General features: G+C 44.6%; 56 protein-coding genes (2 of these 56 cut by a window edge). 28 read left to right on the top strand and 28 right to left on the bottom strand.

The window, feature by feature from the left end; genetic code table 11:
* Positions 1-546, bottom strand: the 5' portion of a protein-coding gene (locus DBZ36_RS15005) for a DUF6998 domain-containing protein (RefSeq protein WP_120355774.1). 231 nt of this gene lie to the left of the window's left edge; the window shows 546 of its 777 coding nt (coding positions 1-546); the start codon lies at positions 544-546; its stop codon lies beyond the left edge, outside the window.
* 178 nt (positions 547-724) lie between these two features.
* On the opposite strand from DBZ36_RS15005, the gene DBZ36_RS15000 reads away from it, so the two are divergent.
* On the top strand, positions 725-1,447 hold the full coding sequence (locus DBZ36_RS15000; RefSeq protein WP_120355773.1) for a DNA alkylation repair protein: 723 nt from the start codon (positions 725-727) through the stop codon (positions 1,445-1,447).
* Between the two features lie 32 nt (positions 1,448-1,479).
* Here the strand turns inward: DBZ36_RS15000 and DBZ36_RS14995 are convergent, their stop codons facing one another.
* The 7 genes from DBZ36_RS14995 to DBZ36_RS14965 all read right to left on the bottom strand — a co-directional run bounded on the left by DBZ36_RS14995 (position 1,480) and on the right by DBZ36_RS14965 (position 10,202).
* Positions 1,480-2,637, bottom strand: a complete 1,158-nt coding sequence (locus tag DBZ36_RS14995; protein WP_120355772.1) for a lipocalin-like domain-containing protein — start codon at positions 2,635-2,637, stop codon at positions 1,480-1,482.
* Complete coding sequence (locus tag DBZ36_RS14990) at positions 2,625-5,150, bottom strand: FtsX-like permease family protein (RefSeq protein ID WP_158589117.1); 2,526 nt, start codon at positions 5,148-5,150, stop codon at positions 2,625-2,627. Before DBZ36_RS14990 ends, DBZ36_RS14995 begins: the two co-directional genes overlap by 13 nt.
* 4 nt (positions 5,151-5,154) lie before the next feature.
* Entirely contained in the window at positions 5,155-5,835 is a 681-nt protein-coding gene (locus tag DBZ36_RS14985; protein ID WP_233558154.1) for an ABC transporter ATP-binding protein, read from the bottom strand.
* Between the two features lie 68 nt (positions 5,836-5,903).
* A complete protein-coding gene (locus tag DBZ36_RS14980; protein ID WP_120355770.1) occupies positions 5,904-7,682 on the bottom strand; it encodes an ABC transporter transmembrane domain-containing protein in 1,779 nt (592 codons plus the stop codon).
* A complete protein-coding gene (locus DBZ36_RS14975; protein WP_120355769.1) occupies positions 7,682-8,554 on the bottom strand; it encodes an AEC family transporter in 873 nt (290 codons plus the stop codon). Before DBZ36_RS14975 ends, DBZ36_RS14980 begins: the two co-directional genes overlap by 1 nt.
* Positions 8,555-8,678: 124 nt before the next feature.
* Complete coding sequence (gene rsgA, locus DBZ36_RS14970; RefSeq protein WP_120355768.1) at positions 8,679-9,725, bottom strand: ribosome small subunit-dependent GTPase A; 1,047 nt, start codon at positions 9,723-9,725, stop codon at positions 8,679-8,681.
* Between the two features lie 204 nt (positions 9,726-9,929).
* Positions 9,930-10,202 carry an oxidative damage protection protein gene (locus DBZ36_RS14965; RefSeq protein ID WP_120355767.1) on the bottom strand — a complete coding sequence of 91 codons (273 nt, stop codon included), beginning with the start codon at positions 10,200-10,202 and terminating at the stop codon, positions 9,930-9,932.
* A 167-nt stretch (positions 10,203-10,369) separates the two neighbouring features.
* Between DBZ36_RS14965 and DBZ36_RS20535 the strand changes: the two genes are divergently transcribed.
* Positions 10,370-10,543 carry a hypothetical protein gene (locus DBZ36_RS20535; protein WP_158589116.1) on the top strand — a complete coding sequence of 58 codons (174 nt, stop codon included), beginning with the start codon at positions 10,370-10,372 and terminating at the stop codon, positions 10,541-10,543.
* A gap of 62 nt (positions 10,544-10,605) precedes the next feature.
* Here the strand turns inward: DBZ36_RS20535 and DBZ36_RS14960 are convergent, their stop codons facing one another.
* The gene (locus DBZ36_RS14960; protein WP_158589115.1) at positions 10,606-11,571 is read right to left on the bottom strand and encodes a sigma-54 interaction domain-containing protein; all 966 of its coding nucleotides are present in this window, start codon (positions 11,569-11,571) and stop codon (positions 10,606-10,608) included.
* Positions 11,572-11,784: 213 nt separating this feature from the next.
* Between DBZ36_RS14960 and DBZ36_RS14955 the strand changes: the two genes are divergently transcribed.
* The 5 genes from DBZ36_RS14955 to DBZ36_RS14935 all read left to right on the top strand — a co-directional run bounded on the left by DBZ36_RS14955 (position 11,785) and on the right by DBZ36_RS14935 (position 17,501).
* Positions 11,785-12,639: an MBL fold metallo-hydrolase gene (locus DBZ36_RS14955; RefSeq protein ID WP_120355765.1), complete on the top strand. Its 855-nt coding sequence runs from the start codon at positions 11,785-11,787 to the stop codon at positions 12,637-12,639.
* A gap of 9 nt (positions 12,640-12,648) precedes the next feature.
* The gene (locus DBZ36_RS14950; protein ID WP_199711888.1) at positions 12,649-13,422 is read left to right on the top strand and encodes a sulfite exporter TauE/SafE family protein; all 774 of its coding nucleotides are present in this window, start codon (positions 12,649-12,651) and stop codon (positions 13,420-13,422) included.
* Positions 13,423-13,441: 19 nt separating this feature from the next.
* On the top strand, positions 13,442-13,861 hold the full coding sequence (locus DBZ36_RS14945) for a TIGR01244 family sulfur transferase (RefSeq protein ID WP_120355764.1): 420 nt from the start codon (positions 13,442-13,444) through the stop codon (positions 13,859-13,861).
* Between the two features lie 490 nt (positions 13,862-14,351).
* Positions 14,352-15,677 carry a carbohydrate porin gene (locus DBZ36_RS14940; protein ID WP_199711887.1) on the top strand — a complete coding sequence of 442 codons (1,326 nt, stop codon included), beginning with the start codon at positions 14,352-14,354 and terminating at the stop codon, positions 15,675-15,677.
* Positions 15,678-16,178: 501 nt separating this feature from the next.
* A complete protein-coding gene (locus DBZ36_RS14935; RefSeq protein ID WP_120355762.1) occupies positions 16,179-17,501 on the top strand; it encodes a carbohydrate porin in 1,323 nt (440 codons plus the stop codon).
* Between the two features lie 49 nt (positions 17,502-17,550).
* On the opposite strand, the gene mutY is transcribed toward DBZ36_RS14935, so the two are convergent.
* Positions 17,551-18,570 (bottom strand): A/G-specific adenine glycosylase, encoded by a 1,020-nt coding sequence (gene mutY / locus DBZ36_RS14930; RefSeq protein ID WP_233558153.1) that lies wholly within the window; start codon positions 18,568-18,570, stop codon positions 17,551-17,553.
* Positions 18,571-18,578: 8 nt separating this feature from the next.
* Positions 18,579-19,049: an Lrp/AsnC family transcriptional regulator gene (locus DBZ36_RS14925; RefSeq protein WP_120355760.1), complete on the bottom strand. Its 471-nt coding sequence runs from the start codon at positions 19,047-19,049 to the stop codon at positions 18,579-18,581.
* Positions 19,050-19,172: 123 nt separating this feature from the next.
* Here DBZ36_RS14925 and DBZ36_RS14920 point away from each other — a divergent pair, with 123 nt between their 5' ends.
* Together DBZ36_RS14920 and trmB are read left to right on the top strand one after the other, a co-directional pair.
* Positions 19,173-20,528, top strand: coding sequence for an L-cysteine desulfidase family protein (locus DBZ36_RS14920; RefSeq protein ID WP_199711886.1), 1,356 nt, complete (start codon positions 19,173-19,175; stop codon positions 20,526-20,528).
* Positions 20,529-20,603: 75 nt separating this feature from the next.
* On the top strand, positions 20,604-21,314 hold the full coding sequence (gene trmB / locus DBZ36_RS14915; protein ID WP_120355759.1) for a tRNA (guanosine(46)-N7)-methyltransferase TrmB: 711 nt from the start codon (positions 20,604-20,606) through the stop codon (positions 21,312-21,314).
* On the opposite strand, the gene DBZ36_RS14910 is transcribed toward trmB, so the two are convergent.
* From DBZ36_RS14910 to DBZ36_RS14875, 8 genes are all read right to left on the bottom strand, one after another.
* On the bottom strand, positions 21,294-23,759 hold the full coding sequence (locus DBZ36_RS14910; protein WP_120355758.1) for a bifunctional diguanylate cyclase/phosphodiesterase: 2,466 nt from the start codon (positions 23,757-23,759) through the stop codon (positions 21,294-21,296). The two genes, trmB and DBZ36_RS14910, sit on opposite strands and share 21 nt — an antisense overlap.
* Positions 23,760-23,962: 203 nt before the next feature.
* On the bottom strand, positions 23,963-25,111 hold the full coding sequence (gene hemW / locus DBZ36_RS14905) for a radical SAM family heme chaperone HemW (RefSeq protein ID WP_120355757.1): 1,149 nt from the start codon (positions 25,109-25,111) through the stop codon (positions 23,963-23,965).
* Complete coding sequence (gene rdgB, locus DBZ36_RS14900; protein WP_120355756.1) at positions 25,108-25,698, bottom strand: RdgB/HAM1 family non-canonical purine NTP pyrophosphatase; 591 nt, start codon at positions 25,696-25,698, stop codon at positions 25,108-25,110. The genes hemW and rdgB overlap by 4 nt, the downstream gene beginning before the upstream one ends.
* A 10-nt stretch (positions 25,699-25,708) precedes the next feature.
* Positions 25,709-26,152: a DUF4426 domain-containing protein gene (locus DBZ36_RS14895; protein ID WP_120355755.1), complete on the bottom strand. Its 444-nt coding sequence runs from the start codon at positions 26,150-26,152 to the stop codon at positions 25,709-25,711.
* Positions 26,153-26,154: 2 nt separating this feature from the next.
* Positions 26,155-26,478 carry a DUF167 family protein gene (locus DBZ36_RS14890; RefSeq protein ID WP_233558152.1) on the bottom strand — a complete coding sequence of 108 codons (324 nt, stop codon included), beginning with the start codon at positions 26,476-26,478 and terminating at the stop codon, positions 26,155-26,157.
* Positions 26,463-27,008, bottom strand: a complete 546-nt coding sequence (locus DBZ36_RS14885; RefSeq protein ID WP_120355754.1) for a YggT family protein — start codon at positions 27,006-27,008, stop codon at positions 26,463-26,465. The genes DBZ36_RS14890 and DBZ36_RS14885 overlap by 16 nt, the downstream gene beginning before the upstream one ends.
* Positions 27,009-27,033: 25 nt before the next feature.
* Positions 27,034-27,852, bottom strand: a complete 819-nt coding sequence (proC, locus tag DBZ36_RS14880; RefSeq protein ID WP_120355753.1) for a pyrroline-5-carboxylate reductase — start codon at positions 27,850-27,852, stop codon at positions 27,034-27,036.
* A 27-nt stretch (positions 27,853-27,879) separates the two neighbouring features.
* Positions 27,880-28,578, bottom strand: a complete 699-nt coding sequence (locus DBZ36_RS14875) for a YggS family pyridoxal phosphate-dependent enzyme (protein ID WP_120355752.1) — start codon at positions 28,576-28,578, stop codon at positions 27,880-27,882.
* Between the two features lie 22 nt (positions 28,579-28,600).
* Between DBZ36_RS14875 and DBZ36_RS14870 the strand changes: the two genes are divergently transcribed.
* The 7 genes from DBZ36_RS14870 to DBZ36_RS14840 all read left to right on the top strand — a co-directional run bounded on the left by DBZ36_RS14870 (position 28,601) and on the right by DBZ36_RS14840 (position 34,160).
* Complete coding sequence (locus tag DBZ36_RS14870; protein ID WP_120355751.1) at positions 28,601-29,635, top strand: type IV pilus twitching motility protein PilT; 1,035 nt, start codon at positions 28,601-28,603, stop codon at positions 29,633-29,635.
* A gap of 8 nt (positions 29,636-29,643) precedes the next feature.
* Positions 29,644-30,768, top strand: coding sequence for a PilT/PilU family type 4a pilus ATPase (locus tag DBZ36_RS14865; protein WP_120355750.1), 1,125 nt, complete (start codon positions 29,644-29,646; stop codon positions 30,766-30,768).
* Between the two features lie 39 nt (positions 30,769-30,807).
* Positions 30,808-31,578: a peroxide stress protein YaaA gene (gene yaaA, locus DBZ36_RS14860; RefSeq protein ID WP_120355749.1), complete on the top strand. Its 771-nt coding sequence runs from the start codon at positions 30,808-30,810 to the stop codon at positions 31,576-31,578.
* 120 nt (positions 31,579-31,698) lie between these two features.
* On the top strand, positions 31,699-32,391 hold the full coding sequence (locus DBZ36_RS14855) for an OmpA family protein (protein ID WP_158589114.1): 693 nt from the start codon (positions 31,699-31,701) through the stop codon (positions 32,389-32,391).
* Positions 32,392-32,728: 337 nt separating this feature from the next.
* On the top strand, positions 32,729-32,950 hold the full coding sequence (locus DBZ36_RS14850; protein WP_120355747.1) for a ParD-like family protein: 222 nt from the start codon (positions 32,729-32,731) through the stop codon (positions 32,948-32,950).
* The gene (gene map / locus DBZ36_RS14845) at positions 32,940-33,731 is read left to right on the top strand and encodes a type I methionyl aminopeptidase (RefSeq protein WP_120355746.1); all 792 of its coding nucleotides are present in this window, start codon (positions 32,940-32,942) and stop codon (positions 33,729-33,731) included. The genes DBZ36_RS14850 and map overlap by 11 nt, the downstream gene beginning before the upstream one ends.
* 39 nt (positions 33,732-33,770) lie before the next feature.
* Positions 33,771-34,160 (top strand): tautomerase family protein, encoded by a 390-nt coding sequence (locus DBZ36_RS14840; RefSeq protein ID WP_120355745.1) that lies wholly within the window; start codon positions 33,771-33,773, stop codon positions 34,158-34,160.
* A 57-nt stretch (positions 34,161-34,217) separates the two neighbouring features.
* Here the strand turns inward: DBZ36_RS14840 and srmB are convergent, their stop codons facing one another.
* On the bottom strand, positions 34,218-35,474 hold the full coding sequence (gene srmB, locus DBZ36_RS14835) for an ATP-dependent RNA helicase SrmB (RefSeq protein ID WP_120355744.1): 1,257 nt from the start codon (positions 35,472-35,474) through the stop codon (positions 34,218-34,220).
* Between the two features lie 255 nt (positions 35,475-35,729).
* Here srmB and DBZ36_RS14830 point away from each other — a divergent pair, with 255 nt between their 5' ends.
* Positions 35,730-36,452, top strand: coding sequence for a tRNA1(Val) (adenine(37)-N6)-methyltransferase (locus DBZ36_RS14830; protein ID WP_120355743.1), 723 nt, complete (start codon positions 35,730-35,732; stop codon positions 36,450-36,452).
* Between the two features lie 159 nt (positions 36,453-36,611).
* Entirely contained in the window at positions 36,612-37,940 is a 1,329-nt protein-coding gene (gene brnQ, locus DBZ36_RS14825) for a branched-chain amino acid transport system II carrier protein (RefSeq protein ID WP_120355742.1), read from the top strand.
* 152 nt (positions 37,941-38,092) lie between these two features.
* Here the strand turns inward: brnQ and fldB are convergent, their stop codons facing one another.
* On the bottom strand, positions 38,093-38,614 hold the full coding sequence (fldB, locus tag DBZ36_RS14820) for a flavodoxin FldB (protein WP_120355741.1): 522 nt from the start codon (positions 38,612-38,614) through the stop codon (positions 38,093-38,095).
* A gap of 107 nt (positions 38,615-38,721) precedes the next feature.
* Between fldB and xerD the strand changes: the two genes are divergently transcribed.
* The 4 genes from xerD (at position 38,722) to trxC (ending at position 42,736) form a co-directional block, all read left to right on the top strand.
* A complete protein-coding gene (xerD, locus tag DBZ36_RS14815; RefSeq protein WP_120355740.1) occupies positions 38,722-39,624 on the top strand; it encodes a site-specific tyrosine recombinase XerD in 903 nt (300 codons plus the stop codon).
* 166 nt (positions 39,625-39,790) lie between these two features.
* A complete protein-coding gene (locus tag DBZ36_RS14810; protein WP_120355739.1) occupies positions 39,791-40,561 on the top strand; it encodes a thioredoxin fold domain-containing protein in 771 nt (256 codons plus the stop codon).
* A gap of 1 nt (position 40,562) precedes the next feature.
* A complete protein-coding gene (recJ, locus tag DBZ36_RS14805) occupies positions 40,563-42,290 on the top strand; it encodes a single-stranded-DNA-specific exonuclease RecJ (RefSeq protein WP_233558151.1) in 1,728 nt (575 codons plus the stop codon).
* 14 nt (positions 42,291-42,304) lie between these two features.
* Positions 42,305-42,736 carry a thioredoxin TrxC gene (gene trxC / locus DBZ36_RS14800; protein WP_120355738.1) on the top strand — a complete coding sequence of 144 codons (432 nt, stop codon included), beginning with the start codon at positions 42,305-42,307 and terminating at the stop codon, positions 42,734-42,736.
* 102 nt (positions 42,737-42,838) lie between these two features.
* Here trxC and DBZ36_RS14795 read toward each other — a convergent pair whose 3' ends face one another.
* Positions 42,839-43,237, bottom strand: coding sequence for an EF-hand domain-containing protein (locus DBZ36_RS14795; protein ID WP_120355737.1), 399 nt, complete (start codon positions 43,235-43,237; stop codon positions 42,839-42,841).
* Positions 43,238-43,520: 283 nt separating this feature from the next.
* Here DBZ36_RS14795 and DBZ36_RS14790 point away from each other — a divergent pair, with 283 nt between their 5' ends.
* The 3 genes from DBZ36_RS14790 to lysS all read left to right on the top strand — a co-directional run bounded on the left by DBZ36_RS14790 (position 43,521) and on the right by lysS (position 48,295).
* Complete coding sequence (locus DBZ36_RS14790; protein ID WP_120355736.1) at positions 43,521-45,317, top strand: alpha-amylase family glycosyl hydrolase; 1,797 nt, start codon at positions 43,521-43,523, stop codon at positions 45,315-45,317.
* Between the two features lie 347 nt (positions 45,318-45,664).
* Positions 45,665-46,763 (top strand): peptide chain release factor 2 gene (gene prfB / locus DBZ36_RS14785; protein ID WP_120355735.1). Its coding sequence is split into 2 segments (ribosomal slippage): positions 45,665-45,739 and positions 45,741-46,763, totalling 1,098 coding nucleotides; the frame shifts between segments, so codons are not numbered across the junction.
* 38 nt (positions 46,764-46,801) lie between these two features.
* Positions 46,802-48,295 carry a lysine--tRNA ligase gene (gene lysS / locus DBZ36_RS14780; protein ID WP_120355734.1) on the top strand — a complete coding sequence of 498 codons (1,494 nt, stop codon included), beginning with the start codon at positions 46,802-46,804 and terminating at the stop codon, positions 48,293-48,295.
* A gap of 67 nt (positions 48,296-48,362) precedes the next feature.
* On the opposite strand, the gene ggt is transcribed toward lysS, so the two are convergent.
* Entirely contained in the window at positions 48,363-50,117 is a 1,755-nt protein-coding gene (ggt, locus tag DBZ36_RS14775) for a gamma-glutamyltransferase (protein ID WP_120355733.1), read from the bottom strand.
* A gap of 153 nt (positions 50,118-50,270) precedes the next feature.
* Here ggt and argA point away from each other — a divergent pair, with 153 nt between their 5' ends.
* On the top strand, positions 50,271-51,599 hold the full coding sequence (gene argA / locus DBZ36_RS14770) for an amino-acid N-acetyltransferase (protein WP_120355732.1): 1,329 nt from the start codon (positions 50,271-50,273) through the stop codon (positions 51,597-51,599).
* 61 nt (positions 51,600-51,660) lie between these two features.
* The gene (locus DBZ36_RS14765) at positions 51,661-52,110 is read left to right on the top strand and encodes a DUF1499 domain-containing protein (protein ID WP_120355731.1); all 450 of its coding nucleotides are present in this window, start codon (positions 51,661-51,663) and stop codon (positions 52,108-52,110) included.
* On the opposite strand, the gene DBZ36_RS14760 is transcribed toward DBZ36_RS14765, so the two are convergent.
* The 3 genes from DBZ36_RS14760 to DBZ36_RS14750 all read right to left on the bottom strand — a co-directional run bounded on the left by DBZ36_RS14760 (position 52,095) and on the right by DBZ36_RS14750 (position 54,714).
* Positions 52,095-52,688: a DJ-1 family glyoxalase III gene (locus DBZ36_RS14760; RefSeq protein ID WP_120355730.1), complete on the bottom strand. Its 594-nt coding sequence runs from the start codon at positions 52,686-52,688 to the stop codon at positions 52,095-52,097. The genes DBZ36_RS14765 and DBZ36_RS14760 overlap by 16 nt on opposite strands.
* Entirely contained in the window at positions 52,681-53,580 is a 900-nt protein-coding gene (locus tag DBZ36_RS14755) for a ketopantoate reductase family protein (RefSeq protein ID WP_120355729.1), read from the bottom strand. The genes DBZ36_RS14760 and DBZ36_RS14755 overlap by 8 nt, the downstream gene beginning before the upstream one ends.
* Positions 53,581-53,643: 63 nt before the next feature.
* Positions 53,644-54,714, bottom strand: coding sequence for a Gfo/Idh/MocA family protein (locus DBZ36_RS14750; protein ID WP_158589113.1), 1,071 nt, complete (start codon positions 54,712-54,714; stop codon positions 53,644-53,646).
* A gap of 153 nt (positions 54,715-54,867) precedes the next feature.
* On the opposite strand from DBZ36_RS14750, the gene DBZ36_RS14745 reads away from it, so the two are divergent.
* The gene (locus DBZ36_RS14745) at positions 54,868-55,242 is read left to right on the top strand and encodes a glutaredoxin domain-containing protein (protein WP_120355727.1); all 375 of its coding nucleotides are present in this window, start codon (positions 54,868-54,870) and stop codon (positions 55,240-55,242) included.
* Between the two features lie 52 nt (positions 55,243-55,294).
* Here the strand turns inward: DBZ36_RS14745 and DBZ36_RS14740 are convergent, their stop codons facing one another.
* Positions 55,295-56,038: an outer membrane protein OmpK gene (locus tag DBZ36_RS14740; protein ID WP_120355726.1), complete on the bottom strand. Its 744-nt coding sequence runs from the start codon at positions 56,036-56,038 to the stop codon at positions 55,295-55,297.
* A gap of 213 nt (positions 56,039-56,251) precedes the next feature.
* A protein-coding gene (locus tag DBZ36_RS14735) for an AmpG family muropeptide MFS transporter (RefSeq protein ID WP_120355725.1) crosses the window boundary here: on the bottom strand, positions 56,252-56,716 show its 3' end. The gene runs 891 nt beyond the window's last position; the window shows 465 of its 1,356 coding nt (coding positions 892-1,356); its start codon lies beyond the right edge, outside the window; it ends in the stop codon at positions 56,252-56,254.

Raw genomic sequence — 56,716 nt, 5'->3', positions numbered from 1 at the left:
GCGGTGTCCTGTTTCTGATATCACATCAAATCCATGTTGGTTCACCACGGTACTTATTTTACCGTTTAGAATTTTTGCACAATAGAACTCGCCCAAACGCCCGATTAAATGCCGGGCCTCGGTGGCTTTGACGCCAAGCTGCTCGACTTCAAATTGAATCAATTGCAAGTACTTGTCGTAGAGTTCGTTAACGTGTTCTAAGCTAAGCCCCTCACTTTCGAGAATGGCCTGTTCATAGTTTGCTAGCGTCCATGGTTTGCAGCGGCCACATTCAGTAGAAAATTCGGCATTCTTTGCCACATGTTGATGTAGCCAGCCCCGTAGCTCAGAGACCTTGTTAGAACAGACCTTTTTGTAGTTACGCTCAGTGAAAGCTCCAGCTGGCGAATTTTTGGGAGCAACGCTGATGTACGAACAATTGGCACTGTGCAGCACATTGTAAGTTGACGAGTTGGCGCGGTAAGTATTGATGACAAAACCCGCGGGGTTTTGATTGATCCAATTGAGATAGTCACTATCGTTGTCGATAAATTCTTTTGTTAACATTTAAAGTTCGACCTAATTGCGGGGTACACATCCAAGGTTTAGTATTGCACAGCGTTGGGGGAGCATGTATCAGTTTTGGCTCAAGGTAGCGTCTAAATTGCGAGCTAAAGAAAGCTTTTACATATGGTGATAGATAAGTCGTAAAGCATATAAATATTGACATTGTCGAGAGAAAATAATGAACCAGAGACCAGTTAAAAGTGCTCAACAGCTAATCGATTCTCTAGAATCTTTAGCCAATCCAGAACAAGCCTTGCTTAGCTTGCGCTATATGAAATCAGCACCAGGTGACTACGCTTTTGGCGACCAGTTTTTGGGAGTCAAAATGGGGCCTATCCGTGACTTGGCCAAAACCTATCGCAATCTACCTCTCTCTGAGGTTTTACTTTGTTTGCACTCACCATGGCATGAAGTTCGATCCTGCGCGTTAGTGATCTGGACTTTACAATTTGCCAAAGCAACAGCCGAGCAGCAACAAACAATCTATCGTGATTACTTAGCCAATACTGACTTTATCAACAACTGGGACTTGGTGGACATTTCAACGCCAAAGATCGTGGGTTTGTATTTGTTAGATAAGCCGCGCAACGATTTATACCAACTGGTGAAAAGCGATGTTTTATGGCAGCGCCGCATCGCTGTTCTGGCCTGTTTTCCAATGATACGAAACGGAGAGTCTACCGACATTCTCAAGCTTTGTGAGGTCTTGCTCGAAGATAAAGAGGATCTAATCCATAAAGCTTGTGGCTGGATGTTGCGTGAATTAGCTAAACGTAATCAGGCTATTGTGGAACAGTTTTTACAAGATCATTATTCACAAATTAATCGAACTCAGTTGCGATATGCCATCGAGCGTTTTGAGCCTGAACTACGACAACGCTATCTAAAAGGCCAGTTTTAAGTCGGCTAGTCTAAATGCCAAAAGTCACGGAATTATTGGTACCCGGTTAACTCCAAGAAACCTTGGCCTTGGTGACTTCCGTTGACGTCTACCGGCCCCTCAAAATAGCCGAAGCGAGCTGGGACCCAAGCTTGCTGTTTGCGAGCACTCACTTGAATATCAATCTGATGCTCGGGGATTTCAATTTGCCATACCAGCGGCATATCGGCGTTAGTTACTCCGTTGGCAGTTGCAATTTGAACGGGCATCGCTTTAGAGACCTTTGATCGAACTTGCTGCGTATTGATGTGGTGCGTTTTGAGGCCTTGTTGGCTAAGGGTGCCCGACCAATAGTGTTTGCCATCTTCGCGGCGCATCTGAAATAGCATTAACTCTTGGCCAGAATCTAGTTTCAGAGAAAACCAATCCCACCCGTGGTATTGGTCTGCCAAAAACTGACTACTCCATTCGTGGTCGAACCATGCGTGCCCTGACAAGGATATTTTTTTTCCATCTTTGTCTTCAAAGCTTGCGTTAACATCTATGTTAGGAAAGCTATAGTAGTAAGAACTTAAGCCTGAATTTGGATATTTAATTGAGTAGCCATCATGGCCTTGTAGTACGGGTGTATTTAGCGAATCTAGGTGGACATTGATGCTCTCGCCGCTCGTCCAGCTCAAGCTTAGTGTTGCCGGGAACATCGAGTCGGGCTTAGATTGCCATTGCCAATCGTCAATGTAGACTGCTAAGGGGGCGAGCTCAACGCCAGCATTGCCAACACCGCCCCTAGCAAAGCGCTCGTTAAACAATTGGCTATCTTTGGTATTTAGAACCGCGTGCGCCATGTAGCTTTGCTGATTGCTCCAAACGCCATCCTTATTGCCTTTGGCATCACGAAATCGAAATTGCGTCCATTGTAAGGCGTACCACTGACCGTTTTCGTCAACTAGGTTTGCGGTGACGTACCACCATTCATTGCGAAATAGTGGATGTTCACCATGGTCACGCATAAACTCGAGGCTAGTATTTTTCTCAACTTGAACATAATTAGCATCAAGGGTGTTGCCCGAAATTAAAGCGCTAAAACCAGCCGCTTGCGACACTTGATAGTGGGACAACAAATAGCTGAGCAGCAAAGCATTGACCAACAAAACGGCTAGTAGCTTTTTGCAGGCTTTTGCCCCAAACACTATATGGCTCAGCTTAACCATCTTAAGTCCTCAATGAGCGGCTTGCGTGCTTGATAAGCTAAAACCAAAGCGCAGCTTAGTAAGACACAAATCCAGGCGAAAGATAAACTAGAGAGCAATATTGAGCTGTCGACTTTAAGCGGATAGCTCCAATGAAAAGCGTGATAGTTAATTTGCCCAATGAGTACTTCACTTAAGCCCAATGCCAGAGGCAGGGCAAGTAAGGAGCTCAGTAATACGAGCAGTCCGTATTGCCCGAGTTGTCCCCAAAATAACTTAATAGCACTGATGCCTGAACATCTCAGTACCGCGTTCTGGGCCTGGGATTCTCGTTGAATGACGATCATTGAACTAGCTAAAGAGATTGCTGCAACCAACAGCGTAATGACATTCAATGCATCAGTAATAATAAAGGTTTGGTCAAAGGTATTGAGGGTCAGCGCGATAACTTGCTTGCGAGAGTAATGCATGGCATTGGGAAAATGCTGTTTAAAATCTTGCAGCCAAGTTTCACGGTCGATATCAGGTTTAAGCTCGATGGCTAATGCCAAACTGCTCGAACTTGCTTGTTGATTCAGCTGAATCAAACTTTGCTTGGACAGAGACATTTGAGCTTGCGGGTTGCCATAGTCCAAGTAGATCCCTGCTACAGTGAAACTTTGGTAGCGGTCGCCAAGTTCGACTTTCTGCCCTAGTTTTAGCTTGGCAAGATAAGCCATTTGCTGGTTTATCAGTACATAGTCGCCAGTTTCAAAGCCTTGCCAAAGCTTAGCTTGAGCGTGTTGGTGGGTATCGAATTTCATAGCTTGTCGATAAACATGACTGCTGGGATAACTAATCGTATCGATGATATCAAGGCTGGCTACTGCCGTATTTTGCCTTGTTTGATCGTCTGCATTTTTTCTAAATGGCATCGCATAGTGATCGCGTCTTTCGACCGCTGAAACACTCGCTTGTTGATTTAGCCAGGTTACAAGTTGCTCGGGTTCGTCATCACTAAGGTAGTAATCGGCAGCAAGTCGCTGAGAAACCCAATCAACAGTTGCTTCTCGAAAGCTATCGACCATCAAGTTGATACCCATGTTTGCGGCAACCGCAAGGTAGAATGCACATATGGCCAATTTGCTGCGCTGGTTTAAGGTGAGACTGTCAGCCGCCAACACATGAATAAATGGCCAACGCATTGGCTTAAGGCGCTTTTTTAGTTGGGTAAGTAGTACCGGCTGCAAAATTAGCCAGCTACAGACGCCAGCAACGAGCAGCATTACGATGCAAACAAAGGCCATCAACAGTGATGGACTCCAGAGCCTCAGAATGACTGCCGAAATCGCTGCAAATACCCCGATGCAGCTTAGTTTCAGCAGTGTTGTTTTGCTGGTACTGGATAAGGTCTGCTGTAGCTTTAGTCCTGCAAGTTTAGCATTAAGTTGTTTGGCTGGCAGATACAAGGCAACACAACTACCGAGTACTAAAAGGCTGAAATTAAGTGCCAGTAGACCCAAGTGATTACCTTGCTCGAAACCGAGTCGAATACTAAACAGAGCATCAAAACTTGAATCCAAAGTCGGCGCTAATGCTTGCGCTAAGCCCACACCGAGCAGCAGACCGAAGCTTGCGCATACCAAGCAAAGCACTAAAAATTCAAGCGCTAGAGCCGCATAGATGTCATCGCGGCTGATCCCAAGCTGACGTAAGCAGCGCAAGCGCTCGAGGCGAGACACCAACAATAAGTGTGCTGCGTTTGTCATGATAAACAGACACACGACAAAACACATAAAACTCATGGCGATTAAATTCAAATGAAACGCGTCGGTAAGTTGAGCGGCTTTTTCACCAGTTACCAATGCCCTCAGACGCAGGTGCTTTGGTAGATCTTGTTCTAGTTGAGTTACCGCTTCGCTTTGTTCAGGTTTTAGCTGAACCCATAGGTGGCTGAGTTGATTTTGGTTTTCGAAATCACTAAGCCAAGCGATATCAACGATAATTTCCCTCGATAGTCCTGCGCCGTCGATAAGACGCAGCGGTGGCAGTTGTCGACCATGTATATCACGCAGAATTTCGCCGTCATGCCAGCCGTTTTTTTGAGCGAACTGCTGATGAACAAAGGCGAAGTTTGCGTCGCCATCGCCTAGCTCCATGGTGAGCCCTTCGAGCCATTGCTGAGCATCAATAGCAAAGGGGTCAATCCCCATTAGGCTTATATTGATATCCCTTGGCAAATTGATAGTTGTTTGTAACACCGGAATCAATTGCGTGTAGCCAAGACGACGAAGCTGGCTGTAGTCGCGTTTGGAGACGCCAAGTTGTCGTTGCTGATTCACGATTTGGTAATGAATGTTATCGACTAAGGGCTGACTGGCGTTGTCGTAGCTTTGGCGTGCGGCTTGGTTTGTCACCAGCACTGCACTTAAGGTCGTCACTGAAGCCAACATGGCTAGTACTAAAAATAGTAAGCGACCCCAAACCCATCGATAGCTTTTGAAGTTGACTCTCAATACAGCGCTTACGCGGCTGACATGAATGCTTAATTGCATGATTTTAAACATCATTTAAGCTTTGTAGGTGGCCCAAATGCAACTGCAGTCGATGTTGTGCTTTGTCGGCGATTGATTGGCTGTGGGTTACCACAATCAGTGCAGTTTGCTCGTGCTGGCACAACTCAAACAAAGCATTGGAGACTTGCTCGCTGGTTTCTTCGTCTAGGTTTCCGGTTGGTTCGTCAGCAAGTAGCAACTTAGGTTGGTGGGCAAGGGCGCGCGCGATCGCTACTCGTTGTTGTTGACCGCCACTAAGTTGATGAACGTAACGATTTTTTAGTTCAGATATTTGCAATAATTGCAGTAGTTTCTCAACCCGTTTTAGGCCCAAGCCGGTATCCAAGTGCGGGTTTATGGCTAAACTAAAACAAGCGTTATCCCATACACTGAGACTATCAATCAAATTGTAGCGTTGAAACACAATGCCTAAGTCTTGGCGGCGTAAGCTATCAAGTTGCGGGCTTGAAGCTTGAGATAAATTCAAGCCAGCTAGGTTTATCTCGCCACTATCAAAGCTATCAAGTCCAGCAATCAAATGTAAGAGCGTTGATTTTCCACAGCCTGAAGCACCTGTAATCGCTAAACTTTGACCTTGCTTAAGTTCAAGGCTCAGTGACTTAAGCACAGAGACATTTTGTGTATCAGCGTAGATTTTGGAAAGGTCTTTAATCTCTAACAGCATTTGTTTCCTCGTGTATTAAGGGCCTACATCTACAACTTCACTTATGATCAATGTTTGTCCACAACAGGTTATCTGTCTGCATTGGATAAATCTGATGATCCTTTAAACTGTAGCTCGCATAAGCGCTTATACATTGCATTACTTTGCAGTAAGTCTTGGTGTCGTCCACTGGCCACGACTTCTCCTTGATCAATAACGAGAATTCTATCGGCATGGATCACAGTTGATAGACGATGCGCAATAATCAAGGTGGTTCTACCGCGCATCAGTTCATCTAAAGCAATCTGAACATGCTGTTCACTTTGGGCATCTAAGGCTGATGTGGCTTCGTCGAGCAGTAGCACTGATGGGTCTTTGAGAATCGCGCGAGCCAAGGCGATCCGTTGCTTTTGTCCCCCCGATAGCCTCACGCCATTTTCACCGACAAAACTGTCGTAGCCTTTGGGTAACAATTGGATAAAATCGTGAGCATGCGCTTTTTGCGCGGCGGCTATGATTTCCTTTTTGGTTGCTGTTGGTTTTCCGTAGGCGATGTTGTGTTGGACGCTACCGCTAAATAATACCGGCTGCTGGGCTACCATTGCCATTTGAGCACGCAAGTGCGCAGGCGACAACTCAGTTATATTGATACCGTTAAAACTAATCTGACCTTGGTCGGGATCATAGAATCGTTGTAATAGCTCAAATAGGGTACTTTTACCTGCGCCACTTGGGCCTACTAACGCGAGCACTTCTCCGGCTTTTATTTCAAGATTAACGTTTTTTAAAGCGTATTGGTTCGGTCGAGAAGGGTAGTGGAAATTGAGATTTGAAACCGCAATTTGGATTGCGGTTGGTTTTTCCCACACTTTGGCAGTAGCGGGCTCTTTGATTAAGCTTTCGGTATCTAAGAGTTCAAATATACGTTCTGCTGCTCCGGCTGCCCGTTGTAGTTCTCCATATACTTCGCTGATGGTTGCAACCGACATTGCAACCATCAATGCATAGAACACAAACGCGCCCAAATCGCCGGCACTAGTGCGTCCTTCGAGAACATCCACACCGCCAAACCATAGCATCGCTGAAATAGCCCCAAACACGAGTAGCAAGACTAAAGCTGTTAACAAAGAGCGTTGCTTAATTCGCTTTTTAGCTACATCGAAAGCATTTTCGGCTTGCTCAGCAAAGGCTTGCTGCTCCCCAGCTTGCTGGTTGTAGCTTTGAACCACTTTGATGTGTCGTATCGATTCACCGGCATAAGTACCCACATCGGCAATTCTGTCTTGGCTTTGACGCGCCAATTGGCGCACCCGACGGCCATAAACAATCATGGGAGCTAAAATCAATGGAATACAAGCCAGTACAATTAAGGATAGTTTGAGGTTGGTTACCAATAATAATACGATGCCGCCCACCATGGTTAAACTACTGCGCAGCGCCATGGAAAACGATGAGCCCATAATGGATTGGAGCAAGGTGGTATCAGTTGTAAGACGTGACATCAGATCGCCACTGCTATTGTTCTCAAAGTAGCTAGGGTGCATTTGCATCAAATGCTTAAATACATTCTTGCGTATATCCGCACTGACGCGCTCACCTAACCACGACATCCAATAGAATCGGGCAAAGGTGCCAATGGCTAGCAGTACGATCAGCCCAAACATCAGCATTAAGCTTTGTCCTAGTTGCTCTTTAGAACCGGTGATAAAGCCTTGGTCAATTACGATGCGAACGCCTTGCCCAAGACTCAAGCTTACGCCCGCAGTTACCAGCAGGGCTATTAAGGCAAAGCTTAACTGCCATTTGTAAGGTTTGACAAAGCTAATAAGCAGGCTAATCAAACGGCGTTGTGAAAGGTTTTGTTCCATTAAAGTACCCAAACTAAGATCAAAGGAATAATAACAATACTGGCTAAATTGGAGATAAACACAATCGCCGCGACACGCTGGGGTTCTACTTGATACTGTTCAGCCATCATATAGTTAAGCACCGCTGGTGGCAGTGCAGCAAATAATATTAGGGATTTGCTTTGTATATCGCCTAATGGGACAAAAGCCATAAAGATCAGCGCCAATATAACACCTGCGATAGGTCCGGCTATGCTCGAAATTACACCTAAGCGCCATTCGTTTAAGCGAATATCGACCAAGCGGATGCCTAGACTAAATAGCATTAATGGTATCGCTATTTGCCCTAATAATTGGGTTGTATTTAACAAGAATAAAGGGGTATCAAATGGCATAAAACTAAAGCCTAAGCCTGCAATTGCAGCGATAAACATAGGAAGCTTAAATAGCTTTAATAAACTTGCCTTTGAATCAAGTAAATAGATACCTAAGCTGAAATGCCAAAGCATTTCTACGATAAACAGCACTATCGCAATTGGCATAACCGATTCGCCAAAACTAAATAGCAGTAAAGGTAAGCCAAGGTTACCGCTGTTATTAAACATCATCGGAGGCAAAAATGTCCGAGCAGAAATCCCAATCATTCGACACAAAGGCCACAGCAGTAAACCGGAACCGAGTACAACCACACTCGCTCCCACAATTAATGGAACGTAATCACCGAGGTTAAATTCTCCAGATGCTAGGGCGCTAAATACTAAAGCTGGGCAAAACAGCTGCAAGTTCATCTGGTTGGCGCTAGCCATTTGCGGCTGATGACGACGACCATAGAAGTAACCAAGCGCGACAATCAACACTAATGGCGCCATGATCTGTAATATCTGGGAAAACATGCCTTGCTTCCTTGTTGGCTGCGTACAGCTGTTCGTACTGGCTAATTTGAGTGTCAGTGTTTTGTTTTACAATGCAAAGCGCTAATCGAGCTAAGAAAAAGCGGGCTGTAAGCCCGCTTTGAATTTATTGCCCAGTTTTTTTTATCCGTTTTGCTGTTTTCTGTACGGATTTAATGTGTTTGCCAAAGGCTTTATCTTTTGAACGTTTTTCAGCTAAGGTCGCCGAGTTAAACGCCTGTTCTCGCAATAACTTGTGATAATTTTGAAGTCGACGTTCACTAATTTCACCTTGTTCAAGAGCTTTGACTACAGCGCATCCCGGTTCACTTTCATGCTGACAATCAGCAAAACGACATGAGCTTGCTAAGGCGTTAATCTCTGAAAAGGTTTCTTCGATCCCGTCTTGCACGTCAGCCAATTGTAGCTCGCGCATTCCTGGCGTATCCATCAGCAATGCGCCGCTAGGCATAGGGTGAATTGAACGCCCAGTTGTAGTGTGCCTGCCTTTACTATCATCTTCACGGATGCTACCCGTAAGTTGATCTTGCGACCCAAGCAAGGCATTCACTAAGGTCGACTTACCTGCACCTGAGCTACCTAAAAACGCAATCGTTTGCCCTTGTTTACACCAAGGTAGTAGCTGAGCTGCAGAACTGGCCTGCAATGCGTTTACCGCTACTATATTCAGTAACGGGTCAAGTTCTTGAACTTGATGTATCAAATGGTCAGTTTCGTCGCATAAATCGGCCTTGCTCAATACAATAACCGCTTGTACCTGAGCTTGGTTGGCTAGGCTAAGATAGCGCTCAATTCGACTTAAATTGAAGTCATTATTCAAAGACACAACAATAAACACAGTATCAATGTTAGCTGCAATGAGTTGCTGAGCAACTTGGCTGCCGGGTGCTTTTCGCGCAAATAGAGAGAAGCGTTCAAAACTGCGAACGAAATCCCCTTGGCTAGTACATAATAACCAATCACCTACGGTGACTTCGCTGAGCTCCGGGCGCATTGGCAAACGCTGAGAACCGTTTTCACCTTGTACTTCTAGTTCATTTCTAAATTGTTGAAATACGCGCAGCATTTGGCTGTCTTCGTATTCTTCTAATAATAATTGTTGTTGAAAAAAACTACGCCAACCCAATTGGGCGAGAGTTAAATTTTGTTGCATTGTGTTTCCCCGCACAGCGACTAAGTAAAATAGGCTGTGCCAAAAAGATCTTTGATAGGGGAGAATTCTCCCCGGCTTTTGATAAACCGGGAACTTAGTTTAAGCGCTAAGTTTCCGGTGGGTTTTAATTACAATCATGAGTATTTCTCCTTTCAATGTGTTTGGTTTTTCGCGTAACTGATAGCAGCGCTGACAAGCTAAAACTTACTTGCTAGGTGGCACATAGCCTTCGATTTCTACTTTGCCATCTTCAAACAAATAGTTAACCAGTTCTTTTTCGAGACGGGCGCGATGCTCATTATCCATTAAATTTAGTTTGTTCTCATTAATGAACATGGTTTGCTTCTTTTGCCACTCAGCCCATGCTTCCTTAGAAATATTGTCGAAAATGCGTTTCCCGAGTTCACCGGGGATCAATTGAAAATCGAGTCCATCAGCATCTTTTTTTAATCGTTGGCAAAAAACTTGGCGAGCCATAGCGTATCTCTTTTGTTTAGGTCTATGGTTATAGAATACCACCATTAATCTAGCTGTATATGGGAATGTCTATACATCTCCTGATTAGAATTATGGTTTTTTGGTATAGGTTCGAGCTTCTTCAACGCGTAAAGTTATAGACGTAACCAATCATTAGGAGCATAGATATGAGAACACCGGTAAAACGCGACGCTTATTTTAGTGCACTTCACCTCGGTTCGGCTTTAGATAAAAGCGCTAAGCGAGTTGAGGATACCTTCATCTTGATGATGATTAGAAATGCTCGTGCTGGGGCAAAGGATTCTGCAGAGTTTCTACACCATTACTCCTACGATAGGTAATGGCGTAGAGTTTCTACACATATTCCGACTCTAGTTTAAACTCTACGGGTGTAGTTTTGTCTCTATTCTGGCATTTTTAGATAGCGATAAAGACTGCGCTCACCTAGTCCCAGATGCTTAGCTAATTGTGCTCGGCTACCTGAAAAATGTTGTGCGGCGCTTCGTATATAGTGTTGTTTAACTTTTTCGGCATCAGTGGGCGGTGTTAATTGAGCCTCAAATACAGCTGTAGACTGTGGTTCTACGTTTATTCGAGTTATTTGCTTGGGTATATCGCAATTTTGGCAAACTCCTGGTAAATGCTTTGGTTCAATATAATCACCATCACTCATAATTAAAGCGCGTTCTACGACGTTGCGCAGTTCTCGAATGTTTCCTGGATAGTCATAGCTTAATAGACATGTTTGCGCAGAAAGGCTTAATCGAATTTTTCGTTCAGCAGCAATGCTGTGAGAGAAGTGGAAAAATAGGCTTAAAATATCATTTTTCCGCTGTTTGAGCGTTGGCAGGTGCAACTCAAAGACATTTAGGCGATAGAACAAGTCTTCTCGAAAACTGCCATCACTTACCATTTGTCGTAAATTTTTGTTGGTAGCCGCAATGAGTCTGAAGTCAGCCTGGCGAACTTCGGTACTTCCTACTCGACGAAAGCTTTGGGTTTCTATCAGACGTAATAGTTTTACTTGTTCACTCAGCGGAACTTCACCAATTTCATCTAAAAATAAAGTGCCACCTTGAGCGCTTTCAACCAAGCCAATATGATTTGAAATTGCCCCAGTAAACGCCCCTTTGCGATGACCAAATAGCTCACTTTCGAAAAGGCTTGCCGCCAAACCACTGCACTCTACTGTTACAAATGGCATGCTTCGGCGTTGGCTGAGTTGATGAATTTGAGCCGCGGCGAGTTCTTTACCGCTGCCCGATTGTCCGAGTAATAATACCGTTGCATTGCTGGGAGAAACGCGTTGAATTTGCTGTTTCAATTGAACAAATGCATCGCTCTCTCCAATCATTTCACCGCTGCTCATAAAGCTCTCCATTTACCATTCACTGTCAAATTTGGCAGTAAAATCTATCTGTGTCAAATTTGACATAAAAATACTGACATAAATGGCGCTCAATATGGATGCTTGATAACACTTGTTCAAAATAACCCGCTACAGCTGGATTTGAAATGTTGGCCTAAAGATTGCGTATATTAGGTAAATCTTCATAAGCTTAACTCGGAATAAGGTGTAATTATGAAAATCGAAAGTTTCTTTGACGATGCCACCAATACGCTCAGCTATATTGTTATTGACCCAGTTACTCAAGCAGCCCTTGTGATCGACCCGGTCATGGATTATGACCCTGCGTCCGGTCGAACTGATGATGCGAGTGTTCAAAAAATAATTGGATTTATTAAAGCTAAGCAACTCAAGCTTGAGCTTATTATTGAAACCCATGTCCATGCTGACCACCTTAGCGGTGCGCAGTACCTTAAACAGCAGTTGGGTGGAAAAATAGCAATTGGTGAGCATGTGAGCCAAGTTCAAGAAGTATTTGGACAACTTTTTAATGCGCCGGAAAGCTTTGCCACCGATGGTAGTCAATTTGATATTCTGGTTAGCGATGGGCAAAAAATTACGTTTGGCGCGCTATCCTTGTCGGCCATACATACGCCAGGGCACACCCCGGCTTGTATGAGTTATCTGATCGAAGATGCGCTATTTGTTGGGGATACTCTTTTTATGCCTGATTTTGGTACTGCACGCGCTGATTTTCCTGGTGGGGATGCTGGTCAACTGTACGACTCAATTCAAAAACTGTTACGTTTACCAAACGAGACTTTGGTGTATACGGGTCACGATTATAAGGCGCCAGGCAGAGACAACTATGCGTGGCAAAGTACGATAGGTGAGCAAAAAAATAATATTCATTTGGTAGATGGCGTTGCCAAAGAAGAGTTTGTCCGTTTTCGTCAGCAACGTGATGCAAGTTTAGCGGTTCCTCGTTTGTTATTACCATCCGTTCAAGTCAATATGAATGCAGGTAAGCTGCCTGAAGCTGAGACAAACGGACAGCAATTTTTAAAAATCCCACTTAACGCTCTATAGGAATAAACCATGACCCATTTGTTGGTGACCGTCCTGGGAGCAATTGTGATTGGCTTAAGCCTAGGTTTATTAGGTTCAGGAGGATCCATACTGACGCTTCCGGTGCTGCTTTATGGACTGAAGCTGGATCCCACTGTCGCTATTGCAAGCTCCTTAGCCATTGTAGCACTGATAGCACTTGCGGCATCCTTACCCTATATTTGGCGCAAGCAGGTACAGTGGTCATATGTATTACGCTTTGGCATACCTGGAATGCTTGGCACTTATTTAGGTGCTTGGCTTTCAATCTGGACTTCTGATTTACTGCAGTTGTTATTGTTTGCCTTGGTTATGTTGCTGGCTGCGAAGGCTATGCTACGACCAAAAGCATTACCAACAGGCAATATCGAACAAGTAAAAACGTGGAAGATAATCTTAGATGGTTTACTGGTTGGTATTATCACCGGTTTAGTCGGGGTTGGCGGCGGATTTTTAATTGTACCGGCGTTAGTCGTGCTCGGTGGTTTAAGTATGAGCCAAGCGATTGCTAGTAGCTTGGTTATTATTGTGCTTAAGTCGAGTTCGGGTTTTATTAAGTATCTGGACGTATTAGCACAACAAAATTTGCAACTAGACTCCGCAGTAATTGCTTGGATCGCGCTCATTGGGATTATGGGTTCTTGGCTAGGAACTTGGATTGCACCGCGGATCCCGCAAGCTCGCTTACAGCAAGTCTTTGGTTGGATGCTGGTTATTATGGGGATCTACATTGCTACGGATAGCCTATTGGCGATGTTTAATTAAACGTTAAAAAGGATAGAACATGGAACTTAAATCAATTGATCAACAACTTAGTGTCAGTGCTCAAATTCTGCCAAGTGATATTGTTGAACTTGCGCAGCTAGGGTATGGCTTAGTTATTAATAATCGTCCCGACGGTGAAGCAGCCGATCAACCAAGTTCTCAGCAAATTGAATCTGCTTGCAAAGAACAAGGTTTAGATTATGTGTATTTGCCCTTAGTCCCTAACCAAGTGACACCACAATTAGTAGCGCAATACGCAGAGTCTTTAGCCGGCGCGGATACCAAAGTACTCGCATTTTGCCGAACCGGAAATCGCAGTTGCACACTGTGGGCTTTAGGCAAAGCGGGGCAATTGGATACCGATCAAATTATTAATAAAGGTGTCGAATTAGGTTACCCGTTAGAAGGCTTACGTCCAATGTTGGATGGCGCAGTTTAGTCGTAATAATTGCATTTTACTGCTTAGACACCGGTACTAATCTAGCTCGATATCGAGTTAGATTAGTGCTTTTAAAGCTCGTTTCTTTGTGTGATTTTGGCCTAATTTGAACTCAAACAGGCTTTCCTTTTTAGCTTCAAGTCTTCCTATAACACCTCCCTGCATTGTGATTTCACCCCAAATTGCAGTCTTTTAGAAAGAATAGTCATGCCAACAAATGCACTGAAAACGGTTTCAAAAACTTAAATTGGACATTTATTTAAAATAATATTGCCAGTTATTGCTGTTGTTTGGGTGTTTTGAGTGTGACTGAAACCGTTTGCGTTAACTAAATTGCAACCCTTGTCATCATTACCTGAATTTTTTGTGAGGCTTATCTCAGCGAGTGTTCTCGATATTTCTCTATACTCGCCGAGCAATAAAAGGGCATTAAAAAAAAAGCCCATACAAGGAACAGCCTCCGGGAAAGGGGCGAACAAAGGAAATGAACATGAAAATTAAAACACTCGCGATCGCAGTTACCTCTGCGATTTTAAGTACATCTGCGCTTGCAGTTGACTTCCATGGTTATGCGCGTAGCGCAGTTGGTTTTAGCAATGATGGTGCAATGCAAGAGCTCGAGCCTGCTAAAGTAGGTCGTTTAGGTCAGCCGGATACTTTTGGTGAGCTTAAGTTCGGACAAGAGCTTTGGGAGCAGGATGGAAAATCATTCTACTTTGATACCTTACTTGCTTTTGCTCCCGGCCAAATTGGTGGCGACTGGACTTCAGTAACTCCAGCATGGCGTGAAATTAACGTACAAGCGCGTAACTTGTTCGGTGAAGGTACTAATTTCTGGATTGGTAAGCGTTATAACCAACGTCATGATGTTTATCATCTTGATTGGTATTACTGGAATGCTTCTGCACCAAGTGTGGGTATTGAAGGCGTCGATTTGGGAACCGGTAAAGGTATGTTTGCCGTAACTCGTACCTACGATAAATCGGCGATTACAGGATCAGAAACAAGCAACCAAGTTTGCTTAGCAGATGCTGGATGTGAAAATCTAGATGGGTCCACAGTAGCTCTTGGTGATATTTATCAAGTTGAAACTGACCAATCAACCGATTTTCCAGTCTATCATTTAGATGCGCGTTGGGCAGAGATCCCAGTTTGGGCAGATGGTAACCTTGAACTTGGTTTTGATTATGCATTGCCTTATATAACAGCTGTTGCTAAAGATGCTAATGCAACCAAAAATGGCGGCGTAGCCCTAACCCTAGAACAAACCCAAGGAAACTTCTTTGGTGGATTTAACAAGTTTGTTCTGCAATGGGGTAACAACGGTCAAGCGGCACAAATCGGTAGTACTGGAGCGGTAGGTTATGACTATGGCTACGACGTTGACGATGCTGGTGCCAGCGCGTTTCGTATTCTAAACCATGGTGTTGTGAACTTAGGTGAAAACTGGGAGAGCGGCTATGCAGCATACTATTTCCAAGGCTCTCGCGACAATTCAAGTGATACCAATGGTTTTTCAGTTAGTGCCCGTCCAATTTATAAATGGAATGAGCATAACCGCACCTCGTTTGAAGTTGGTTATTTTGCTGGTGAAAACCAAGATGGATATTGGGGCAAAGATGCTGTTTCAGGAACCAGTAAACAAACCAATGGTAAATTCACCATTGCCCAAACTTGGGCTCCAAGTAATAGCTACTGGGCTAAGCCAGAGTTGCGTCTGTTTGCGTCATACTTAAAAGACTTTGAAGGCAATAGCTTTAGAGATGATAAAGACTATGCATTGAACATCGGCGCACAATTTGAGGTTTGGTGGTAAACCAAACCCCATCATTGTATAAGTTGCGTTAAAGCCCCGTTGATTTCGGGGCTTTTTGTCTTTCTATCCTGCTATTTTAAGTGGATAGAATGACATCGAAAGCACAGTAAAGAATGCCAAAGTTTTTTCGATAGTAAAATTGCCCCTATTTTGGCGAGCCAACCCAAACCAGCCCAACCCAACCCAACTATCCCTAGTTGCGAGCCTTGGATTATTGTGCTGTTTTCTCGGTGTTTAGGTTCTGTTATTAAAATTTTGAACCGCATGATTATCTATTGGTAGTTTAATCTGCTTACTGTTTGTGCAAATTAGACTTTAGTGATGTTTTAAAGTGTGATTGAAACCCTTTTCTCTGATATCTATTTTATATAAAGCCTTACATTCTGAATTATTTGTCTATTTTAGTGTTTTATTCCTAATTATACTCAGTTGGCAATTAAGGGCTAACTAAAAAGCTCATCTGTAACCGTCTCCGGGAAAGGGGCGAACCAAGGACAAATAATGAAGAAAAACACACTATCCATTGCAGTTATTACGGCGCTAATGAGTACATCAGTTTCCGCTTTCGATTTTCATGGTTATGCGCGTAGTGCAGTTGGCATTAGTAATGATGGCGACATGCAAGAACTTGAACCGGCTAAAGTTGGTCGCTTAGGTCAGCCAGATACGTTTGTAGAAATCGGATTGGGCAAAGAACTATGGGAGCAAGATGGAAAATCATTCTATTTTGATACCTTGTTTGCTTATGCACCGGGGCAGTCAGCCGGCGATTGGGAAGAGGTGAGTCCATCATTTCGCCAAGTGAACATGCAAGCACGTAACTTCTTCGGCGAAGGGACAACGGCTTGGATAGGTAAACGCTATAATCAGCGCCACGATGTTTATCATCTTGATTGGTACTACTGGAATGCATCAGCGCCGAGTGTCGGTATTGAAGGTGTTGATTTAGGTACCGGTAAAGGTATGTTTGCCATCACACGTACTTATGATAAGTCAGCGGTAACCGGTACCAACAGTAAGTGGGATATTTGCCAAGAGCTCAATGATTGTGGTGTTGGTGTTAATCCTGGTGATCCTTATGAAAAACAAATTGACGAAACCGCTGATTTCCCGGTCTACCACCTCGATATGCGTTGGTCAGAAATTCCGCTTTGGACTGATAGCCAACTAGAGCTTGGCTTTGACTATGCGTTACCTTACTTAACGTCCGAGGTGAGTAATACTGACCACGCGAACTATAGTGATAAAGGCGGTGTAGCTTTAACCTTGGAGCAAACTCAAGGCAACTTCTATGGCGGCTTTAACAAGTTTGTCGTGCAGTGGGGTAATAACGGTCAAGCTGCGCAAATTGGTGGAACAGGAGCAGTTGGTTACGATTATGGCTACGACGTAGACGATGTAGGTGCTTCGGCATTTCGTATTCTAAATCACGGTGTGGTCGCACTTAATGAACGCTGGGAAAGCGGTTATGCAGCGTATTACTTCCAAGGGTCGCGCGATAACTCTGAAGACACTAACGGATTCTCGATCTCAGCACGTCCAATATATAAGTGGAGCGAGCATAACCGTACCAGCTTTGAGCTCGGTTATTTCAGTGGACAAAATACTGAAGACTACTGGTTAAAAGATGACGTTAAGGGCAAAGATAAAGAAAAAATTGGTAAATTTACGATTGCGCAAACCTGGGCTCCGAGTAGCTCTTACTGGGCAAAACCAGAGATGCGAATCTTTGCCAGCTATCTGAAAGATTTTGAAGGCGACAGCTTTAGAGACGACAAAGATTATGCCTTGAACATTGGCGCTCAGTTTGAGGTATGGTGGTAATCCCAGCACCCACTTGAATTCCTAAAGCCCCTAAATGATGGGGCTTTTTTTATCGCCAGTGCTTTTCGATGAGCTTTCGAATCGGAGTGGCTAAACCTACGTTTACCAATTCATCTTTATTAAGCCAACGGGTATCTAGCTCGCTAGGCGGTATGCTTTGCTGGTGGCGAACACTAGCCTTTAACTTATAGTGACTAAAAGTGTGCTGAAAGCTTAAATCGCTGGCTTTAGGTTCAAGCACAGTAGTGGCTTCTAATTGAGGCAAACACCACAGGCCTGCCCAAATCCCCGGACTAGGACGCTTCACTAGCAACAACTGTTGTTGCTGTTCTACCCATAAATAAGTTTCGTGTCGAAGTGGCAGTACTTTTTTGGGTTTCGGACTTGGGAACAATGCGACCTGCTGCTGTTGATACGCCAAACAGTCTTGCTGTAGCGGACAGCGTTCGCAGGCCGGTGATTTAGCTTTACATAAGGTGGCGCCCATATCGAGTAGTGCTTGGGCAAAGTCTCTGCAGTTTTGCGCAGGGCTAAGATGTTCGGCAATAAACCAAAGCTGTTTTTGATATGCACTTTGGTTGGCCAAGCCTTCGATTGCAAATACCCGACTAAACAAGCGGCGGACATTACCATCGACAATTGGCCCATAATGGTCATAGGCAAAACTGCGGATTGCACCGGCTGTATATCGTCCTACACCAGGTATGGCTTCTAGATCTTCAAGTTCAGAGGGAAAATCACCACCGCAATCATCGATAATGTAACGCGCTGCCTTTTGAAGATTACGCGCCCGAGAATAATAACCCAGACCCTGCCACAACGACATCACCTCATCTTCACTGGCGATAGCTAAGTCCTTAAGTGTTGGGAAAAGCTTCATCCAACGTTCAAAGTAGGGAATAACCGTGGCTACTTGGGTTTGCTGTAGCATGATTTCGCTTACTAAGACCCGATACGGGCTTGGGTCAATTTGCCACGGCAAGTCGTGACGACCTTGAGATTGGGCCCAGTTGAGTAAGATTTTTTGAAAATCACTGGCTTGCACATGCGGCATTGGAAATTTGGACACGATAATTATTAGTCTTCTATGTAATGGGTGGGCAGAGCCGTTGTGCTCTTGAGAACTTCCATTGAGAAGCCCGAGCTTACATCAGTAAACTCTAAGTTTTCAATCAAGCGTTGATAAACTTGATCATAGATATCAATGCTAGGTACGACAATCTGCAAAAGATAGTCAATGCTACCGCTCATACGGTGTGCTTCGACTATTTCGGGAATACCTGCGATGAGTTGCTTAAATGATTTCAACCATTGCTGATTGTGTTGAGAGGTGCGAACTGTCACATAAACCGTTACGCCAAGATTAAGTTGGCCTCGGTCCAACAAGGCAACCCTCTGCTTGATAAAACCGTGATGCTCTAATTTTTGGATACGCCGCCAACAAGGCGTTTGACTCAAACCTACCCGTTGTGCGATTTCTAGTACCGGTAAAAGCGCATCTCGTTGCAGCAAGTCTAGTATTAACTTATCTTTCGAATCTAGCTTCATTTTCTATTTTAAAGCCAACGGGTAGAAAATTTACCTATATTTGTACCCTGTATTGAGTTAATAGGCAAAATATTTCTACTGTTACTGACATACACTGGTGTTATCGCAATCGGAGAATACCTTATGTCAGCCCAAGCACATGTAAAGAACGATGTTAGCCTTGAAATGCAAGCCCTAGATAATACGTATCTTGATTTGTTGCACACCTTGGTGCGGCCTGCCTTAGGCTGTACCGAACCAGTAACAGTGGCTTTAGCTAGTGCTAAGTGTCAGCAGTTACTTGGCGAACTACCAAGCAAGATTGAGGTTCAAGTGACTCCTAATCTCTATAAGAATGCAATGGGAGTAATGGTTCCTGGTACAGGAGACAAAGGTCTGGTTGTAGCCTGCTTAGCTGGGTTGATTGCTGGCGATGCTGACGCGGGTTTAGAGGTGCTAAAAAACTTTGGAACAGAGCATCAAGAGCAGCTGTCAGTACTTCGAGAAACGATTGAAATTGAGATTAAGCTGCAAGAGCATACTGACGTATTGTTTACTCAGGTGCGCGCCTATACAGACTCTCAGCAGGCTTGTGTGGTTATTGAGCGCTCGCATAGCAATATTGTTTTTGCACAAGTTTGCCAGATTAACCAGTTGATACCGGGGTACGTCAGCTCAACTGTTGTCTTAGATGCACATCATCTCCAACAACAGCCAATGAGTGTTGCATCTATCGTCGACTTTGCGTTGCGGGTTCCATTGCCAAGTATTGCGTTTATTGCTCAAAGTGAGCAACTCAACTTAGCGCTCGCCAGTGAAGGAATGAAGCACGAGTATGGCCTGGGTTTGGGGCGACAATTACAGAATCAAACAGAGCAAGGATTGTTAAGTGATGATTTGCTCAATCGTGCAATGCGTTTATCGGCAGCTGCGTCAGATGCGCGTATGGGAGGAGCACCGTTGGCGGCAATGAGTAATAGTGGCAGTGGCAATCAGGGGATTGCATCAAGTCTGCCGGTGGTTGCAGCCTTGCAAATTCTACAAGCCGATACCCCAGAGCAACTGCGAGCCTTGTGTATGAGCCAGCTAATGGCTATCTACATAAAGCAACAGCAGCCGGCTCTATCTGCGCTATGTGCCGCCAATACTGCTGCAATAGGTTCTGGGGCAGCGATAACATGGTTGCTAGGCGGGGATTTATCCAAGATAGAAACATGCATTCAATTAATGGTTGCCGACGCCACTGGGGTATTTTGCGATGGTGCGAACGCCGGCTGCGCGCTGAAGGTCTCCACTGGAGCAGCAAATGCGATTAAAACGGCTTTGCTGGCCATGAGCCCCGGTTTGGATCCGCAAGCGGATATGGGGATTAGCCTATCTAATGCCGATGCAAGCATCGCTCAATTAGGACAATTTGCGCATCAAGCTATGCAAGAAACCGACAGGCAGATCATTAAATTAATTCGAGATTGTGAGTATCAAGGGCAAAAGTCCTCGTGATAGCCTGATTTAGCTTGCGTTTAGAGAGGATCTTTGGATAATTCGCAGCCAGATTTAGCATTATAGGCTGTAAGCATGAGCGACTCTTCAGATCCAACGCCACAAGGCGAAAAACGTATGCGTCAAATTCGTAGCTTTGTGCTACGTGAAGGGCGCTTAACTAATCGTCAGCAAAACGCATTGGAAAACCTAGGCCCTAAGTACTTGCTTGAAGTTGGTGAGCAGTTCTTAGATTTTGAGCTAGTGTTTGGTCGCCGCGCGCCTGTAGTTCTTGAAATTGGTTTTGGCATGGGCCGCTCGTTGGTCGAAATGGCGAAATCTCAGCCCGAAAAGGATTTTATTGGCATTGAGGTTCATCGCCCCGGTGTCGGCGCTTGTATCGCGGATGCTGATGAGCAAGGTGTTGAAAACCTACGTGTGTTTGCTCACGATGCAATTGAAGTACTACAAAAAGCCATTCCAGAACAAACCCTTAGCACTTTGCAATTGTTCTTTCCTGACCCTTGGCACAAAAAACGTCACAATAAACGACGTATTGTGCAGTCTGAATTTGCCCAGCAAGTGCGTAACAAACTCATTGATGGGGGTGTGTTCCACATGGCCACCGACTGGGAAAATTATGCTGAGCATATGCTTGAAGTCATGAGCCAAGCTCCTGGTTATCAAAATTTGTCAAGCACTGGCGACTATGTTGAAAGACCAGACTGGCGACCTCTGACCAAGTTTGAAGACCGCGGGCATCGCTTGGGGCATGGTGTTTGGGATTTAATGTTCAAGCGAGTTTAGTGGTGGCAAACTGGCGATAAACGCGTGTTCAGTGCAAGGTTTTTGTAGCGCATAGCCTTGCAAGTACTCACACTGCGTTTGCTTAAACCACTCTACATGTTCCATTTCTTCAACACCTTCCGCTATTACTTGCAATTTCATTGATTTGGCCAGAGCAAGCGTGGTTTGTACTATCGCAGCGCTGGTTCGGTCCTGATTCAATCCTTGGATGAAGGAGCGGTCAATTTTAAGAATAGAGATGGGGAGTTGTTGCAGGCGCGCAAGTGACGACAAGCCCGTTCCAAAATCATCAATTGCAATGTGGTAACCCAGATCTCTGAGTTGATGTATTTGTGCGAGCGCTTTAGGGCCACAGTCTGTCACCGTACTTTCTGTGATTTCAAAACAAATTAGTTCACTTGGGATTGGCATTTGACGCTGTAGTTCAAATACAAAGTTCACAAAGTCACCTTGTGAAAGCTGTGCAATAGCGACATTGATCGACACATTCATCTCTCGACCTTCTTGATTTAACCGGTAAACAATTTCGAATGCTCTGCGTGTTATCCATTGCCCCCACAAGTGAATATGTTCGGTTTCTTCGAGCAGTGGAATAAATTCCATCGGAGATATGTAGCCTAATGCGGTGTGCTTCCAGCGCATAAGAATCTCAAAACCAATGACATCCAAGCTTTGGGTTCGATAAAGCCCTTGTAAATTACACTCAAGTTCTTGTTTTGCTAAAGCATGAGAAAATGAATCTCGTATTAAGTTGCGTCGCTGCTCTTGCTCTAACATCAGATGGTCAAAAACCATATAGTTGTTGCGACCCGCGTCTTTAGCAACATACATCGCGATATCAGCATGTTGGAGTAACTGTTCTCGAGATTTACCATGTTCAGGATAGTTAGCAATGCCAATACTGCAGCTGAGCTTAAAGCTATGTTCAGCAATATTAATACGCTGATCAAAGCTTTGTAGCATCGCGTCACAAACGCTAATGATTGCGTCTTTCCCGTGATACTGCTCTAGAACAATGGTGAACTCGTCGCCACCTAAGCGGTAAAGATGGGTCTGCTCTAATTGTATGTATTTACTGTTAAGCCTTGCCACTACTTGTTGCAACTCTCGGTCGAAGTTTTCAGCAACCACTTTTAATACTTGGTCGCCAGTATCATGACCGAAACTGTCATTGATGTACTTAAATCCGTCTAAATCTATGAATAATAGACAAAAATTTCTATTCTGTTGTTCGCTGTTGGTGATTAAAGAATTGATATCACGAATAAAACCACTACGGTTGGTTAGTTGGGTCAAGGTGTCCGTAAATGCTAGTGAGCGTAAGCGTTGGCGGCGATAAAGCAGTTTTTCAGCTAAGCCCAGTAGGTCGGTTTTTAACTCATCCATCTCATCGCGAATACGCTTAGGAGGACTACTTAGTACCAATTCTTGGCGGTCGAATAACGCAACTAATCGCAGTAGAGATTGCATACGAACTTGGTATTGATTTCGAATCAATATATAGCAACTAGCAAAAATAAAGATGAGTACGAAAACGGCGTATAACACGATACTACGGACAAGCTCAGCACGATAATTTGTTAGTTGATCGGGCAGTGTGAAGGCCATCAATAGTTGGCGGTTAATAAAATGTGAGAGCACCAAACCATAGCTTTGCTGATTAAATGTCATTTGAATCAGCGATGAGTCAGTGTGTTTAAAAATGAAACTTAACTGTTGGTTCTCTATAGCGCTAATTGTTTTATCGCTTAAATTACTTGCTCGAACCAATCCACTCTCATCGGTAAATAGAACCTGGGGTCCTTGATTTACATAGCGATCCAAGATCAAGCGGTAGAACACGTCTGGATTGATGGTGAGTTGTAAAAAACCGATGATTTGGTTTGGGTTAGTCCCTAGATACAGTCGATTGGACTCGGCTTTTACCGGCATAGAAAACACGGCTAGCGAATGTTGTTGGTGTTCAATAATAAATGCACTGCGCCCAAAATCATTTTGCATGCTTTGGATTTGTGCAAACTGTTGTTGATAAAAATTGTCCAACACATCACCGACCGAAAATACTGGCTTAGCATTTTGGTCAAAGCCTCTTATTTGCAAGTAACTACTGTCTTTTGGACCTAGTTGGGTAAGGTGACTGGCTAATCGTTGTTTAATTGACCCGGTAGAGTCGCCTTCTAAGGCCTGGTGTAAGGCTGGGTTAGTTGCGATGTGTTCTAGGTTTAACCATACGCGTGATATCTGATTAAGCACATCGGTTTGGACTAATTGCACGTGCGAGTTGAGCTCGCTTTCAACCGTTTGTAAGTGTCGGCCCCAAATGTAGTCGTAGCTCAGATATGAGATAAGCAACACTGGTAAACAGCAAAGGGCAACAAGACCTACGCTCACACGTATGCTCAAACTTGTTTTTGCTTTGGATACGAATTGGCTTAATTGACTCAAATGACTGCTTAATCCTTTTAGCGATGACAACGATTATGCCAATTGTGTATCCCTTATTTATAGAATTTTTTGTCTAAACTAACAAGGGCATGGTAAGTATTAAGCTGCTAAATGCTTGAATACTCCCCGTCTTTGCAATTACATGAAGAGAAATTTAGTAATAGCGTAAACTTTCACTCAATAACAAGACCAACTCGTAGCCATTATTGGTCTACAAATACTTGTAAAATCTCATTCACAAATAGCTGGCCTCGCGGGGTAAGTAACCAAGCATCGGATGTAAGCTCGATTAAACCTTGGTCGATACTATTGTGTAATAGTTGCTGAGCGTGGCTTCGATCTAAGGAACAAAAGTTCTCGAAATCAGTAAAGGGTATCGATTCAAACAATCGTAGTCGGTTTAGGAAGAACTCAAATACCAGCTCATTTTGTTCAACCGGCTTCAATTGCCGGGTTTTGTCTTGACCTGCAGCCAAATATCCTTTGGGGTGCTTAATTTTTTCACTACGTTGCACGCTGAGATCTACGTCGCTTATTTTTCCGTGGGCTCCACAGCCTATGCCTAAATAGTCTCCAAAACGCCAGTAGTTGAGATTGTGACGACTTTGTTCGTCAACTTTGGCGAATGCGGATACTTCATATTGCTGGTAACCCGCTTGACTTAGCATTGCTCGGCCTTGCTCAAAAATGTCCCAGAGCATGTCGTCGTCGGGCAAGGTTGGTGGCTTACTAGCAAATGCAGTGTTGGCTTCAATGGTTAGTTGATACCATGAAATATGACTGGGATCTAAGGCTATTGCTTGACGTAAATCATCCAGGGCTTGCGATGTGTCTTGCTGCATCAGGCCATGCATAATGTCAATATTAAGCCGTTTGAAGCCCACATCTTTCGCCATTTTAACCGCTGCACTGGCTTGTATGGGGTCATGAATTCGACCTAGTTTCTGAAGGTGTTGTGCATTAAAGCTTTGTACCCCGATCGAAAGACGATTCACTCCAGCCTCAAAATAGGCCTGAAATCGCTGCGCCTCTGCCGTACCTGGGTTGGCTTCTAAGCTGATTTCGCAATCGGACTCTAGGGGAATTCGCTGACGAATACCTTGCAGTAAGCGAGCTATGTGTTGTCCATCAAAAAGACTAGGCGTTCCACCTCCGATAAAAATGGAATGCAGCGGACGGTTGATGTTGAATCGCTTGATATCGAAATCGAGATCCTCAAGCAGTGCGTCTACGTATTCGCTTTGTTGAAACTCTTTGTGTTTTAGTCCGTGTGAGTTGAAGTCACAATAAGGGCACTTTTGCACACACCACGGGATATGCACATATAAACTTAGTTTGGGCAAGGAGGTCACTTGCTGGACTCAATTTTTCTAATCAGAGCTCGCAATGCTTGACCACGGTGGCTATGTTGGTTTTTCTCTGCTTTAGAAAGCTGTGCTGCGCTGCAGTTAAGCTCGTTTACCCAAAATATAGGGTCATAACCAAACCCCCCAGCACCATGAATGTCGGTACTCACTTCGCCTGCCCACTGGCCATGACAAATTAAAGGTGCAGGATCAAGATGATGACGTAGGTAAACAAGTACACAATGGAAGCTGGCGGCGCGTTGATTGCAATTACTCATTTCTTTGAGTAACAATTCAATATTGTCTTGATCATTCGCATCAACGCCAGCATAGCGCGAAGAATAGAGCCCCGGCGCACCATTTAAGGCGTCAACCGCTAACCCAGAGTCATCTGCGATAGCCGGTAAACCTGTAATCTTACTGGCATGACGGGCTTTAATAATGGCATTTTCAACGAAGGTGGTTCCGGTTTCGGCGACTTCTGGCACTTGAAAGTCTGACTGCGCTTGTATCTTGAGTTGCAGTGGCGCAAGTAGTTCACTAAGTTCGGCAACTTTGCCCTTATTTCCGGTCGCTAATACAACAGCTTGCATCGTGGTTATCCTAATCTACGTATAGTTTTTGTTGAAAGCTAAATGATTGTTGCTGCTTGCCTTCACCAATTTCAATATTAAAGGTATACAAATCTTGGTCGTCAAAACGCATGTTTGAGATGTAGTAAATCGCATTTCCTTCTTGGACTTTCTTGAATTCTAAGCTTTGAGTTTGCCCAATAAGATTCTTTGCACTGCCACTAACGAGGGTATCGAGTGCCGGTTTTAGTTTCTGTTTTGAATCTAAAACAGAAATGTTAACCACAGCTAGTCTTTTGCTGCGCTCAATATCGTATTGCTGGGCAACCGAGGCTGCTAGAAAACTGGAATTAAAGACGATGTAGTGTACTTCCCAATCACCAAGTTGCTTTTTTTGCTCCGCATAAGCGCTCAGGCTTAAAAGGCAAAGGCAGACTATGGCAAAGCTAGATTTAATGTGGTGTATAGCAAACATGTTTATTCCTTGGTGTTAATTTCTAGCGCTAGCCATTGCTGGGGAAGAGTATACCCAGGGCTAATATGCAATCGTTTATGGCGGTTTAACTCGCCGCTACTAATGCTTATTTTAGACTTTGCTATCGATAACTGCTTAGACAAATACTTTATCAAGTGAGCGTTTGCTTTGCCGTCTACAGGGGGAGCGGTAATCGCAATTTTTAACGCCCCATCATGCAAGCCTAAAATCTGGTCGCGACTCGCTTTAGGTTGCAGATAAACACGCAAAGCTAATGAGCCATCATGTTCGATGACCCATGCTTGTTGATTTAAATTGCTGACCAATAAGGGATCCAGCCGGCCATTAACAAATTAAGGAAATTAAGGATAATGAATAGTACTAAAACTGATAAATCCAGACCGCCAATAGCAGGTATGACACGGCGTATCGGTGATAGTAAGGGCTCACTTAATTGGGACATAACGTATTCTACCGGGCTACGACCTTGACTAACCCAACTAAGAATTGCGCGTAATAGAAGGACCCAAAAAATCATAGTCCCAGCTTCTTTTACTACATTCAAAGCGGCAATGTAAGGTAAAAACTGCCAGCTAATGGCTCCAGTCATGCCCATTAACAATGCCCACTTCAAAGCGGCGACAGCAAAGGCAATGAGCACTGAAGCCCAATCAACACCGCCAAGCCCAGGGATAATCCGACGCAAAGGAGCGACTACGGGGTTGGTAGCCTTGATAACAAACTGACTAAAAGGATTGTAGAAATCGGCCCTGACTAATTGCAGCCAGATGCGCAGCAGCACGATCATCAGGTACAGGTCAAAAACAATGTTGATTAAGTATTGAAACGCTTGCATACAGTATCCACCGTTAAGCTAAAAATTAAAGTTGGGTTTCTAGGTCTTGGGCGCGTTTTACCGCAGCCAACATCGCATCATGAACCGTTTGTCGAAGCTGTTGTTGTTCGAATACGGCGATCGCTTCTGCAGTGGTTCCCCCTTTTGAAGTAACATTGGCCCGAAGTGTCGCCAAATCAAGGTCTGGGCTGGCATCAACTAACTGAGCCGACCCCAAAGCGGCTTGCTGTACCAGCATCCGCGCTTGTTGTGGTGAGAATCCAAGCGTTTGCGCGCAGTCTTGCATCGCTTCCATAAACAGAAAAAAATATGCTGGAGCACTGCCTGCGGCCGCAATGACATGATTCATCTGACTCTCTGATTCTAGCCAAAGGACTTTACCGACAGCAGCCATTATATCTTGGCTTTGTTGGCGTTGCGCGCTGCTAACTTGGTCACTGGCAAACATGCCTGTCATACCCTGTTGCAGCTTTGACGGGGTATTGGGCATAGTGCGAACCAAAGGGTAGTTCCCCGCTAGCATCTCTTGCAGGCGAGCAACCGTTATACCAGCAGCAATTGACACAAATAACTTATTACCGAGGTCAACATCGCTTTGGGTTAATTCCAAGCAAACTTGAGCCATCATTTGGGGCTTGACCGCTAGCACCACCACTTGCGCATTGCGAATCGCTTCGACATTGCTTTGTATACGTTGTACGCCTAACTTCGCAAGCGGATGATCGTGGCTAAGTATGCTTGGCGAACTGGCGGAAATCTGCGCAGCAGGCGTACCGTTGCTAATTAACCCACCAATTATAGCTTGCGCCATGTTTCCGCTGCCAACGAAGGTAATATCTGACATAACTGAAAATCCTATTGGGCTTGGGCCCTAGTTTCTTGCACCAAAAATTGCGCTACCTATACGAACCATGGTTGAACCATGTGCGATAGCTGCTCCCATATCACCGCTCATGCCCAAAGACAGCGTATCGATATTAGGGTAAAGTTGCGATAGTTGATCAAAGCATTGTTGTAAACGAGAAAAGCTTTCATCCAATAGTTGTGGGTCATCAAATTTTTGCGCGATTGCCATCAACCCGCGTAATTGAATCCGGGGCAGTTTTGAGACTTCTTGTGCTAGCTCAAATACATGTTCAAAGTCGGTTCCTGATTTATTCGCTTCTTGGCTTATATTAATTTGTAAGCATATTTGTAAAGCTGGCATCTCTTCAGGACGTTGATCGCTTAGGCGTTGCGCAATTTTTAGCCGTTCTATGCTCTGTACCCAATCAAAATGCTGCGCAACCAAGCGGGTTTTGTTAGATTGTAGCGGTCCGATGAAGAACCATTGGATGGGTTCATTCTGCCAATCACTTAGTTGAGCTTGTTGGATTTTCTCTACGGCTTCTTGCACGTAGTTTTCCGCAAAATGGCGTTGGCCACAAGCGTAGGCTTCGGCAATATCGCTTAAAGGTTTCGTTTTTGAAACCGCCAGTAATTGAACGGCATGCGGCTCTCGATGATACTGTTGACAGTAATCGGCGATCTGCGACTTAACGAATTGAATTTGCTTTGTAATACTGCTCATTAGGGTATAGAAGGATTAAACCATGGATATAACGGAATTATTGGCATTTAGTGTAAAGCATAATGCTTCGGATCTACACCTTTCAGCGGGGCTTTCACCAATGATTCGTGTCGATGGTGAGGTGCGAAAAGTAAATTTACCCGCTTTAGAACATAAAGAAGTCCATAGTCTTGTCTACGATATTATGAATGATAGGCAACGAAAGGAATACGAAGAGCACCTCGAAATAGATTTCTCGTTTGAGTTACCTGGTATTGCGCGCTTTAGGGTAAATGCTTTTAATCAGAACCGGGGAGCGGCGGCAGTATTTCGTACCATTCCTTCAGAAGTATTAAGCTTAGAGCAACTTAATGCCCCTGAAATCTTTCGTAAGATATCAGACAATCCCCGCGGATTGGTGCTGGTTACCGGTCCTACCGGCTCAGGTAAATCAACGACCCTAGCGGCCATGATTAATCATGTAAACGAAAGCCGTCATGAGCACATACTAACTATCGAAGACCCTATCGAATTTGTTCATGACAATAAAAAATGTCTGATCAATCAGCGAGAGGTGCACCGCGATACCTTTAGCTTTAATGCCGCTTTGCGTAGTGCTTTGCGTGAAGATCCAGATATCATTTTGGTCGGTGAATTACGAGATTTGGAAACCATCCGTTTGGCATTAACGGCGGCAGAAACCGGTCACCTCGTTTTTGGAACCCTGCATACCACCTCTGCCGCGAAAACGATTGACCGGATCATCGATGTGTTCCCAGCTGCTGAAAAAGACATGGTACGTTCGATGCTATCGGAATCATTACGAGCGGTTATCGCGCAAACGCTATTGAAAAAAACCGGTGGCGGACGTGTTGCAGCGCATGAGATTATGATTGGTATTCCTGCCATACGGAATCTTATCCGTGAAGACAAAGTGGCACAGATGTATTCAGTGATTCAAACGGGTATGTCGCATGGCATGATCACTCTTGACCAAAATTTAAAGAATTTGGTTGGCCAAGGTATGGTTAGCCATGAAGATGCAAAACTCAAATCTGCTGATCCAAATAATTTCTAGGGACTAACATGCAAACTATCGAATCGTTGCTTACAGAGATGAGTCGCCTAAAGGCTTCAGATCTATTCTTAGCCGTTGGTATCGCGCCAAGTATTAAACTTAACGGTCGCCTAGAGATGATCGGTGAAGAACGTCTAAAGCCAGAAGATCTACAAGTCTACCTTGAAGAAATTCGCAACCCTGACCAGTTGGCTGATTTTGTTCACGAACGAGAAGCAAACTTTGCGATAGCACGGCAAGGTCTTGGGCGCTTTAGGGTGAGTGCATTTTTCCAACGTGAACAACCCAGCATGGTAATTCGTCGAATTGAAACCGAAATACCGTCAGTAGATGAGCTACAGTTACCTGGAATTCTAAAAGAATTATCGATGACCAAGCGTGGCTTGATATTGTTTGTCGGTTCAACCGGTGCAGGTAAATCAACCACTCAGGCGTCGATGATTGACTATCGAAATCGAAACTCAACTGGGCATATATTGACCATTGAAGACCCTGTAGAGTTTATGCATCGTCATATTGGTTGTATTGTAAACCAACGTGAAGTTGGCCTGGATACGCCGTCCTTTGATGTTGCTCTTAAAAACTCACTGCGCCAAGCGCCAGATGTGATTTTGATTGGTGAGATCCGCTCTCGAGAGACTATGGAGTTTGCCTTACAATTTGCCGAAACTGGCCATTTATGCATGGCGACTTTACACGCCAATAACGCCAACCAAGCCCTTGATCGGATTATGCACCTCGTGCCTGTGGATCGCCATCGTCAACTGTGTTTCGATTTGTCGTTTAACTTGCGTGCAATTGTAGCTCAGCAGCTTATTCCTAGTCGAGATGGAGAAGGGCGCCGAGGGGTATTTGAAATACTGCTCAATACACCTCTTGCACAAGATTTGATTCGTAAGAATGAAATGCATAAGCTCAAAGAACTGATGAAAAAGTCGACCGAGCAAGGCATGTTAACGTTTGACCAAAGTTTGTTTGAGCTATATCAGCAGGGCGAAGTTGGATATGCAGAGGTTTTGGCACATGCCGATTCTCCAAATGACTTACGACTAATGATTAAACTGCAAGGTGAAACTCGTCGTGGTGACTTGCTTGATAGTAGTTCCTTGGATGGCGTGACCATCGAGTTATAGACATTTTATTACTTAGCAAATTTTACAAAAGGATTATCAGTGCTTGCATTAATTTCACCGGCGAAAACATTGGATATGAGTCCAAGTGATTTGAGCACCTTTAGCTTGCCCCAATTTCTTGATCAAAGCCAAAGTTTGATTACCATTGCACAGCAACTTGATAGCGCTCAAATATCAAGTTTAATGAAGGTTAGCGATAAAATAGCTGGGCTTAACGTGGCTCGCTTTGCGCAGTGGCACCCCAACTTTGATTTGAGTAATTCTAAACAGGCAATCTTGGCTTTTCGTGGCGATGTATATACCGGTTTAGATGCCGACAGTTTGGGGAATAATGAATTAGAGTTCGCTCAGCAGCATGTACGAATATTATCGGGCTTATATGGTTTGCTACGTCCTTTAGATTTAATGATGGCTTATCGATTGGAAATGGGAATTAAACTGTCTAATCCCAAGGGAAGTAACCTATATCAGTTCTGGCAAGAGCAACTTACGTCTGCTATTAACCAAGAGTTACAGCAAAGTGGCAGTGATGTGGTGATTAATTTGGCTTCAAATGAGTACTTTAAGGCCATTAAAACGAAAGAGCTCAATGCACAAGTTGTGACTCCAGTGTTTAAAGATTGGAAGAATGGTCAATATAAGATGATCAGCTTCTTCGCTAAAAAAGCCCGTGGTTCGATGATTCGTTACATACTTGATCGGAAAATTAACGATGTATCCCAACTGCGTGCGTTTAATAGCGACGGTTATGTTTATAGTGAAGAGCTATCGAACAACAAAACCTTAACTTTTTTACGTAATAGTCAATAATTGTATATAATTGCTTTGCTACTAGTTTTATCACGAGATAGAATTTGGAAACGTGTGTTTTTCGCGCGCAAAACTATAAAATAGATATAAAGCACTATTCAAATCATGGAGAGAATAATAATGAATCAAATTCAAAAAATGGCAGTTGTGTTGTTTGGCGCTTTAAGCCTTGCAGCGTGCTCCTCAAATGGACTTAAAGATGAATATCGTATTGTTTGCCCAGTTGTTGGTGGCGCTGTTGGTTCTTTAGCCGGTGGTGCTGGTGCTGTTGGCGGTGCTGTTGTTGGCGCGCTAGTATGCCCAGTTGACTCAGATACCGATGGCGATGGCGTTCGTAATTCTTTGGATCAATGCCCAGACACACCTGCTGATGTTGATGTAGACGAAGTTGGTTGTATGTTGACTGCTGAACCTATGGTCTTTGCTGGTGATACTGTTTCTGCACAGTGTGCTGATTTTGCAATGATGGATGGCGATTTAGTAGCAGGCTTTAGCCCTGTTCACTTCGCGTTCGATAGCGACCAATTCAAAGCCGGTCAAGAAGCGCAGCTAGAATGTATTGCAGCAGTATTGCTTGCTAACAACCTTGATGCTGAAGTTGATGGTAATACTGATGCCCTTGGTAGCAGTGACTATAACCTTGACTTAAGTAAGCGTCGTGCTCAAAACGTAACTAACTACCTAATCGAAGCAGGCGTACCTTCGTCTAGCCTTTGGGTTGTGGGTAACGGTAAAGACAAGCCAATTGCAGAAAACGTAAACGAAGAAGGCCGTGCAGAAAATCGCCGTGTTGATATTAGCGTTGTACGTTAGTCATTAATAAAAAGTGACTCAAAGCGAGCTACGGCTCGCTTTTTTTATTCCTTTTTACACTCTTGCTTCGTTGATCTCCAATCTTGCTTCTGATAACTATCCTACTAACTATTGAATCAGCTTAGTCGACCACAATCACTTGCCTCAGCGTCAAAAGCGGCGTCACAAGGTCAACTAGCACTGGCGGTTATGTCCTTGATCTAAACAATTCCATATTCGACTCATGACCACTTACTAATTAATGGGAATGGTATTAGAAACCACTTCAACTGAAAGCTACTTGCTAGATTCATTTTTTGAATATATGATTCGTATATAAAATGTATACGGAGTATTTATGGGGATCGTTAAAATATCTGACTCGCTGCATGAAGAAATTCGCCAAGCTAGTCATGTCATGTCTCGTTCAATTAATGCGCAGGCTGAGTTTTGGATTAAAATGGGCAGGCTGGCGGAGTTAAACCCGCAAGCAAACTATCACCAACTTATGCAAGAGTTACTGCGCAATGCCGGTTCTGAGTTAACTCAGAGTCTAGAGTTAACAGCTAATGCCTCGTAGTCGCCGCGCAGCGCAAGTGAATCTAAAAACGAATAGCGAAATTGAACTGATGCGTCAGTCTGGCAAACTTCTAACGCAAGTGTTTGCTATGCTCGATGACTATATTGAAGTGGGAATTAGTAGTTTAGATATTGATAGTAAGGTTGAGCGTTTTATTCGAGAAGAGCTAAATTCGCGACCCGCGAGTAAGGGACAGTATGATTACCCGTTTAGTGTTAATACCTCATTCAATGAAGTGGTGTGCCATGGCATGCCGAGCGCTAAACAAATGGTAAAACCGCAGGACATTTTAAACGTCGACATCACCCTTGAGAAAAACGGTTTTATAGCTGATTCAAGTAAGATGTTTGTGATGCCGGATGCGTCCCAACAAGCGCGACGGCTGGTTAACGTTACCAGAGCTGCAATGTGGAAAGGTATTGCGCAAGTTAAACCAGGTGCAACCTTAGGTGATATCGGGCATGCCATTCAAAGCCATGCACAACACGCTGGTTTTAGTGTCGTCAGAGAGTACTGCGGTCACGGCATCGGGAGAGAGATGCACGAGCAGCCGGAGGTTATGCACTTTGGAAAGCCAAAACAAGGGATGGTGCTGCGGCCGGGAATGATATTCACTATAGAACCGATGATTAACCAAGGACGGGCTAAAACCAAAACCCTAGCTGATGGATGGACGGTGGTTACAGCAGATAAAAAACTGTCGGCGCAATGTGAACATACGGTTTTAGTGACGCAAAGCGGCGTAGAAGTATTGACTTTACGGCCAGAAGAATCGGCCTAAAATACTCTGATATGAATACCACTAAGCAATGGAATAGCGATGGCGCAAGTAAAAATATATGCACTGCAAGACTTCCTCGACGGTAATAGAGAAGCAATATCCGAGGCGATACATACGGCATTAATGTCGGAACTCAAACTGCCAGAGCATAAGCGCTTCCATCGTTTTATTGGACTTAGTGAGCAAGACTTTGTTTATCCCAGCGATCGCAGCGCGCAGTACATCATCCTCGAGTTCAATATCTTTGAAGGGCGCAGTGTAGTTGCCAAAAAATGCCTTATACACGCGGTCTTTAATAATCTACAACAACAGCTTGGCATTGACCCTAACGATGTGGAAATTACCTTGATTGAGAGTCCAAAACAAAACTGGGGAATTCGGGGTAAATGTGCAGATGAACTGACGCTGGATTACAAGGTAGAACTTTAACTAAAAATGAGTGTCTAGTTTGTCTTAGCAAAGCCGGCATGCAGCCGGCTTTGGTCATTACTTGTTTTTCTTTTTGGCAGCTTTTTTAGCTTTGCCTTTAGCCACTTTCTTAGCTGAGCGTCTGTCGACAGTCGTCGCAGGCTTCTTCTTTTTAGAAGGCAGCTTTGCAACTCGGTGTTGCGGCTCAAGACCTTTAACAACTCGCGCTTTTAAGGTGTTCTCGGTATAGCGTTGAATTTTGGCTAATATTCCCATGTCATGAGCTTCAACCAAGGAAATAGCAAAGCCTTTACGTCCGCCGCGTGCGGTTCTACCGATTCGGTGCACATAGACGTCGGGGCTACGCGGTAAATCAAAATTAAACACATGGCTAACTTCGGGGACATCTAAGCCCCGGGCTGCGACATCGGTTGCGACCAAAATTTTCACTTTGCCATCGCGAAAGCCTTGCAGCGCCTCGTTACGTTTGTCTTGATCCATCTCGCCGCGTAAATAGCTGCAAGTGATGTCACGGCTTTGTAAACTTTCAACCAGTGCATACAAACGTTCGCGCGTTTTTACGAAGACCACACAACGTTCGATTTCTTCGTTGCTTAGGTAATGAGCGAGTATGTCTAATTTGTGTTTAGGTGTATCACAATAGTGGATGTATTGATTGATTTTACCGCGCTCTCGCAGCGGTGGATCAACTTCGATTTGTTCTGGGTTTTCCATGACGTCTTCTGCAAAACGTTGTAGTCCGTCGCCTTCAAGCGTTGCCGACAACAATGCGGTTTGTTTACGAGCGCTGGCAGCATCACTAATGGTACGCATTTCGGAAATAAAGCCCATATCTAGCATTCGGTCTGCTTCGTCTAGCACTAGTATTTCAATGGCTTGGGTATCGAATACTTTATACTTTAGGTACTCCATTAAGCGACCAGGTGTTGCAACCACGATATCAATGTTGCCTTTCAGCTGTTCGGCATGATGTTCGTAACTCACGCCGCCTGTTACATCAAGTATGCTTAGTGAAGTAAATTGTGCCAATTTTCGAGCTTGGTCAGCAATTTGTTGAGTTAATTCTCGCGTAGGGCACAAAATAAGTATTCGACCCGGACCGGCTTGACGGCGCGGAAAGTCGAGTAAATGTTGCAGCGCCGGAAGCAAGAATGCCAGCGTCTTACCAGTACCAGTTGGGGCACTTGCCATTACATCTTTACCATCAAGCATGGCAGGCACGCAAGCTTGTTGAATCATTGTTGGCTTCGTAAGCTGCATTGCTTCAAGCGCTTGTAACAAGCGCTCGTCTAGGTCTAATTCGTTGAAAGTCATATATTCGCCATCGATGGGAAAGAAAAGGGACCGGAGCTATGCATGCAGATTGCTTCAAAACCCTAAGCTTGTAATCAGAGCTAACAATTATGAGACAAGGCTTGTTAGAATTATCAGAATTAGCGAGTTTATGTAGGCAAATACTTCATCGCCTAGAACTAGCTAACTCAATTTTCTACTCGCGTTTTGACAATCACTGTTAACTTTGACTGGTCTAAACGCTTATTTTAGCATTGCTAGCGCCTAAGGAACAATGTGTTCGCTCATTCTGATCGCCCCGGATTCACTTTTAAACGATTTCACGTCGCTCATGATCGCTGCGCAATGAAAGTTGGAACCGATGGCGTGCTACTGGGGGCATGGCTCGCAGAGCAAACGGCTCAGCGAGTCTTGGACATAGGATGCGGTAGTGGACTTATTTCCCTAATGCTGGCGCAAAACTTTAGTAGTGCGATTATCGACGCTATTGATATCGAAGCTGAGGCGATCGGCCAAGCTCAAGAAAACTTTAAGTTTAGTCCTTGGAGCCAAGGGCTACGCGCTATAAATACTAGCTTGCAAGACTTTCAAAGTTGCAGCTACGATTTAATCGTGAGTAACCCCCCATTTTTTAAGGCCGCTCATGCAACGAGCAGTCGTGAGCGACACCTGGCGCGGCAAGACTCGCAATTACCGATAAGTGATTTATTTTCGCATAGCCATCGTTTGGCTCATGACAACACGCTGTTGGGATTAGTTTTCCCAAGCCATTCAATGGATAAAGTAGCAGCTGCGGCGCAGAGCTATGGTTGGTTTCTAAAGCAAAGCACCGATGTTTATACAAAAGCCAGTGATGAGCCGCATCGCTGTTTAAGTTTATGGCAACGCCAAGCTTTAAGCTGCGCGCCTCAATGTTCAAACTTAGTTATTCATGCAACTGATGGTGGCTACTCTACAGATTTCATTCACTTATGTGGTGATTTTTACTTAAACATGTAGATCGTCATGCAGATAGAGTTTTAAATAGCATAAAACAGTGCTTTTATTTCCATCCTCCATGCTATATATTTCATCGTTCACTTTTTAGCCCGCAAATTGACGCTAAAAAGTTACTTACACAGCATATCTATCTAAAAAAATACCCCGTAAGAGGTGAACGTGAATAAAACGCTTGGCCCGTGGAATACAATAAGCCTTGGCTTAATGGTCTTTGCATTCTTCTTAGGCGCCGGAAATTTAATATTTCCTCCCTTAGCTGGCTTGTTGGCTGGCGAAAATTTAGGTTTAGCCATACTAGGCTTTTTATTGACCGCCGTTGGTTTGCCCTTACTTGCCTTGTTAGCGATCGCTAAAGCGGGCGGGGGACTCACCGAGTTGACCCGTTTGTTACCTAAACCGGTCGGTCGTGCTATTTCATTGATGATCTATTTTGTGTTGGTACCTGGTTTTGGTATTCCGCGCACATGCTTGGTAGCCTATGAACTTGGCTTTGCGCCGTTCTTTGATGAGCCAAGCCAACTCATTTTGTTTGTTTATTCCGCTTTCTATTTTTTCGCAGCCTTAGCCCTAGTGTTGCGCCGCGACGGCCTATTGGATTCGGTTGGTAAAGTCATCACGCCAGTTCTTATCATCTGTATTGGAGTGCTGGGTTATTTCGTCTTTGTAACGCCGTTCTCAACTCAAATTCCAGTAGCCAGTGGCGACTATGCAATCGCGCCAATTACCACTGGGTTTCTTGAAGGTTATAACACCATGGATGCCTTAGCGGCATTAATGTTTGGGGTACTGATGACCGACGCGCTGCGGGAGAAAGGTATCAACGACAAGAAATCAATCATGCGTTATCTATCTATCGCGAGTGTGATTGCTGCACTGGGTTTATCACTGTTTTACGTGGTGCTTTTCAATTTAGGTGTGACGGCTTCTGGTCTAGCTCCGGGCGCTCAAAATGGCGGCGAAATTATCGTGCCTTACGTGGCGCATTGGTTTGGAACCCAAGGTCAATTCCTTCTCACTGCGATTGTGACATTAGCCTGTTTTACCACCGCGGTTGGCGGAATAAGTGCTTTCTCATCGTATATTGAGAAGAATAGCCGCTTGGCCTATAAGCATGTAGCAATTGGCGCGGCGCTGGTTTGCGCAATCGTAGCTAATGTTGGCTTAACGCAGCTCTTAGGTTTTTCTATTCCTATCTTAGTTGGGGTTTACCCTATCGCTATGGCATTAATTGCCTTAAACCTTGCTAGTTCGTACTTTAAACAACCTCGACAAGCATTTGGGTTAGTGGTCGCAGTAGCAACTATCTTTGGTGTCTTAGACGGCGCCAAAACCGCTGGCTTGGACATGAGCATGTTTCGCGTACTACCAGGATTTGACCTAGGATTAGCATGGGCACTGCCCACCCTAATTGCGTTTGTAATCGCATTGCTAATGCCAGCGAAACAAACTAACGAAGCACCAATTGGTGAGCGAGTTACCGAAAGCTAAGCGTTAGAGTTAATACTAGAACTTGTTTAAAAAGGACCGATGATCGGTCCTTTTTTGTACCCTGTTATTGATGAGTTTCTTTTACTCACAACCATTGCTGGGTGTAGTTGTCAAACTCGAGCGTCAGCAGGCTTTCCATACCAAAGTGCGAGCTAAGCCGACAATTGCTTAAGCTCAGCTTTAAGCTGGTCACACCATTGCGCGATGCGTTCGTCGCTTAAGTCATATTGATTTTCGTCATCTAAGGGTAATCCGAAAAAGAGCGATTGATCTTCGGTTAAGGCTTTACTGGCATCAAATTCATAGCCTTGATTGGGCCAGAACCCAATAAAGTCGGCTCCACTAGGGGCTAGTTTTTCGAACAAAATACCAATGGCGTCGACAAACCATTCACTGTATCCCAATTGATCGCCTTGGCCGAAGATAGCGATGGTTTTGTTTTCCAAATCTAACGCGTCTAGATTATCCCACAGCGCTTGCCAGTCTTCTTGCAACTCGCCATAGTCCCAGGTGGAAATGCCTAAGATCAATACCGGGTAATCTTCGATGTGACTAAAGCCAACATCTTTGATGTTGTGTAGCTCTAAGCAGTTCTCGGAGAAATGGGCTTGAATTTTTTCTGCACTCATTTCGGTATAACAAGTACTTGAGCCATAATACAATCCGATTTTCATCTATGCTGTCCTTTGTTAATCTGGCGCAAGTCTAACAAACAATTCGTGTTGACGGCCAACCATTCAGCTTTGGTTTTTTTAATTGCTTAACCTGACAAAGAGATCGTATGTCCAACGCCAATGCTAATCAACCAGCTATTTTGCAAAATTTTATCCAGTATTTATGGTTAAACAAAGGCTTAGCTGAGAATACTCAACAGGCATATCGTCGAGACCTGATGGCGTTGGAGAGCTATTTAGTGGAAAAATCTAGTTCGCTGATGTTAGCCCAACTTGAAGATATCGAGGGCTTTGTAGAACAACGGCAACGCGGTGGTTTAAAAGCCAGTAGCGCAGCTCGCCAGCGTTCTTGTATTCGCCAGTTTTATCGCTACTTACTCAAAACCAAGCAGCGCATTGACGATCCCAGTGCCAATTTAGTTGCCCCTAAACAGAGTCGATTACTTCCCAAAAGCCTTTCACAAAGCGATGTGGAAAACTTGCTGCAGCAACCCGACATTTCTGAGCCGATAGGGCATCGAGATCGTGCCATGCTTGAATTACTCTATGCCAGCGGCCTACGTGTAAGCGAGTTAGTCGGGCTGCAAATGTCGCAATTGAGCGTTAATCAGGGTTTGGTGCGGATTATGGGCAAAGGCTCGAAGGAACGCTTGGTTCCTATGGGAGAAGAAGCCCAAAGCTGGATTAGTGATTATCTAAAAAGCTCACGGGTGCTATTATTAAAACAGAGTTCGGAAGTCGTATTCCCAAGTTTAAGGGGAACCCAAATGACCCGACAAACTTTTTGGTATCGGATTAAAATCTATGTCCAACAAGCAGGAATTAGTGCTGATGTCTCACCACATACACTGCGCCACGCCTTTGCGACCCATTTGATCAATCATGGGGCCGACTTACGCGTAGTGCAAATGCTACTTGGGCATTCAGACTTAAGTACCACCCAAATTTATACGCATGTTGCCAATGCGCGTCTGCAGGCGCTTTATCAGCAGCATCATCCGCGAGCTTAGTTTTGCCTCCGATCTATGTGAGCTGAGTAAGATGGCATCTAAAGTGTGCAATTTTTCGGATGTTTATACCCATCATTTCAATGTATTTAAGCTTGCAATCACTAGTCTGGACACGTAATTTGCCAAGTACTGCCTTTGGCTACACCCCAATTTTTTGGAGCTACCGATGTTTTCTCATATTTCAATCATCCGCAAAGCCGTTTTGGCGTCTGTTGCGGCGTGTATTTCATTTTCAAGTCTTGCTGAAGACCACACTGCGCTAGAGCAGCAACTGGTCAAAAATATGGGCTTAGATGTTATCTCTATTGCCAATACACCCATTAACGAGGTGTATGAGGTGGTGACGAGTCGCGGCATTATCTATTCAGATAAAAGCGGCGATTTTGTGCTAATGGGTGAACTCTACGACTTGCAATCGCGTGAAAACCTAACCGAAAAAGCAATGACCTCGCTTCGTATCGCACAAAGCGAACCGTTTGCCGATTCGATGATTGAATACAAAGCTAAAGACGAGAAATATGTAGTGACTGTTTTCACCGATACTAGCTGCGGATATTGCCAACTGCTGCATAGTCAAATGAACACCTACACCGAGCAAGATCCAGATAGTGGAAAATTGCTGACACTACCGGGTTACAACGATTTGGGTATTACGGTTCGCTATTTAGCGTATCCTCGCGGCGGACAACGTTCACCGGTGTATCAAGAGATGCAAAATGTTTGGTGTGCTGAAGATCCACAGCAAGCGATGGACGATGCCAAAGCGGGTAAAAAAATCGCCTCAAGTAACTGTGAAGTCGACATTTACTCTCAATATCAACTCGGAGAGACTTTTGGGATCCGTGGTACGCCAGCAATGCTACTAAAAGATGGCAGCATGCTTCCGGGATATCGTAATCCTGCAGCGCTACTTGAGTTGCTAGAGACTGGAGCCTAGTTTGACCCAGTTGATTCGTCATCCATATCGGGATCTTGAGCACTGGGATAGCAAACTACACCCGGTGCTTAAACAAGTGTTGGCTCGCCGTGGTATTGAGCACGACGCACTGCTAGATAAGCAGCTTAGCTCCTTACTTCCTCCAAATGCTTTACATCATATAGACGCCGCGGTGGCTATTCTGCTGAAAGCCTTAGAAAACCAATCTCGTATCATCATCGTAGGAGACTTTGACGCTGATGGTGCAACAAGTACCGCGCTACTGATGAGCGCGTTGCCTCAATTTGGATTTCTGAATGTAGATTTCATCGTCCCAGATCGATTTCGATATGGATATGGACTTAGCTGTGAAATTGTCGACTTGGTGGCGCAACATGGTTGCGACTTAATCATTACGGTCGATAACGGGATCAGTAGCATTGACGGTGTCGATCATGCCAACAGTTTGGGCATGCAAGTTTTAGTCACCGACCATCATCTTCCCGGAGACCAAATACCCAACGCTGCGGCAATTGTGAATCCTAATCAGCGTGCGTGTGAATTTCCAAGTAAGAATCTGGCTGGTGTCGGCGTTGCCTTTTATCTAGTGGTAGCGCTCAGAGCTGCAATGCGCAGTTCTGGATTGTTTGAAAGTAAACGTATCGCTATCCCAAATTTGAGCCAATGTTTAGATCTAGTTGCCCTCGGAACTGTGGCTGATGTCGTTAGTCTTGACGAAAACAATCGAATTTTAGTGGAACACGGTCTACAACGCATTCGTTCTGGACGTGCTCGGGCTGGTATTCAAGCTCTGATTGACGTGGCCAAGCGTGAAAGTCATCGTTTGGTTGCTAGTGACTTGGGTTTTGCCATTGGACCTCGCTTAAATGCAGTCGGCCGCTTAGATGACATGGCATTAGGCATTGAGTGCCTAATTTGCAACGATGTCTACAAAGCTCGTGAGTACGCCAGTGAAATGGATAGCTTGAATGCAGAGCGTAAAACCATAGAAAAAGGCATGCAACACGAAGCTGAAGCGTTTGTGGCTACGATAAACTTTGAACAAAGTGCTTTACCTAAAGCTTTAAGTTTATATCAAAGTGATTGGCACCAAGGCGTGGTTGGCTTAGTTGCTTCGCGCATTAAAGAGAAATTTCATCGTCCAGTATTCGCTTTCGCAGATGGCGAAAATGGCGACTTGAAAGGCTCGGGACGTTCTGTTCCAGGCGTTCACCTCCGCGATTTACTCGAACGCATTGATACCCAAAACCCTGGGCTTATCGCTAAATATGGTGGGCATGCCATGGCGGCAGGTTTATCGCTGAAACAGGGGGATTTTGAACGCTTTCAAGAACAGTTGAGGGTACATAGCGAGCAATTTATTGATGAACAAAGCTTAAGCCACAGTATTTATAGTGACGGTGAGTTGCCGGTTGAATTGCTTAACCTCGATTTCGCTGAGAAAATTCGAGCGCTGGGACCTTGGGGTCAAGGCTTTGCTGAACCCATATTTGATGGCGTATTTCAATTGCGAGCACAACGAGTTGTAGGACAATCGCACCTTAAATTAAGTGTGAGTTCAGCGCTTGCTCCACAGCTACAGCTTGACGCCATCGCGTTTAATGTTGACCGAGAAATTTGGCCGAATGCTAGTGTACAATTAGCGCGCTTAGTTTATAAATTGGATATTAACGAATTTAGGGGACGGCGCAGTGTACAGCTGTTAATCGAATCCCTTGAGCCTGCATAGAACGAGAAACTAACATGTCTGATAAATCAATTGTCGTATGCCCGTACTGTCTGAGTAAAAATCGGGTTGCCCCTGAGCGCAGAGAACAAGATCCAGTATGCGGCCAATGTAAAAAGGCTTTATTTGATGGGCAAGTCTTTAGTGTCGATAAGGCTGCCTTTGATCGTTTAAACCAAGGCGGCTTTCCGCTTGTAGTCGATTTTTGGGCGAGTTGGTGTGGCCCTTGTCTAAGTATTGCCCCCCTATATACGCAACTGGCTAGCGATAACCGTTATCGTGCTCGATTTGTTAAGGTGAATACTGAAGAGCAAACGGATTTAGCTGGGCAATTTGCTATTCGCTCAATTCCCACCTTCATGGTGTTCGAAAACGGCGTTAAATCGAGTCAACAAGCGGGGGCACTGCCCAAGGAACCGTTTGCCATGTGGCTTGATCAGGTGCTATGAGTTAAGCCCTTTTAGGCGAGCCCAATGTTTTGGAAATAGAGAAACGCGAGAATGGCTTTAGCTGTTCTCGCGTTTATTGGTTTAGGCCGGTTGAAAGCCTTACTACCACGTCATCATGCCTTGACGACCTTTACCACCGCCGCCCATACCTTTGCCCATTTTAGTATTGTTTGAGCCTCTGTTTGCCATCATGGTTTGCTGATAAGTCGCAAATTCGTCAGCGCTCAGCTGTCCATCGTTGTCGCTATCAAGTTGTTGATAACGGTTGTTCGAGCTATCCAAATTACGCATAGGATAGCCAGCTTCTTGGCGTTCGCTAATTCGTACCTGCTGAAACTGAGCATGTTCTTCTTGGGTTACAAAGCCATTGCCGTCGAGATCAAGTTGCTCAAATTGAACTTGATTATTTGCCATTCGAGTATTTTGAGCGGCAATCGTTGGAACGCTAATCACGGCTAGTAGTGCAACAAGCACTAAGGATTGTTTGATTGAGATGTTCATGGTGTATACCTCCTGTGTAATACCTATAATTAAGTATATGCTAATGTGCGCAAAGGCTTGTCAAGGGGTTGTAAAGCTATGTAAAGAGATGCGTAGATTACGATAGCGTTTATTCGATTACCGCCACTTATGCATGCAAGATGAGCTTGCTACGGGCTTGTTTATATTTTTCACATCTTCTCTACAAATACGCGCTTAAACCTTAGGTTTTTCTGGAAAAGGTAGGCTTTGAGCGCGAGGTTTGTACAATGGCTTTGGGAAAGTGATAACGATGGAGCCATATATGTCACGTAATCTAAATAGAACCGGAAAACCGGTCATTTACCATGTTTTTACCCGTCTTTTTGGCAATAAAAATTCCAATAATGTTGCTTGGGGAACGCGAGAACAAAACGGGGTTGGAAAATTTTCCGACTTTGATGATAGAGCCTTAGCGGCCATTGCTAATTACGGCACGACTCACATCTGGTACACCGGGGTACCGCATCATGCTTTGCTCGAAGATTACCAAGCTTACGGAATCAGTGATGATCATCCTCAAGTTGTAAAGGGCCGAGCCGGCTCTCCGTATGCGGTAAAAGACTACTACAATGTGAATCCCGATTTAGCCAATGATCCTGAAAATCGTCTAAACGAATTTAAAGACCTCATTGCCCGTACCCACAAACACGGCATGCAAGTCATCATTGATATCGTGCCTAACCATGTGGCTCGGCATTATCAAAGTATGGATGCTCCTATCGGTACGGTCGACTTTGGGGCCGCCGACGATACCAGCCACGGGTATAGCCGTAACAATGATTTTTACTACTTGGATCAAGATTTCGAGGCACCGGATTACCCATCAGGATTTGAGCCGCTGCAAGATCATCCGCTTTCGGCGACTGATTTTGTTGAAAGCCCGGCAAAATGGACCGGTAATGGTTCTCGCTTAGCCAAACCCGATGGTCATGATTGGTATGAGACCATCAAGGTCAATTATGGTGTTAAACCTGACGGTAGTCATGACTTTGAGTCTTTGCCCAAGCATTACCGCGAGTTAGGTGTTGAGCAGCATTACGCATTTTGGTCGGACAAACCACTACCCAGTGCATGGGCTAAGTTTAAAGACATTGCCCTATTCTGGATGGATCTGGGTGTCGATGGCTTTCGTTTTGATATGGCAGAAATGGTTCCAGTGGAGTTTTGGAGCTACTTAAACTCTCAAATCAAAACTAAAAATGCCGATGCTTTGGTACTTGCTGAAGTTTACCAACCCGAACTTTACCGCGATTACGTACAACTGGGTCTCATGGATTGCCTATACGACAAAGTTGATTTGTACGACACGCTAAAAGCCATTATTACTCAAAACGCGAAGCCAAGTCTTATCAGTCGAGACCAGGCTTTGTACACAGACATCGACAAAAATTTGCTGCGCTTTATGGAAAACCATGACGAACAGCGCATCGCCAGCCCAGAGTTTGCGGGAGATCCTTGGCGGGCTTGGCCGGCGATGGTGGTTACAACCTTATTGGGGCAAGGGCCAACCTTACTTTATTTCGGACAAGCGCAAGGGGAGCGTGCGGACCAAGATTTGGGCTACGGTAAAGCCAGCCGAACGACTATTTTTGATTATGCGGGTGTGCCAGCGCACCAAGCTTGGATGAATGATGGCCTGTTTGATGGTGGATCGCTAAGCGCAAGTCAATGGCAGTTAGACGCTGCGTATCAACGGCTATTGCGTTATAGCACTGAGCAAGACTGTTTAAGTGGTGAGTTTGTTGATTTACATACTTACAATTTGCAGCACAATCAAAATTATGACTCGCGTTGTTACGCTTTTATTCGACAGCAGCACGGACAATGGTGCGTGGTTGTAGTTAATTTTGACGATCAGGCAAAAGCAATGACCTTGCTTATTCCGCAGTCTATAAGCGCAGTGTTAGATAATTGCAGTGAAGGGCTTGTATTACGAGAGCAGATTAATACCGATTGGACTTATGTTGAGCTTCAAAAAGTTCAACAGGATTTAAGTCTATCCCTTGATTTGCCGGCTTATGGGGCTGTTGTTTATCAGCCTAAGCAGACGAGCCGCTGATGCGAAAGTGCAGGTCTGAGCCGATCTGCACTATTGACTCTTTCTAAGCTCCGCCTGTTGTTTAAAATAGCTGTTATCACTGCAGCTGTGATAGCTAAAAAGTAATATGAATGCCAGTAGAACAAATGGCACGCGTCGGTCGAGTTTTCGGGGATCTTTCACAGGCAATACCTTCGAATTTTAAGGTGGCAATACTTTAGCCTTTGTCGCTATGCAAAAGCAATCAGGGACAGTTATTTAGCCCATTGGTGTAGAATCTAGCTTTTTTTTAAAGTGCGGTGTCTATTCCAGCAAAAATTGGTTAAAATTCCTCGTTTTTTTGAATCATAAGAAAGAGTCAAGGCTGTATGTTCGAACTCAATCCTATTAATACCCAACTCGCGGATATCAAAGAGCGTAGCGACGTTCTTCGGGGGTATCTTTGACTATGCTGCAAAAGTTGAACAGCTAGAAGAAGTTAGCCGCGAGCTAGAGCAACCTGAGATATGGAATGATCCCGCGCGTGCGCAGGCCTTAGGTAAAGAACGAAGTGCATTGGAAGCGGTGGTTAAAACCATTGATATCCTAGAGCAAGGTGTAGAAGACGTTGCTGGTTTAATTGAGTTGGCTGTTGAAGCTGAAGATCAAGAGACTTTGGATGAAGCACAGGTCGAAGCTGATAACTTAATTGGCCAACTTGAAGGCTTAGAGTTTCGTCGTATGTTTTCAGGCGAAATGGATGCTAGTGACTGCTATATCGATATTCAAAGCGGTTCTGGAGGCACTGAAGCACAAGATTGGGCCAATATGATGCTACGCATGTATTTGCGTTGGTGTGATGCCCATCAGTTTAAAACTGAAGTGATAGAAGTGAGTGATGGCGAAGTTGCAGGCATTAAAGGCGCCACGATTCGTGTCAGTGGTGAATATGCCTTTGGCTGGTTACGTACCGAGACCGGCGTGCATCGCTTAGTTCGTAAGTCGCCATTTGATTCCAGCGGACGACGACATACCTCGTTTGCCTCAGCTTTTATATATCCTGAGATTGATGACAGCATTGAGGTTGAGATCGACCCTAGTGACCTGCGTATCGATGTATACCGAGCATCTGGCGCTGGTGGACAGCACGTCAATAGAACAGAATCAGCGGTGCGTATTACTCACTTGCCCACCAATACCGTGGTTCAGTGTCAAAATGATCGAAGTCAGCACAAGAATAAAGCACAAGCAATGAAACAGCTTAAAGCCAAATTATATGAGCTGGCAATTCAAGAACAAAACGCCGAGAAACAATCGGCAGAAGACGGAAAGTCAGATATTGGCTGGGGCAGTCAAATACGTTCGTACGTGCTTGATGATTCAAGAATCAAAGACCTGCGTACCGGCATTGAAAATCGCAATACTCAAGCAGTGCTTGACGGCGATTTAGACAAATTTATACAAGCAAGTCTGAAATCAGGCCTGTAATTAAATACTTATTTTAGATAAACACAGAAAGGTTGACCATGACAGAACAAGTGCAAGACGCGAATCTCGAAGAAAACAAACTCATTGCTGAGCGACGCGCAAAGCTTGATAAGTTACGCGAGAACGATAAGTCCAATGGTCATCCGAATAGCTTTCGTCGAGATCATCTAAGCGCCGATTTACAAACCCAGTTCGCTGACTTTGATAAAGAAAAACTTGAGCAAACAGAAGGTGAATTTGCAATTGCTGGACGCATCATGGCAAAACGCGGACCGTTCTTGGTCTTGCAAGATGTTAGCGGACGTATTCAAGCTTACGCGCCTAAAGAAGTACAAAAAGAGCTTAAAGCAATCGGTGGTTTAGATATTGGCGATATTATTGGTGTGCAAGGTTCGTTGCATCGCTCGGGCAAAGGCGACCTATATGTCAATATGGACCGCTACGAGCTATTGACTAAAGCACTGCGCCCATTGCCAGAGAAATTTCATGGTCTTACCGACCAAGAACAGCGCTACCGTCAACGCTATGTTGATTTAATCATGAACGAAGACTCGCGTCAGACCTTCATGATCCGTTCTAAAATTGTTGCGTCTATTCGTAACTTTATGAACGCAAGAGACTTCATGGAAGTTGAAACCCCAATGATGCAAGTTATCCCTGGCGGTGCTACAGCGCGTCCTTTTGTTACGCATCATAATGCCTTAGACCAAGAGATGTACTTGCGTATTGCACCAGAGCTTTATCTTAAGCGTTTGGTTGTTGGTGGTTTTGAGCGAGTTTTTGAAATTAACCGTAACTTCCGTAACGAAGGTTTGTCGCCTCGTCATAACCCTGAATTCACAATGATGGAATTCTATATGGCATATGCGGACTACAAGGACCTTATGGATCTTACTGAAGCCATGTTACGTAGCGTAACCGAAGAAGTTTTAGGCACATCAGTTGTTGAGTATGGCGAAGAGAGCTTTGATTTTGGTGCCGCTTATGCACGTTTGTCGATGCGAGAATCTATCATTAAGTTTAACCCAGAAGTTAGCATGGACACCCTGAATGACTTCGTGAAAACTTGTGAGCTGGCTAAAGATCTTAAGATTGAAGTTGAAGCCCATTGGGGACATGGTCGTGTGATTACTGAAATCTTTGAAGAAACAGTAGAGCATCGTTTGATCCAACCGACATTTATTACGGAGTATCCGGCTGAAGTTTCTCCATTAGCCCGCCGCAACGATGAAGACCCTGAAATCACCGATCGTTTTGAGTTCTTTGTGGGCGGCCGTGAAATTGCGAATGGATTCTCTGAGCTTAATGATGCTCAAGATCAAGACCAGCGCTTTAAGTCGCAAGTTGAGCAAAAAGATGCAGGTGATGATGAAGCAATGTTCTACGATGCTGACTATATCACGGCGCTAGAACATGGGTTGCCACCAACGGCGGGTCAAGGTATTGGAATCGACCGTTTGGTGATGTTGTTTACCAATTCGCACACTATCCGTGACGTGATTTTGTTCCCAGCGATGCGTCCGCAAGCTTAATAAAGCGAAATCAGCGCACCAAAAAACCAGAGCCATGGCTCTGGTTTTTTTATGGCTAAGGCTTGGCTTATTCGCCCAGCGCTAAACCTTCGCGGCGCGAGTCTGCTGCGCCGATAAGCTGTCCATCGTGAATTAACACCGCATGAATCCCAGAGTTCAAATCGCGAATGTTAACTTTCTCATAGCCAAGTTTTTCAAGTTCAGCCTTAAAGTCATCAATGCCTTGGCCAGCTTCAATATCAAAACTACCAAAGCGGTTCACCAGGTGTGGGCTATCTATAGCTTCTTGGATTTCCATGCCCCAATCTAGATGCGCGATAATAGCCTGAGCAACATAACCGATGATACGTGAGCCGCCAGGTGACCCAATGACCAAATAAGGCTTGTCGTCTTTTAGCACTATTGTTGGAGCCATAGACGAACGAGGACGCTTGCCAGGTTCGATGCGGTTGGCAATTGGATAGCCATTACTGTGTGCTCTAAATGAAAAGTCGGTTAATTCATTATTAAGCAAAAAACCTTGGCTCATCACGCGCGAGCCAAATCCGTTTTCAATGGTTGTCGTCATCGAGACCATATTGCCAGCTGCGTCGACAATTGAAATGTGGCTAGTTGACGGGAATTCTATTGACTCATCCATTGCGTAAGCTTGGACTGGCGCTTGTTCCCACAGCGGTTCACCAGCACTGACTTCAGCTAATGCTGTCCCTGGAGTGATAAGAGCTGCACGTTGAGCTAAATAGTCCGCATTAAGCAAACCTTTAGGCATAGGGACATAGTCGCTATCTGCCATGTAACGTCCGCGGTCTGCAAATGCGAGGCGAGATGCATCGCCAATAATCTGCCAAGTTACCGGATCATTCGGGCCATACTCGCTGAAGTCGAAATGATTAAGCACACCTAGGATTTGTCCCAAGGTTAAGGCGCCAGAGCTAGGTGGTCCCATGCCGCAAACCTCAAATTCTCGATAAGCTTGGCAAACAGCGGGGCGCTGCTTCACGGTATAGCTTACGAAATCGATCAGTTCCAATACGCCAGGGTTACTGACAGCCTGTACTTTATCGACAATGGTTTGAGCCATTTCACCACGGTAAAAGTAATCAGCGCCATGCTCAGCTAGTAATTCTAGTGTCTCAGCGTACTCTGGATTTTTAAGCTGAACACCTTCTTTTAGAGGGCTGCCTTCACTATCAAAAAAATAATCTAAAGTGTCAGGGTGCGTGCTTAGGCGCTCTTGGTCAGCTGCGATCATTGAGGCGAGTCGTGGGCTAACTTTAAAGCCCTCAGTGGCCAGTTCAATTGCAGGGCTTAATAATTCATTCCACGCGGTCTTACCAAATTGGTCATGCATATCGCCAAGTAGTTTAACGGTACCTGGCGTTCCAACTGAGCGACCTCCGACCACCGCGTCAAAGAATTTTAATGGCTGTCCTTGCTCATCTAAAAATAGTTCGGGGGTAGCGGCGAGAGGTGCTGTTTCACGCGCATCAAAGGTGGTGGTTTGCTTACTTTGGGCATCGTAATAGACTAAGAACGCGCCGCCACCTAGGCCCGATGATTGGGGTTCGACTAATCCAAGTACTGTTTGTACGGCAATCATGGCATCGATTGCGCTACCGCCTTGTTTTAAAACATCATAACCGGCTTGACTTGCTAGTGGGTTAGCAGCGCTCACCATGAACTTTGAACCAAGGCTTAGGTCTTTAATTTCTAAACTAGACGCTGGCTCAGGTGCGATTGAGTCAGCAGCTTGTTCAGCTGCCAGAGAAAAACTCGTCATCAATCCGATACTTATTGCTAGCTGCAGCTGTAATTTCTTCATGCCTAATTCCTTTTAAGAACATCCTTATGTTCCTAGACTAGTTGGCTTGAGCCAAATAGCAAATACTAAGTTTAATTAAGTGAATAATAATCTTTCTTTACCAAATACTTATGCATATACTGGTCTTACTCTCTTAATCGCATAGTATATTTTGTGTCAGTAAATTCTCTTGTATCCAGCTTTCGGCAATCTGCCCCTTACCTGCATGCGCACCGTGGGCAAACCTTTGTTATTTCGCTCAGTGGCGAGGCTATCGCAGGGCCTAGTCTGCGCAGTATCATTAATGACATCGCGTTGTTACATAGTCTTGGGCTCAAGCTGGTGTTGGTACTTGGCGCAAGGCCGCAAATTAATCAGCAATTGTCTTCCCTTAATATAGAAAGCCACTTTCATAAGCGGGTTCGAGTAACTTCAGACCAAGCCTTAGCTCAAATCAAACAAGTGGCTGGCGCTCTGCAACTAGACATCACCGCGCGGCTTTCAATGAGCTTGAGCAATACTCCAATGTACGGTTCGCAATTGAGTGTGGTTAGTGGGAACTTTGTCATTGCTCAGCCGCTTGGGGTTGATGATGGTGTTGACTATTGTCACAGCGGCCGAGTGAGGCGTATCGATGTCGCAGCGATTGAGCGTCAACTTGCCAGCCACAGCGTTGTCGTATTAGGGCCAATTGCAGCATCAGTAACTGGCGAGAGTTTTAATCTAATGGCCGAAGACGTTGCCACTCAAGTTGCTATCAAGTTAGGTGCAGAAAAAATGCTTGGCTTTAGTTCAAACAGCGGTGTGCTTGATGAAGACCAACAACTATTGGCTGAACTGTTACCAAGTGCTGCTCACAGTCATCTGGAACGTATGATAGCGCAAACTGACGCCTGTCAGGCAAGTATTGCCTTCTTGAGTGGAGCGATCAACGCGGTAAATGCGGGAGTCGGGCGGTGTCATTTAGTAAGCTACAAGCACGACGGCGCCTTGATTCAAGAGTTATTCTCGCGCGATGGCAGCGGTACACAAATTGTTATGGAATCAGCAGAGCGTTTGCGTTCGGCTGAAATTGGCGATATCGGCGGTATTTTAGACTTAATCCGTCCATTGGAAGAGCAAGGGGTGTTGGTGCGGCGCTCACGCGAACAGCTTGAACTTGAAATAAGCTTTTTCACCGTGATTGAAATTGACGGTTTAGTGGTGGGGTGTGTCGCATTGTACCCATTCGCAGAGGAACAATGTGGCGAATTTGCTTGTTTGGCTGTACATCCGTCTTATCGTGATGCCCAAAAAGGTAGTCGTTTGTTGCAAGCGGTTATATCTCAAGCTAAAGCACGTAAATACACTCGGCTATTTGCTTTAACGACTCGCAGTATTCATTGGTTTTTAGAGCAAGGTTTCGAGTTCACCAGCGTTGACCAATTACCTGCCAAGAAAAAACAGCTATACAATAATCAACGAAACTCTAAAATACTTAGCTTGAATCCTCTTTTGATTTAGCCCGGTGCTACAAGGTCCGCGGTCTTTACTTTAGATTTAACGCCGTTCGTTAAGGAAAACCATGAAATATATTGGAATTATTGTAGTTATTGTTCTCGCCATCGCTTTGTATATGGTGTGGGGGAATCTAAAGCAGCCTGACTATCTGGGTCTTAAAAATGGCCAATTTGCTCCAATGCCAAGTAGCCCGAATGCAGTCTCTAGTCAATCAGAGGATGCAAGCAAAAAAGTTGAGGCATTGCCTCTAAAAGCGGATATAGAGACGACCAAAGAAGCTGTGCTTGCTAGTGTTGCTCAGTTGAGCGAGTTTGAAGTTGTTACCAACAATCCAGATTATATGCACATCGTCTTTGTCACCGAGAAAATGCGTTATCGCGATGACTTAGAACTCTATTTTGATCAAGAACAAGGTCTATTACACTATCGTTCACAATCGCGTGTTGGTTATTCTGACAAGGGTTTAAACGCAGAGCGTTACGCTAAATTTGCGGTAATCTACGCCAGCTTATAAGTTCCGTTTTTATTAAGGCCAGTGAGTGCATCGGCTATCTCACCGGCCTTAGCGCTTGAAATCAACTGCCTGACAATTGCTAAACTAAAGGCTATAGCTGTCCCTGGTCCTTGTGCGGTAATAAGCTTATGTTGCCCGTCTATCTCCACTAATTGCGTAGATAAGCCTTGCTTACTAATTAAATTCATAAAGTCTGGATGACAGGTTTTTTGTGCCCCTATATCAATACTATTTTGCTCTAACACCAACGCCGGTGCGGCACATAAAGAGGCAAGCCAGGTATCCGCACGAGTACTTAATGCTGTCACTAAGGGCCCAAAATTAGCTAAGGCCATGCTTCCCTTGAGCCCACCGGGTAATATCCATAGCTGGTAGTTGCCCAATTCAATATCATCAAAGTGTTTATCAGCAATCAACTTTACCCCGCGAGAGCAAAAAATCTCTAGTTGCTGGGCAGGTTCAATACTGATGACATCGACCACGAATTGAGCTCTGCGTAGTATGTCGATGATGGTAACCGTTTCAATTTCTTCGCTACCATTAGCGATGAATATGGCGCAGTTGAGTGATTTAGGCATAGTTTTTATCTCGCTCTAGCACAGATAGATATAGGGTGCGATTAATTGGGCAGTCAATACTCATCTCTGTGGCCGCTTTGTCAAAATAACCATTAATATAGTCGATCTCACTGCGTCTAGCGTTGGAAAAGTCTTCTCGCATTGATGAGCTATTGAGCGCAGTGATATGACAAATGTCACGCACATTTTGCTGCAAGACTTTAGCATCTAAATCAACACCACTGCCGATAGCGATTTTTGATAGCTCTACACAAAGAGCATTAATCGTTGCTTGGTACTGGTCCGACAAAAGTTGGCCGTTATCGCAATCGTTAATTGCAGTTAGCGGGTTTATCACGGCGTTGATAGCAAGTTTCAGCCATAGTTTTTGTGATATATCGTCTGTCCAAGTGCAGTTCTCAATAGCGAATTCAAGCGAAGAAAACCACGGTGGGGCAGTCGATGTTAATGGGTGACCAAGCCATAATTGTCCGTGGCCGGTTTGCTGCAAGCTATTCGCTGACTTCCACCGTGCAGCATGGGTGTTGCTAGTTAAATAAATAGCTTGCTCAAGCCCAAGCCCTTTGAGTTGATCGTATGTTCCCATCCCATTATGCACTAGCACAATCGACAAGCTTTTGGGTAAGTCTAAGCTGGCTAGTATTGTACTGACCTGCCAAGCCTTCAAACACACCAACAGAACTGATATTCCCTCTACGTTGGTTTGCGTTTCAATACTATAGCGCTGCGAGCGACCAGACTTTTCGACTACAAAATTGCGACGATGAGCAGAGCGCCTAGCGTCGATAAAACGCGGTATGAGTTGCGCATCGACTAACATGCTGGCCAGTAGAGACCCTACCGCCCCTGCACCTATGATCCCCCAGTTTTGGCTTTCAACGCTTTGTGTCACTAATAGTTGCCTTTAATCGAGTTCATTGTGTATTTGTGATGTACTTGTCGCATTGCTCGTCAGTTACTGCCCGAGCTTGACGGCTTTGCCGGTTTTTGCTGATTCATATATTGCGTATACGATCGCTAAACTATGCCTTGCGGAGTCGGCGCTAACATATGGCGCCCGGTCGTGCAGCACGGCGAGTACAAAGTCATTTATTTGCTCTGCAACTACATTTGGTCGCAAGCTTGGCTCTAGTTGCGCACCTTTATTAGCGTATTGCCCTTGGTTGATGAGATCGCCATACAAAGGATGAAGCTGCATGTCATTATCTTGAATTCGCCACTCTTTGAGGCGATGGTTTTCTATAACAACGCTGCCTTTGTCGCCATTAATTTCCAGGCGCGAATGTAATTTAGGAAAGGCTGCCGAGCTCGCTTCAATGGTTCCAAGTGCGCCATTAGCAAACTTAATCACGCTGCTTGAGACATCTTCGACTTCGATATCATCATGGGCCAAAGTGGCTGCATAGCTAAATACTTCCACCGCAGGGCCCATAATAAATTGTAGTGAGTCTATGTAATGAATTGCGTTCATTATAACTACACCACCGCCGTCTCCAGCCCAAGTTCCACGTCCTGGTGAACTTTCAAAATAGCTGTCTCCTCGGTAAATTTTTTCGTAGCAACCACCAAAATTGATGCGGCCTAGTAATCCATCATCCACAGCTTGTTTGAGCTTTAGCATGGCCGGATTGAAGCGATGTTGGAAGATACTCGTGAGTTTTAGCTTCGCTTTCTTGCAGGCATTTATCATTGTATCTACATCAGCAAGATTATTTGCCAATGGTTTTTCAACAATGATATGTTTTCCAGCAGCGACAGCATCCAAGGCGATTTGAAGATGAGTCTGATTGGGCGTACAAATCATGACGATCGTAATGTCTGAACGGGAAAGTAACTGGTGGTAGTCAAGGTGGTAGTCACAGTTCATTCGATTTGCGAGCTGCTCAGCTTTGTGCTCGCTTCGACTCGAGACCGCTACTAATGTTGCGTTGTTTATCGTCGAAATGGCGTCAGCGTGCATTCGACTTATATTTCCGCAGCCAATAATTCCTATACCGAGCATGGCGTCGCCTTTTACCTTCTGCATAGCATTCCAGAGTCTCATTTTTTGTATCATAAATAGTACTATATAAAGTTCGAATAACCGCAATGCATGTTGTTATTCAGTGATTTATATCTAATATGTTTATCACGACACGGGCGAGTAGCCTCAATAGTAGTTACTTCATAAGGAACACAAATGAGCAGATCAGTATTGGATCAAAGCTGTATTCATCCATCGGCGGTATCATCTGTTGGCGGGGGCTATCAAGAAACCCTAAATGAGGTGCAACAAGCCTTAGCTGAAAACTCAATTGTAGTTGTGGGCATGGCGCAGAATCCTTTTTGTCGCAAAGCGCGTCAACAACTACAAAAGTCTGGGCACAGCTTTTGCGATCTGAGCTACGGTAGTTATTTTAGTCAGTGGCATCGTCGTTTAGCCATTAAATTGTGGAGTGGCTGGCCAAGCTTACCCATGGTGTTTGTCAATGGAGTGCTAATTGGCGGCGCTAATGAATTACAAGCTTTAGCTAGTAGTGGGGAGCTTGATACGCTGTTATCGGATAAAAAATAAATGCACAAAAAAGGCCGCTTAATAGCGGCCTTGTGATGATTAAGCTTTGTAATTAGAAGCTATAACCAACACGATAGATAAATAGGTCACCGTAGCCTTTATTACCTAGTTTATTTTGGAAGTAACGGTATTGAACGCCGGTATAAAAGCTCTCACTTATATGCCAAGTTGCAACGACTGCGCCGTTCCATGAGCTGCTGCCACCTTGTTGATCGGCATAAGTGTCATTGCGGGCAAACTCGATCTCATTCCAGTTTACAATAGAGAAATTCTGCGAAGCTACATTGAAGTTATAGCCTGCTGACCAACCGGCCATATAACCATTAAAGCCACTCGCATTTTTACCATCAAATCCATCGCTGGCTTCAAGGTCATGGGCGCCAATGAATGGCTTAAACCAATAGTTATCGCCAACTAAACCGGTATAACCAAAACCAATAACACGGCTTTGCTCAGAAAAACCGCTGTTTCCTGTGTCATAAACCTGTCCGTAAACAGAGAAATCACTGTCACCAAGGTAAATATGACCCGATGCTTTTAGAGAGTGACCACGGTCGCTTTTGTTAAAGTTCTCGTACTCGTAGAAACCATAAAATTCACCAAAATCGAAACCAAGACCAGCTTCGATACCGGCAACAGCTTTATTTCGATCTTTAGCGTTGTCAATTTCGTTTAAACTGTGGTCCCAAGATTGATAATCAAGGTAGATGTTTGAGAAACCATAACGGTATTCAGCAGCGCTGAGGTTTAGCGAAAGCAATAAGCCGGCGCTAGCAACTAGGATTTTTTTCAACATGGGTGTCACTTTTAGTAATTGGATTAATGCCTTTTAGGCTTATTGTTTCAGTCGCACCAGAAGCTCCATGCACATTGCAGCTCTTCGGTTGCTCGACATCCAATGTTGAAGGTTACGCTGAGCCGCGCATTATAGGTATTTTGCTTGGGTAATCAAGAATATTTGAAAAATATAGCTGACCATTAAGTCAGAAATGGTCAGCTATACGAGGCGCTAGTTGTGCTGCGCTTGATTCAAAATTTTATTAAAGTAGCCGCGAAGACTGACTAACATGATCAAACTCGGAACCACCATCAAGGCGGTGACAATAAAGAATATCTCCCAACTACCAAGATAATCGACTAAGTCACCACTGAAACTAGCTAAAGTCGTTCGTCCGAAGTTACCCAGTGACGCCAATAGAGCATATTGGGTGGCACTAAAGGCCTGCCCCGTAACCATGGTTAAAAACGATACAAAGGCGACAGTTGAGAACGCACTTGTAAAGTTATCGACAATGATGGTTGCCAAGAACAAGTTTTCACTAGGACCAACACTCGCGATCCAAGCAAACATTAGATTACTGGCAGCCATTGCTATGCCACCTATAATCAAACCACGTACAATTCCAAAGCGTACGTTTATCGCGCTACCAATTAAGGTGAAGACAACCGTTGCACCCCATCCTAATAGTTTTGA

Source organism: Alginatibacterium sediminis (genome assembly GCF_003610775.1).
GTDB classification, from domain to species: domain Bacteria; phylum Pseudomonadota; class Gammaproteobacteria; order Enterobacterales; family Celerinatantimonadaceae; genus Alginatibacterium; species Alginatibacterium sediminis.
This window is presented reverse-complemented; position numbering and strand designations above follow the sequence as displayed.

What these genes read in the sequence shown, in the direction of transcription:
- DBZ36_RS20535 (WP_158589116.1), top strand. Translation starts at nt 10,370, where the DNA reads ATGAGAACACCGGTAAAACGCGACGCTTATTTTAGTGCACTTCACCTC.
- map (WP_120355746.1), top strand. Translation starts at nt 32,940, where the DNA reads ATGCCTCGTAGTCGCCGCGCAGCGCAAGTGAATCTAAAAACGAATAGC.
- DBZ36_RS14885 (WP_120355754.1), bottom strand. Translation starts at nt 27,008, where the DNA reads ATGCAAGCGTTTCAATACTTAATCAACATTGTTTTTGACCTGTACCTG.
- srmB (WP_120355744.1), bottom strand. Translation starts at nt 35,474, where the DNA reads ATGACTTTCAACGAATTAGACCTAGACGAGCGCTTGTTACAAGCGCTT.
- ggt (WP_120355733.1), bottom strand. Translation starts at nt 50,117, where the DNA reads ATGAAGAAATTACAGCTGCAGCTAGCAATAAGTATCGGATTGATGACG.
- fldB (WP_120355741.1), bottom strand. Translation starts at nt 38,614, where the DNA reads ATGAAAATCGGATTGTATTATGGCTCAAGTACTTGTTATACCGAAATG.
- proC (WP_120355753.1), bottom strand. Translation starts at nt 27,852, where the DNA reads ATGTCAGATATTACCTTCGTTGGCAGCGGAAACATGGCGCAAGCTATA.
- lysS (WP_120355734.1), top strand. Translation starts at nt 46,802, where the DNA reads ATGACAGAACAAGTGCAAGACGCGAATCTCGAAGAAAACAAACTCATT.
- DBZ36_RS14750 (WP_158589113.1), bottom strand. Translation starts at nt 54,714, where the DNA reads ATGCAGAAGGTAAAAGGCGACGCCATGCTCGGTATAGGAATTATTGGC.
- DBZ36_RS14990 (WP_158589117.1), bottom strand. Translation starts at nt 5,150, where the DNA reads ATGCAATTAAGCATTCATGTCAGCCGCGTAAGCGCTGTATTGAGAGTC.
- DBZ36_RS14765 (WP_120355731.1), top strand. Translation starts at nt 51,661, where the DNA reads ATGAAATATATTGGAATTATTGTAGTTATTGTTCTCGCCATCGCTTTG.
- DBZ36_RS14950 (WP_199711888.1), top strand. Translation starts at nt 12,649, where the DNA reads ATGACCCATTTGTTGGTGACCGTCCTGGGAGCAATTGTGATTGGCTTA.
- DBZ36_RS14795 (WP_120355737.1), bottom strand. Translation starts at nt 43,237, where the DNA reads ATGAACATCTCAATCAAACAATCCTTAGTGCTTGTTGCACTACTAGCC.
- trmB (WP_120355759.1), top strand. Translation starts at nt 20,604, where the DNA reads ATGAGCGACTCTTCAGATCCAACGCCACAAGGCGAAAAACGTATGCGT.
- DBZ36_RS14965 (WP_120355767.1), bottom strand. Translation starts at nt 10,202, where the DNA reads ATGGCTCGCCAAGTTTTTTGCCAACGATTAAAAAAAGATGCTGATGGA.
- DBZ36_RS14955 (WP_120355765.1), top strand. Translation starts at nt 11,785, where the DNA reads ATGAAAATCGAAAGTTTCTTTGACGATGCCACCAATACGCTCAGCTAT.
- DBZ36_RS14935 (WP_120355762.1), top strand. Translation starts at nt 16,179, where the DNA reads ATGAAGAAAAACACACTATCCATTGCAGTTATTACGGCGCTAATGAGT.
- DBZ36_RS14740 (WP_120355726.1), bottom strand. Translation starts at nt 56,038, where the DNA reads ATGTTGAAAAAAATCCTAGTTGCTAGCGCCGGCTTATTGCTTTCGCTA.
- DBZ36_RS14980 (WP_120355770.1), bottom strand. Translation starts at nt 7,682, where the DNA reads ATGGAACAAAACCTTTCACAACGCCGTTTGATTAGCCTGCTTATTAGC.
- DBZ36_RS14920 (WP_199711886.1), top strand. Translation starts at nt 19,173, where the DNA reads ATGTCAGCCCAAGCACATGTAAAGAACGATGTTAGCCTTGAAATGCAA.
- DBZ36_RS14995 (WP_120355772.1), bottom strand. Translation starts at nt 2,637, where the DNA reads ATGGTTAAGCTGAGCCATATAGTGTTTGGGGCAAAAGCCTGCAAAAAG.
- DBZ36_RS14810 (WP_120355739.1), top strand. Translation starts at nt 39,791, where the DNA reads ATGTTTTCTCATATTTCAATCATCCGCAAAGCCGTTTTGGCGTCTGTT.
- DBZ36_RS14865 (WP_120355750.1), top strand. Translation starts at nt 29,644, where the DNA reads ATGCAAACTATCGAATCGTTGCTTACAGAGATGAGTCGCCTAAAGGCT.
- DBZ36_RS14760 (WP_120355730.1), bottom strand. Translation starts at nt 52,688, where the DNA reads ATGCCTAAATCACTCAACTGCGCCATATTCATCGCTAATGGTAGCGAA.
- DBZ36_RS14855 (WP_158589114.1), top strand. Translation starts at nt 31,699, where the DNA reads ATGAATCAAATTCAAAAAATGGCAGTTGTGTTGTTTGGCGCTTTAAGC.
- DBZ36_RS14975 (WP_120355769.1), bottom strand. Translation starts at nt 8,554, where the DNA reads ATGTTTTCCCAGATATTACAGATCATGGCGCCATTAGTGTTGATTGTC.
- DBZ36_RS14875 (WP_120355752.1), bottom strand. Translation starts at nt 28,578, where the DNA reads ATGAGCAGTATTACAAAGCAAATTCAATTCGTTAAGTCGCAGATCGCC.
- DBZ36_RS14960 (WP_158589115.1), bottom strand. Translation starts at nt 11,571, where the DNA reads ATGAGCAGCGGTGAAATGATTGGAGAGAGCGATGCATTTGTTCAATTG.
- DBZ36_RS14840 (WP_120355745.1), top strand. Translation starts at nt 33,771, where the DNA reads ATGGCGCAAGTAAAAATATATGCACTGCAAGACTTCCTCGACGGTAAT.
- DBZ36_RS14790 (WP_120355736.1), top strand. Translation starts at nt 43,521, where the DNA reads ATGTCACGTAATCTAAATAGAACCGGAAAACCGGTCATTTACCATGTT.
- DBZ36_RS14850 (WP_120355747.1), top strand. Translation starts at nt 32,729, where the DNA reads ATGGGGATCGTTAAAATATCTGACTCGCTGCATGAAGAAATTCGCCAA.
- DBZ36_RS14945 (WP_120355764.1), top strand. Translation starts at nt 13,442, where the DNA reads ATGGAACTTAAATCAATTGATCAACAACTTAGTGTCAGTGCTCAAATT.
- DBZ36_RS14925 (WP_120355760.1), bottom strand. Translation starts at nt 19,049, where the DNA reads ATGAAGCTAGATTCGAAAGATAAGTTAATACTAGACTTGCTGCAACGA.
- DBZ36_RS14870 (WP_120355751.1), top strand. Translation starts at nt 28,601, where the DNA reads ATGGATATAACGGAATTATTGGCATTTAGTGTAAAGCATAATGCTTCG.
- xerD (WP_120355740.1), top strand. Translation starts at nt 38,722, where the DNA reads ATGTCCAACGCCAATGCTAATCAACCAGCTATTTTGCAAAATTTTATC.
- rdgB (WP_120355756.1), bottom strand. Translation starts at nt 25,698, where the DNA reads ATGCAAGCTGTTGTATTAGCGACCGGAAATAAGGGCAAAGTTGCCGAA.
- DBZ36_RS14895 (WP_120355755.1), bottom strand. Translation starts at nt 26,152, where the DNA reads ATGTTTGCTATACACCACATTAAATCTAGCTTTGCCATAGTCTGCCTT.
- rsgA (WP_120355768.1), bottom strand. Translation starts at nt 9,725, where the DNA reads ATGCAACAAAATTTAACTCTCGCCCAATTGGGTTGGCGTAGTTTTTTT.
- DBZ36_RS14985 (WP_233558154.1), bottom strand. Translation starts at nt 5,835, where the DNA reads ATGCTGTTAGAGATTAAAGACCTTTCCAAAATCTACGCTGATACACAA.
- DBZ36_RS15000 (WP_120355773.1), top strand. Translation starts at nt 725, where the DNA reads ATGAACCAGAGACCAGTTAAAAGTGCTCAACAGCTAATCGATTCTCTA.
- DBZ36_RS14940 (WP_199711887.1), top strand. Translation starts at nt 14,352, where the DNA reads ATGAAAATTAAAACACTCGCGATCGCAGTTACCTCTGCGATTTTAAGT.
- trxC (WP_120355738.1), top strand. Translation starts at nt 42,305, where the DNA reads ATGTCTGATAAATCAATTGTCGTATGCCCGTACTGTCTGAGTAAAAAT.
- DBZ36_RS14745 (WP_120355727.1), top strand. Translation starts at nt 54,868, where the DNA reads ATGAGCAGATCAGTATTGGATCAAAGCTGTATTCATCCATCGGCGGTA.